The organism is Chachezhania antarctica (assembly GCF_003646465.1).
Lineage (GTDB): Bacteria > Pseudomonadota > Alphaproteobacteria > Rhodobacterales > Rhodobacteraceae > Chachezhania > Chachezhania antarctica.
In genome coordinates this window covers 341,042-398,712 of record NZ_QZEX01000003.1, presented here as the reverse complement: position 1 = coordinate 398,712, position 57,671 = coordinate 341,042, and the positions used below count along the sequence as shown (strand labels likewise).

Below are 57,671 nucleotides of genomic sequence, written 5' to 3'. Positions count from 1 at the left end.
GGGATACGGGCACCGGTGATACCGGCACGGGCGATGACACGGGCGACGAGACGGGCGATGACACCGGGGGCGATACGGGCGGCGGCGACACCGGCACCGGGGATACCGGCGACGATACCGTCGGCGACGACACGGGCCCCGGCGACGACACGGGAGACGACACGGGTGACGACACAGGCGACGATACGGGCGGAGACACCGGAGGCGATACCGAGATCGACACGGTCTACACGCTGACCGAAGCGCTCGTCAGCACCTGGAGCCGCTATGGCCATCTCCTGTCCGACACGGACGGCGGCATCGACACGGTGGATGCCACCGCGATCGCAGGCGACGTGAGGATCTACCTGGATGGCGACAAGCCGGGCCGGGTCTCGGGCAAGAAACTCTACATCGCGGATGGCACGGTCATCGAGAACGTGGTCGCCGGTGAAGGCAACGACCGGGTGTCGGGCAATGCCAGCGACAACCGGCTCGAAGGCAACGACGGCAACGACCGGATGTACGGGTTCGCAGGCAACGACACCCTCGTGGGCGGCGCGGGCAAGGACACCCTTGATGGCGGTGACGGCGACGACCGGTTCGAAGCCGGCGACGGCAACGACCGGGCCTATGGCGGGGCCGGCCGCGACACGATGATCGGCGGGGATGGCAATGACCGGCTCTACGGCGATTCCGGCAACGATGTGCTGCATGGCGGCGCAGGCCGGAACACCCTTTACGGCGGGGAGGGCACAGACACGCTGCTGGGGGGCGATGACGATGACCGGCTGGTTGGCGACGACGGGACCGATACCCTGACGGGCGGCGATGGCCGCGACAAGCTGATGGGCGGTGCGGGCGACGACACGCTGGAAGGCGGGCTGGGAGATGACCGCATGTACGGCGATGCCGGCAACGACAGCGTCTCCGGCGACGCGGGGAAGGACACGCTCTATGGCCGGGCGGGCGATGATACCCTGACGGGCGGTGCGGGCGATGACCGTCTGTACGGCGATGACGGCAGCGATGTGGTCACCGGCGGTGCCGGCGATGACCGGGTCTATGGAGGCGCGGGCGACGACCAGCTGTCGGGCGGCGAGGGCGAAGACAGTCTGCGGGGCGGTTCCCAGAACGATGTTCTGACCGGCGGCGGCGGCGCGGACAGGCTCTCCGGCGAGACCGGCGACGACATCGTCCGGGGCGGCTGGGGAGACGACCGGATCGAAGGCGGATCCGGCAACGACACGATCGACGGCGGCGGAGGCGAAGACCGGATCCGCGGCGGCTCCGGGGCCGACGTGTTCGTGTTCTCGTCGGTCGCCGACCAGGGCGATCGCATCTACGATTTCTCAATCCGTGCCGGCGACAGGTTCGACGTCTCCGACCTGCTGGCGGACAATGGCCTGACGCTGCAACAGGCGCTGGCCGACGGGGTGCTGGGGCTCAGCAAGGCAAGCGGGAGCAGCTCGTACCTCGACTTCGATCTCGATGGCACCGATGGCACCGGCCCGGAGCACCTGGTGCGCCTGAGAGGCATCCGGGACACCGCCACCCTGGACGAAGACTGGTTCGTCTAGGGTAGGGAGGACCTGTCGCCCCGGCCGGCCGGTGCCCCGACGCCGCGGCGACGTCCGGCAGCCGGCGGACGTTCGGGCGCGCCGGGTCTCGCGACGTCCGCCGGATTTTCCGGCAGCGTCGGCGACACTGCTACGGATTGGGCGACGAGCCCCGTGGTCCTGCGCGAAGGTCGGGAACGAGACCTCGTCTTCGGGGTCGCCGGTCCATGTCTACGTCCCCCTGGACGCGGATCGTCGTGTCGTCCGGATCCCGGCGGACGATAGCGGTGGTCTTGCCGCCCAGCCCGGTGAACCGGACAAAGCTCGCCATCCTCTTCCGGCGCGGCAGGGTCACCATCAAGATCGACCGGATCAATCCCGGGGTCGACGAAATCGCCGTTCGCGATGGCCACCCGGCCGATGGCTTCCATCTCGCGACCGTCGGTCCGGATTTCGGATTGTACACATAGTATAGTGTCTTCTGAAATTGAAGTTAGCCCCGCAATCCTGGCCGGAACTCCGGCGCGCCGGACCCTCTGTCAGACCCCTCGCCGCCAGCGTGCACGTCCTGCCCGGTGTCGCCCCCCGGGACACCCGAACCGCTTCAGGTCGGGACAGGCACCCTGGGCCGCGCGGCATCGGGCGTGGCGGCGGGGTCGAGCCGGGGGACGGCGGCCAGCAGCTTGCGGGTGTAGGGATGTTGCGGGTCGTTCAGGATGCGGTCGGTCGGGCCTGTTTCCACGATCTCGCCCTTCAGCATCACCGCGATGCGGTGGCTGACGCGTTCGACCACGGCAATATCGTGGCTGATGAACAGCATAGACACCCCGTCGCGTTGCTGGATCTCGGCCAAGAGGTCCGTGATCCGCCGCGCGTTCGAGACATCCAGCGCCGACACGGCCTCGTCCGCGACGATGATGCGGGGCTGGACTGAAAGCGCGCGGGCGATGCAGATCCGCTGTCGCTGACCGCCCGAAAACTGGTGCGGATAGCGGTCGATGGCATCCGCCGGAAGTCCGACACGTTGCAAGAGATCCAGCGCCAGTGCGCGGCGGTCGGACTGGCCCACCATGCGATGCAGGAAGGCCGGTTCCGTCACCGCGTCACGGATAGCCATGTGCGGGTTGAGCGAGGCATAGGGATCCTGGAACACCATCTGCACATGCGCGCGATGTGGTTTCAGCGCGGCGCGTGACAGGCCGTCGATGCGGGTGCCCAGCAGCTTGATCGACCCGCTGTGGGGCTCCACCAGCCGCATGATCGAGCGGGCGAGCGTGGACTTGCCGCAGCCGGATTCCCCAACCAGACCAAGGGTTTCGCCCCGTCCCAGCCGGATCGAGACATCCTGCACCGCCGTCGTGGCAGGCGTGCGCGACAGCATCCCGCCACCATAGCGCGTGGTCAGGCCCCGGACTTCCAGCACCGTCTCAGCCTTGTCCAGCGGTGCGGGCGCACCTTCGCCAAGGCGGGGGGAAGCGGCCATCAATTGCCGCGTGTAATCGGCCTTGGGCGTGGCGAAAAGATTGGCGGTAAAGCCTTCCTCGAGCTTTACGCCGTCCTTCAGCACCATCACCCGGTCGGCGATTTCGGCCACGATGCCAAGGTCGTGGGTGATGAACAGGACAGCCATGCCCATGTCCTGCTGCAACTCGGCGATCAGGCGCAGGATTTCGGCCTGAGTTGTTACATCCAGCGCGGTGGTCGGTTCGTCCGCGATCAGCACGTCGGGTTCGCAGATCAGCGCCATGGCGATCATCACCCGCTGGCGGAGCCCGCCGGACAGTTCATGCGGATACTGGTCCAGCCGCCGCTGGGGTTCGGGGATCTTCACCCGCTCCAGCGCCGTGCGGGCGGCCTCGCGCGCCGGGCGGCCGCGCAGCCCGCGATGCAGCGCCAGCGTTTCACCCATCTGCGCGCCGACGGTCATCACCGGGTTGAGCGAGGTCATCGGTTCCTGGAACACCATCGCCACACGATCGCCGCGCAGCGCGCGCAGGGCGGCAGGCGGCAGCGTGGTGATGTCGGCCGGGCGGTCTCCGCCCAGCCGGATGGAGCCGCCGGCGATCTGCCCGCCGTCGCGTTCGACAAGGCGCAGGATCGACAGGGCCGTGGCGCTCTTGCCCGAGCCGCTTTCGCCCACCAGCGCCAGCGTTTCGCCGCGATGGATGTCGAAGGACAGCCCCTTCACGGCCACGGTATCGCCGAAGGTCACCCGCAGATCGCGGACCGACAGGATCGGCTGTTCCAGAGCGCCCATTTGCATCATTCCGCGGCCACGTCCGGCAGGAAGGGCGCCAGCGGCGGGGTCCAGCGAAGGTGCGAGGGGGTGAGCCGTGCCTCGAACGGGTCATCGCCCAGCACTTTCCAGTGGATCGTGTTGCCAAGGGTCAGCATGCCCCAGGCGCGGGCGGGTTCGCCGGCTGTCGTGAAGCTTTCGGTCAGGCTTTGCTGGGTCATGTGCGGGATGCCGTCGACGGTCGTCACGGTGTTCCAGTGGACGTGGCCCGCGATGCAGGCAACCGGCACACGGGCCTGCGCCAGGGCTTCGCGGGCACGGTCCGCCTGCGGGTAGGTGGATACAGAGGCATTGCGCTGGAAGTAGTAGTTCCCGATCTGGCTGTGACCGGACACGGGCACATGGCTGGCCACCAGCGTGGGTTTTTCCGCCGTCTGCGCCATGCGCGACAGCCACAGCAGGTCGGTCTCGGGCAGGTCGAACCCGACGCGCGGGCGGTCGCGGTGGATCTTCGCATCCGCACGCCACAGCGCCAGCTGCCAGTCGCCAAGGTCGATCAGCTGATGGCCCAACTCGGCGCCAAGGATATCGGCATTGTCGGCGACGCTCAGGTGATCGCGGTCATGGTTGCCGCAGATATGGTGGACGGGCGCGTCGAGGCGGGAGAAAACCTCGGCCACCTCGCGTTCCAGGCGAGCATCGGTCTGGCTGTCGACATCGGAAATCCGGTCGCCCAGGTCCAGCACGAGGTCGGGCTTTTCCGCATTGGCCCAGTCGGTGAACTGACCCAGCAGCTCCAGCGCGGTATCGCCGCGCTTGGTGTGGGACGGGGTCCCGTGGTGAATGTCGGTGACGATGGCGATGCGCGTCATGCGGGGAACTCCGGGATCAGGGATGGGGGCCGGGTGCGCACACCCGGCCCGTTACGGATCAGCTTCCGGCGACGGTGATGTTGCCGGCGCGGAAATCGAGCACATAGGGGATGTGGCCGGGCATCGGCGCCCAATCGATCGATTTCTTCATGCCCCAGCTTTCGAACGGGCGGTACAGCGGCAGGACGGCCGGGTCTTCCTTCACCCGCTCCATCAGTTCGCGGTAGGCCGCCTTGCGGGTTTCCACGTCGGTCGAATAGCGGAAGCGCTCCCAGCTGTCGGCATAGGCCTCATCGGTGTTGAACCGGCCTTCGCTTTGCGACGGGCCTTCCGGCGCCCACATCACCCCGAACGACCCGAACGGATCGGCGAAGTACATCGGGTTGGACCAGTTGCGCGCCATCAGGTCGGGGGAGCCGCCGGTCCACGTGTCGGAGACGACGACCTTGCCGTTCAGACCCCCGTCCGCCCACATCTGGGTGATGGCCTGCGCGGCCAGCAGGCCGTTGGTATAGTACGAGGACGCGGTGTCGAACGTGATCTCGAACCCGTCATAACCCGCTTCGTCCAGCAGGGCGCGGGCGCGTTCGGGATCGTATTCGAAGGTGACGAGGTCGGGCTGATGCAGCGCGCCCATCTCGGCCATGGTGTGGGTCGAGGGCACGACGGCCTTGCCCAGCCACAGGGCTTCGTTCAGCGCGTCGCGGTCGATGGCCAGGCTCATCGCCTGACGGATGCGCGGATCTTCCAGCTTGGGGTGGTTCTGGTTCATGATCATGACGTGGAACAGCGCGGTGGCCGATCCGGCGGTCTTCAGTTCCGGATCCCGTTCGATCAGCGAAAGCTGGTCGGGCGCGATGTTGGTGATGATGTCGGCCTCACCCGTCCGCAGCGCGGTCATGCGGCTGGCGGTTTCCGAGATCTGGACGACATTCACACGGCGGAGCGGCGCCTGTTCGCCCCAGAAATCGTCGAACCGTTCCCACACCAGCTTCTCACCCGGCTGGAATTCGGCAACGCGGTAGGGGCCGGTGCCGACGGGGGCCAGCGCGAAGGCTTCGTAATCGCTGTCCTCGGCCACGTCCGGATCGCCGGTCAGCGCCTTGGTGTAGTCTTCGGGAATGATCATGACCTGCTGGAGCGAGATCAGCGTTTCCCACAGCGGCTCTTCCCGGGCGGCGTGGATGCGGACGGTGTAATCATCGACCTTTTCCGCCTTGGGGAAGTTGGCCAGCCGGTCCTTGGCACGCACGACATAGGGCGGGAACGTTGCCTGCATCATGCGGTTCAGCGAGAACACGACGTCATCGGCCGTCATCTCTTCGCCATTGTGGAAGGTCACGCCTTCGCGCAGCTTCAGCTCCATCACTGTGGGCTCGATCAGCTCCCACGAGGTGGCCAGCGCCGGGGTCCATTCTGGATCCAGCTTGGAATGGTCGCGGTCGATCAGCGTGTCGAAGCTGTTGTAGTAGAACTGCGATCCGACATTCGAATGGTCGCGGCCGGGGTCGAGGTAGGAGGACACGTTGGCGGCCCCCACGGTGATTTCCTGGGCGCTGGCATAAAGCGGCAGCGCGGCAAGGGCGGTGGTCAGCATCAGGCGGAACATGGATATCTCCGGTTTTGGGTCAGGTCTGGGTATGTGTCTTTGGCCGCTTGAAGCGGCTCTTCACGGTTGTCAGCGGTCGCGCAGGCGGACATCGGCGCGGTCACGCAGCCAGTCGCCGAAGATCTGCACGGAAAAGGTCAGCGCCACGATCAGCGCGGCGGGCACCAGCACGATCCACGGCGCGGTGGGCATGTAATCGCGGCCCAGCCCCACCATCGATCCCAGCGAGGGCTGCGGCGGTTGTACCCCCAGCCCAAGGAAGCTGAGCGTGCTTTCAAGGATCACGATATTGGACAGGGCCAGCGTGAACTGGACGACCAGCGGCGACACGAGGTTCGGCAGCACATGGCGCCACGCGGTGTAGATCGGGCCCGCGCCGGCGGTCCACGCGGCTTCGATGAACGGCAGCGTGGTCAGGCGGCGCACCTCGGCGCGGACGATGCGGGCGTATTGCTCCCATCCCGCGATGCCCAGCACGAGGACAAGCACCGTCAGGTCCGATCCCATCAGCGACAGGATCAGAAGCGCCACCAGCGTGAAGGGAATGGCGATCTGCATGTCGACCAGCGCCATGATCGTGTCTTCCACCCAGCCGCGGCGCAGGCCCGCGACAAGGCCCAGCGTACCGCCTATCAGAAGGCCTATCAGCGCGCCCGCGAAGGCCAGCCCCAGCGTCAGCCGCAGACCGTAGAGCGAACGTGACAGGACATCGCGGCCCAGCTCGTCCGTCCCCGCGAAATGCCCGGCCGAGTAGCGCTCGAATCCCAGCGGCGGGCGCAGGCGGCTCAGCAGGCTCTGGCCCAGCGGATCGAAGGGCACGATCACGGGGGCAAGGATCGCGGCGGCGAACAGGCTGACGCCGATGAGTATGGCCAGCTTCTGGATCGGGTCCGTCTTGCCGATCTTGCGGCGGGGGCGGGCGGGATCTGCGATGGCGGTCATTCTCTGTCTCCTCAGCTTCGGGCCAGGCGGATGCGCGGATCGGCCAGCGCATAGGCGACATCGGTCAGGGCGTTGATGGCGACGACGGCCACGGCGACGGTGATCACGCCGAACTGGAGCACGGGGTAATCCCGGATCAGCGCCGCGTTCACCAGAAGCTGGCCGATCCCGGGCCACGAGAAGATGCTTTCCACCACCACGCTCCCGGCGGCGGCGAGCCCCGCCACCTGAAGGCCGATGACGGAAATCACCGTCACGCCGGCATTGCCCAGCCCGTGCCGCAGGACGACGCGCGCCTCCGACAGGCCCTTGGCGCGGGCGGTGCGGATGAAATCCTGCCCCAGCACGTCCAGCATGGCGTTGCGGGTGAACCGCGTCAGCGCCGCGACCAGCACGCCGGACATGGCGATGGTGGGCATGATGAAATGCAGGAACGAACCGTTCCCCACCACCGGCAGCCAGTTCAGCCAGTAGGAGAACACCAGCACCATCAGGATGGCGAGGATGAAGGACGGCACGGCATAGCCCGCGAAGGCCACCGTCATCACCGCCGATCCGATCCAGCTTTTTCGGTAGATCGCGGCGAGTATCCCCAGCGGGATCGCGACAAGGATCGTCAGCGTGACCGAGGCCAGCAGCAACTGCCCCGAGGCCCACAGCCGCTCCCCCACGACCTGCGTCACCGGGCGGCGGTCGACGAAGCTGAGCCCGAACTCTCCGGACACCACACCGCGCAGGAAGGCCACGTATTGCTGCCAGAGCGTACCGTCCAGCTGGAAGTACCGGATCAGCTCGGCCCGGCCCTCGGCCGTCAGCCCGTCGCCCAGGAAGGTGTCGATCGGGTTGCCGGACAGGCGGGTGGCGATGAAGGTCACGGTCACGATCGCGAAGAGCGTCACCACGGACTTGACCGAGATACGGGCGAGGTAGGCGATCATCGGGGGGCGCTCCGTTCGATATGGATGAAGGGCATGCCAAGGGCAGCGGCGGCGCGGCCGTCGGTCAGGGCATTGTCGCCGACAAAAACGGCCTGTTCCGGGGCAAGGCCGGTCCGCGCCAGCGCCATGCGCAGCATCGTGGGATCGGGTTTGCCAAGGCCTTGCCAGCGCAGGTCCGGCCGGATCGCCCGCAGCGCGGCCAGCAGCGCGCCGGTTTCGGCAACCGGCTGGTTGTCGTGATCCGGGTGAAACAGGTCCTCGTTCGCGACCCACAAAGGCACGCCCGCCGACATCCGGGCCAGGATCGGCCCCAGCGTATCGACGGTAACGCCCGGATCGCGGCAGAGCAGGATCGCCTGCGGATCCGCCGGGTCGGGGTCGATCCCCAACGCCCGTGCGCGTTCGATCAGCGGGGCGGGGGCCAGAAGCCGCAACCGCCCGACCTGTTCGACCTTCGCCAGGTGATCCAGCGCGATCTCGCCCGCTAGCAGGATCCGTTCGGGCGGCATCGCGATGCCCAGCCCGGCAAGCCGTTGCGACATGGCGTCCGCCGTCGTGTCGGAACAGTTCGACACGATCCACAGGCGCGTCCCGCAGGCCTCCACGAACGCCTCGGTCTCCTCGAACACACGACCTTCGGAAATCAGGCAACCGTCCAGATCGCACAGGACAAGCGATGCCTCCTCGACAGCACGGGGATCAAGTGCCGGATGGGATCTGGTCTGTGGAGCAAGGGTCGCGGCGATGTCCAAAAGGTCTCTCCCTTGCCGAAGCGGGGCGGAATGCCGCCGCTTTCGTGCCTTCTGGAGCAGCCTTGTGACCCGCCTGTAACAAAGCGTAGCTACACTTTGGCTTTAGCAAAGCGTGACTTTGGGTGGCCGGGAAAATGTCTATCTCGAACTCCCGCCTGGATGCCGTTCGCGCGGTGTCGGAAGGCGGATCCTATGCCGGTGCGGCGCGAATCCTTGGGGTAACCTCGCCCAACGTGTCCGGGCAGGTGCGCGCGCTCGAATCGCAATTCGGGGTGCGCCTGTTCCGGCGGGACTCAGGCCGGCTGGTGCCGACGGTGCTGTGCCAGAAGCTGTGCGACCTGGCCGAACGCGCGGCCGAGGCGCGGAACGAAGCGGAACGCCTGCTGCAAAGCCGGTCGTCCCTGCGCGAAGGCCGGATCACCATCGGCATGGGCAACGCGATGCCGGGCATGGCGGTGATCGCGGCCTTCCACCGGGCCTATCCGGGCGTGACGCTGGATGTGGAGACCGGCTCGCACCAGAAGATCGCGCGCGCGGTCCTGTCCCACGAATGCGACGTGGGCATCCTGCCCGACGTGCCCACCGACCCGCGGTTCCGGCGCGAACACCTGGCCCAATCCGAGGTCATCGCCATCGCCCCGGCCGACCATCCGCTGGCCGACGCGCAGGAGATCACGGCGCAGCAACTCTCGCGCGAGCCATTGATTTTCCGCGCCTCGGGCTCGTCCACCCAGCGCAGCGTCGACCGGATGTTCGCACGCTCGGGCCTGGCGCCGCAGCCGTTCCTGACGCTCGACGCGCGTGACGGGCTCTATGAGGCGGTGGTCAACGGGCTGGGCGTGGGCTTTCTCTGGCGCGACAGCAACAGCCGGACGGACAGGGTGGCGCGACTGCCCATCGTCGAAATGCGCGGGCTGGCGACACATGAAACCGTCTTCGGCCTGAAGGAGGATTCCGGCGCCGTGGCGGAGGCCTTCTTCGGCATCGCCCACGCCTTCCGGCAGAACGCGGTGACGGCATGAGGCGCCTGTCTGGTTACGGAACGTCGTCTGAGGACGGTGTCACATGGCAACGGTCTACCGGGCCGAACCCTATTCCGACGTGATCGTCGCCTGTGCCGTGACCGGCTTTCCGTCGGCCATGTAGGGCCTGTGCGTGTTCGTGTTCAGCGCGACCGTCACCCGGTAGGTGCCGGGCAGCAATGCCCCGATGCTGGCCGTGTCGGAATAGACCCGCCCCAGTTTCAGCCCGTTCAGATACAGATGCGCGTGCCCCTCGCCCGACCTGTCGGGCGTGCCGTCCTCGACCCTCACGAAGGCGAAGTTGCCGGTGGTCAGCGTGATGTCCCACGGGCCGGATTCTCCGCGCGCCTTGGCGGACATCGAAAGTGTCGGCGCGGGGCCGGGGGAGTCCGCGCTCTCCGCATCGGCCATGTGCGCCATGTGATCGCTGCCATCGTCCCCGACCCGCGCCTTGAAGGTCACCGGTCCGCTGTTCTCGAAATGCAGCTCGACCGGGATCAGCGTGCCGGGGTCCAGCGATGCGGCAAGCCCGGTCAGCCGCAGGAACACGCCATCGGCGGAAAAGGCGGGGCTCGCGCCTTCCGGAATGGGCGTGACGCCGATGCCCGCGGGCCGCTGGATCGTGGCCGTTCCGCCCGACGGGAGCGACGCCGAGACAAGCGCATCGGGCCCGCCCGGATTTTCGAGCGTGAAGTACAAATCCGCCATGCCGCCATGGCCCGTATGCGCCACCGCGACGGGCACTGACACCACCATCCGCCCGGCTTTCGGGCCAAGTGCATAGAAAACCAGCCCGATGACCACTAGACCAAGAATGAAGACGGCGATGAGACGACGGATCATGGGGTACTCTCTGGCCGCGATTTCGATGGTGTACTAACGTAGTGTGGAGAGCGCCCCGCCGGGCGTCAACGGATTTGCCCGATGCCTGGACGACTGCTTGCGCTTTGCCTTGCCTTTGGGCTGATGCCCTGCGCCGCGCTGGCCCATGCGGCCGAGCAGGGGTTCGTCCTGCTGCTGCCGACCGATGTCTACATCACCGCCGGCGTGTCGGCCTTTGTCCTTACCGTGATCCTCGTCGCACTGATGCCCGCACGGGCAAGCCTTCGGCTGTTCCGCGTGACCTGGTTGCCGCGGATCGGGGGGGGCCGGCTGCGGCTGGTGACCAGCCTGATCGCGACGGTTCTGTTCTTTGCTCTGGTCGCCATTGGTCTGGCGGGCCCCTATGACCCGTTGTCGAACCTGCTGCCGCTGACTGTCTGGGTCGTGTTCTGGATTGGGTTCCTCGGGCTCCATGCGCTTGTGGGCAACCTGTGGCCGTGGATCGATCCGTGGGCGGGGCTCTGCGCGCTGATCTTCCGGGACGGCGCGCCGCCCGTCCGGTTGCCGGAGTGGATCGGCGTCTGGCCCGCGATCCTGTTCTTCGGGCTGTTCGTGTCCTTCTCCATTGCCGATCCCGTCCCGATGGACCCGGAGCGGCTGTCGATGATGGCGCTTGGCTACTGGGGCCTGACCTTCGCGGGGATGGCGCTTTTCGGCGAGGACCGCTGGCGCCGGTCGGGGGAGTTCTTTTCGGTCCTCTTCTACTTGCTGTCGCTTGTTTCGCCGTTGAGGCTGGGGGCGCAGGCGGGGCTGGGCTTTCCCGGCTGGGCGGCGGTGCGCAGCCCCGGTGTTTCGACCGGCGGCGCGCTCTTCTGCCTCGTGATCCTTGGATCTGGCAGTTTCGACGGTCTGAACGAGACGTTCTGGTGGTTGAACCGGATCGGGGTAAACCCGCTGGATTTCCAGGGACGCTCGTCGATCCTGTGGGAGACGGTGGGCGGGTTCGTCGGAACGATCCTGCTGCTGATCGCGGTGTTCTATGCCTGTGTTTTAACGGGGTGTCGGTTGGCCGGCGACGGGGGGCCATCGGTAAGGCTGGCGTTCCGCAGGCTGGCGCTGTCCACGCTGCCCATCGCGCTGGGGTTCCACGTGGCGCATTACCTGACGACGGGATTGATAGATGGTCAGTACTTCGTGGCGGCCCTGACCGACCCGTTCGCGAGCGGGGCCGATTACCTGGGGTTCGGAGAGGTCCGCGTCTATGTCGGCTTCCTGCGGGACAGCGACACGGTGCGGCTGATCTGGCTGGGGCAGGCGACGGTGATCGTGCTGGCGCACGTGATCGCGGTGCTGATCGCCAATGCCATGGCGCGCGACATGTTCCCGACGGCGGGAAAGGCGCGCAGGGCCGAGCTGCCGCTTTCGTTGTTCATGGTGGCCTATACGCTGTTTGGGCTGTGGCTGCTGGCGGCGGCCCGCGGGGCATGATCGCCGGTGCGGCGTCGTAGGGTGTGTGCTTGGCACGCACCTTGCCGGGGGATGGTGCGTGGGGGCCACGCACCCTACGTCGCGTCTGGCTGGGTGTCCGGCTTTCGGTCTGTGTCAGGCCTTCGCCTTGTCCGACACGCCGACATACTGGTGCAGCAGGCTCAGATCGTTGCGGACTTCGTCGATGCCGAATTCGGCCTTGATCCGGCCGTGGTCCATGAAGGCCACCCGGTCCGCGATGGGCAGCACGGCATCCACGCGTTGTTCGACCAAGAGGATCGCCACGCCCGAGGCCCGCAGCTTCACCAGCGCCTCGCGGATACTGGCGATGGCCGACGGCATCAGCCCCTCGGTCGGTTCATCCAGCATCATCACCAGCGGATCGACGCACATCGCGCGGGCCATCGACAGCATGGATTGTTCACCGCCTGACAACGTGCCCGACCGCTGGTCCATCCGTTCTTTCAGGACCGGGAACAGGTCGAGCGCATAGTCCAGCACCTCGCGCCCGGCCTTGCGGGTCTGAAGCCCGATCTCCAGGTTTTCGGCCACCGTCAGTTCGGCGAACAGCCTGCGGCCCTGAGGAACATAGCCGATACCGCGGCGCGGAATTTCTTTCGCGGGCAGGCCGAACAGGTTCTCGCCGTTCAGCATCAGCTGGCCCGAGGCCGGTTTGACCGTGCCCATGACGGATTGCAGCGCGGTCGTCTTGCCCGCGCCGTTGCGTCCCAGAAGGCACAGGACCTCGCCGCCCTTCAGCTCGAACCCGAAATCGCGCAGGGCCTGGCTGCGGCCGTAGAAGGTGTTGAAGCCTTCGACCTTGAACTGGGTCACGCTCATTCTGCCGCCTCCCCCAGGTAGGCGGCTTGAACCGCGCGGTTGTCCGAAATCTCAGCCGGGGTGCCTTCGGCCAGGATCTGGCCACGGTCGAGCACGGTGATGCGTTCAGCGAGGCTCATCACCACGTCCATGTTGTGTTCGATCAGCAGGACGGTCGCGGTTTCGTTGATCTTGCGGACGACGTCCTTGAAGTTCTCGATCTCGCTGTCCGACAGGCCCTGCGTGGGCTCGTCCAGGATCAGCAGCTTCGGCTCCAGCGCCAGTCCCATCGCCACTTCCAGCAGGCGCTGATGCCCGTAAGCCAGCGTACCCGCCACGACATCCAGCATGTCGCCAAGGCCCAGCGTGGCGGCGGCTTTCGCGGCCTCCTCCTCGATCGTCGCTTCGGTGACGTGGCGATGGCCGAAGATGTTGGGCTTCAGCCGGCTTTGCGCGGCGACCGAAACGTTTTCCAGCACGGTCATCGCCGTGTAGATGTTGGTGATCTGGAACGTGTAGGCGATGCCCAGCCGCACGCGCCGGAACGCGGGCAGAGAGCTGACGTCCTGCCCCAGGAATTCTACCGTGCCCGCGCTGGCCTTGTAGCGGCCCGACAGCAGGCTGACGAAGGTCGACTTGCCGGCGCCGTTGGGGCCGATGATCGCGCGGATCTCGCCCTGCCCGAGGTCGAAATCGACGTCGTCCACGGCTTTCAGCCCGCCGAAATGGCGCGACAGGCCGCGGGTTTTCAACAAGCTCAGTTCAGCCATCTTGCCCACTTGTCGCGAATGGTGCCCAGGATGCCCTTGGGGGCCCAGAGTGTCATGACGATCAGAAGCACGCCGACCACGATCAGGTAGGCCGTGGTCAGCCCGCTCAGCCGGTCGATCAGCATCGTCATCAGCGCGGTGCCCAGAAGCGGCCCCAGAAGGGTGCCGGGGCCTCCCACCAGCGTGAACAGCAGGGGCTGGATCGAGTTCTGGAAGTCCGCGAAGCTGGACCCGATATAGCCGAACATCAGCCCGTAAAGCGCGCCCGCCGTGCCCGCGATGGTGCCCGACAGGGTGAAGGCCATCAGCTTGACGATATAGATGTTGAAACCCAGCATCTCGGTCCGGCCCGGGTTGCCGCGCACTGCGACCAGCTGGCGGCCGAAGGGTCCGCGGGTGGCGACATAGGTCAGCAGCAGGACCACCGCGAAGACGGTGAAGGCGATGTTGAAGCGCGTGCCGTCATGCGTCATGTCGAGGACGAGGCCGAACAGATCGAAACTGCGTGCCTCGGTCGGCAGCGTCAGGCCCTGATCGCCGCCGGTGATCTTGGAGAAATGCAGCGTGGCCAGGAAAGCCGCCTGGCTGAACATCAGCGTGACGATCATGAAGGCCACCGCTTCGGTCCGCAGCGCCAGCAGCCCGATGATCACCGAAACGACGGCCGATCCCGCGATGCCGATCAGGAAGGCCCAGCCCAGCGGCACGCCCCAGTAATAGCTCGCCAGCCCGGAGGCATAGAGCCCGGCGGCGAAGAACATCGCGTGCCCAAGGCTCAGAAGGCCGGTGTAGCCCATCAGGATGTTGTAACCCATCGCGAAGACCGACAGGATCAGGATTCGCGTGAGGGCCAGAACAAGGTAACTCGACAGCACGAATTGCAGCGCGAACAGGATCGCCAGCACGCCAAGGCACAGCAGCAGCAGTTTGCGGTCGTTCGTCATCAGCGGGTGGCCTTTCCGAACAGGCCTTCCGGCTTGAAGACAAGCACCAGCGCGACAAGCAGGGTCGACGCGATCTTGGCCAGCGTCGGGGTGAAGAAGACGGACAGGAGCCCGTCGGACAGGCCGATCAGCACGGCGGCGGCGATGGTGCCGGGGATGGATCCCAGCCCGCCCACGATCACCACGACGAAGGACAAAAGCAGCGGATCGTGCCCCATCAGGTAATGCGCCTGCTGGTTCGGCACGACCAGAACGCCTGCGATGGCTGCCATCATGGCACCCACGGCGAAGACGCCGGAATAGACCCGGTCGACCGGGATGCCGAAGTTCTGCGCGGTATCCTTGTCGTATTGCGTCGCGCGCATCAAAAGCCCCACGCGCGATCCCTTCATCAACCGCCACAGCGCGAAGACCAGCACGATGGCGGCCACGACGATGAACAGCTTGTAGCTGGAATAGCCGAACCACGGGAACCGGATGGTATAGTAGAACGGCGCATCCACGGCCTGTGCGTTGGGGCCGAAGGTCATCAGCACCACCTGCTGGATGATGTACATCAGCCCGATTGTGGAGATGATCGTGGCCTCCGGGTCGTAATCGATCCGCTTCAGGATCGCCCAGTCGGCGGCGGCGGCCAGCAGGCCCACGATGGCCGGCGCCACGATCAGCGCCGTCACGAAGCCCAGCCAGGGCGGCCCCGGCATCAGCATGGCGCAGACCCAGGCACCCACGGCCCCCAGCATGAAGAACTCTCCATGCGCGACGTTGACCACGCGCATGGTGCCGAAGACGACCGACAGGCCAAGCGCCGTCAGCGTCAGCACCGAGGCCTGCACGAGCCCTTCGAGCGTCGCAAGCAACAGGTAGGGAGCGATATCCATGTCAGGGAATTCCGGCGTCAGGTCGGACGCGGGCCGGCAGGCGACCCGGTCATTTCAATAGGTCAGGGGCGTTCCGGCGCAGGGATCTGCTGCCGGAACGCCTGTCGCATCCGCGATCAGAACGACATTTTCGTGTAGTCGGTCTCGTCCGGATAGAATGTGTCCTCGATCGAGGTGGTGTGCTGCACCTCCAGCTTTCCGTCCACGACCTTCGAGATGTACTGGTGCCCGAACGACTGGTGCGTCTTGCCGTTGAACACCTTCTGCCCCTGCGGGAACGCATTGCTCGCGTCGAAGCCCTGGATCGATTCCATCGCCTCCAGCATCGCGACCTTCTGGTCGGGGCCCTTGTAGTCGGCCATCTCCATCGCCGCCTTCATGGCGTAGAGCGTTTCCCAGACCGAGAACATGTGCGCATAGGTCGACACGTTCTTGGGATCGCCCATCGCCGCGCCGTTTTCATCCACGCCGACCTTTTCACGGTAGAACGCGTCGAAATCGGTCTGGTCGGCCTGCGCGTAACGCGGGTTGCCCTCCCAGAAATGCGAGCCTTCGAGGAAGGACAGTTGCGGGATGTCCAGCTGCACCGCTTCGAGGCTGTCGATGAAGCCGAAGAGTTCCGGCCCCTGCGAGCCCAGATGTTCGCCGAGTTCCTTCACGAAGGTCAGCACGCCGGGGCCCACCATGACGTGATAGATCACCTCGGTGCTGAACGGGATCTTGGGGAAATAGCGGGTGAAGGATGTCTCGGTCGGCGGGATGGCGATATCGGCCACCACTTCGCCGCCCTGTGCCTCGATCGCGGCGGTGAAGTTGTCGCGGTGATCGTAGCCGAACGCGTAATCGGGATAGATCAGCGTGACCTTCTTGCCCAGATTGTCGGAAATCCACGGCGCCATCGAGATCACCTGGCTTTTCACATCGGTGATCGAGGGCTGGAAGACATAGCGGTTGAACGCGCCCGACGCCAGCGCATGGGATTCCGAGCAGATGAAATAGGGCATCTTCAGCTCGCCCGCGCGGGGGGCCGTGGCCGCGACGACGTGGGAGAACAGCGTTCCGAACACCGCATCGACGTTATGTTCGGCCGAGAACTTCTCCATCACCTCGACGCTGCGCTTGGGGTCGGTGCCGTCATCTTCGATGACAAGCTCGACCTGCATGCCGTTGATGCCGCCCTGTTCGTTGATCAGGGCCGTGGCGGCCTTGGCCGTCTGTTCGTACCAGCGGCCATAGGATGCGCCGATGCCGGTGCGGTGGAACGGCGCGCCCAGGCGGATGACATCGCCCGATTGCGCGCGCGCGCGACCGACAAGTCCGGGGGCTGCAAGCAATGCGGCAGCGCCGCCCATACCCGCCAGAACGGACCGGCGCGATGGCAGTAGTAAGGCTGATTTCTTCATTCTGACGCTTCCCTGTTTCGGTTTCTTATTTATGACCGACGGGCCGCAATCGTGGGCAACGATAGGATGCCGGTCCAGCAATTTCCTTGCCAATGTTTGTTAGCATGCAAGCGAGTTTCGCGCCTTGGCAAGATATTTCTTCGCGAAGTTCGCTTGTCCGGATCCAAAGGATGGATCGTGGACTTCTGTATATGCCGCTCCGGATCGCGCGCTCAATTCAGTGGCAATCGATTCAATTCTAGCCCAATCGAGATGCATGCGTAAGGCAAGTTAACCGTCATGGGGCCGCAGGGTGAAGCACGGCGGACAGGCGCCGCGAGGGCAGGGTTTGCATGACGATTGACAACGGCTGCGGCGGATTCCTATGGTCAGGTCACATCATTTGCATACAAATGAAGTAGCCGCCCATCCGCTTGCCCGAGGAACCAAGATGACTTCACGATCCATCCTCACCTTTCACTGGCGCCGACCGGCATGACGGACCGGGACCTGACGGGCAGCTTCGCGGGGATCGACGTGGGCGGGACGTTCACCGACCTGATCCATTATGACAGCCGCGCCGGGCGCGTGCGCTTGGCCAAGGTGGCCACGACGCTCGACAACCAGGCGCACGGGGTGCTGGCGGCACTGGACGCGGCGGAGGTCGATGCGGCCGCGCTCGACCTGATCGTGCACGGAACGACGACGACGACGAACGCCGTGCTGGAACGCCGGCTGTGCAAGACCGGGCTGATCACGACCCAAGGGTTCCGCGATGTGCTGGAGCTTGGCCGCCGCACCCGCCCGCAGGCCTACGGCATGAAGGGTCAGTTCCGCCCGCTGATCCCGCGCGATCTGCGGCTGGAAGTGCCGGAACGGATGCTGGCCAGCGGTGCGGAACACCTGCCTCTGGACGAGGACGCACTGCGGATCGCCCTGCGTCGGCTTGTGGCCGAAGACTGCGAAGCGCTGGTGATCCACTTCCTGCACGCCTACGCCAACCCGGCCCACGAACGGCGCGCGGGCGAGATCGCGCGGGAGGAATGGCCCAACGGCAACATCACCCTTGGCCATGCCCTGCTGTCGGAAAGCCGGGAATACGAACGCGGGGTGACCGCGGCCGTCAATGCTTCGGTCCAGCCCTTGCTGCGCCGCTATGTCGAACGGCTGGCCGATCGTCTGTCGGAGCGTGGCTATGCGCGTGACCTGCTGGTGATGAACGGCAATGGCGGCATGGTCTCGGCCCGGATCGTGGCTGAAGAAGCGGCGAAGACCGTGATGTCCGGCCCCGCCTCCGGCGTGATGGCCGCGGCCTATACCGGGCGGCGGGCGGGGATACCGGACCTGCTGACCTATGACATGGGCGGGACCTCGACCGATGTTGCGATGATCCGCGGCGCGGACCCCGCCGTCAGCCACGAGATCGAGATCGAGTATGCCATGCCGATCCACGTCCCCATGGTGGACGTGCGCACGGTTGGGGCGGGCGGCGGCTCCATCGCGCGGGTCAACGCGGCGGGGCTGTTGCAGGTGGGGCCGGAAAGTGCGGGCTCCACCCCCGGGCCGATCTGCTATGGCAAGGGCGGGACAGAGCCCACGATTTCCGACGCCAACATGCTGCTGGGCCGGATGAACCCGGACCGGCTGAACACCGGGGCCGGGGGCGTGCTGCTCGACACGATCCGAAAGGCGTTTGCCGAGAAGATCGCGGCGCCCCTTGGCCTTGACGCGACCGAGGCCGCGGCGGCGGTGCTGCGGATCGCCACGGCGAAAATGGCGGATGCGGTGCGGATGGTCTCGATCTCTCTGGGAGAGGACCCCCGCGATTTCGCGCTGTTTGCCTTCGGCGGGGCCGGGCCCTTGCATGCCTGCGCCATCGCGCGGGAGTTGGGCGTGCCACGGGTGCTGGTGCCTGCGCGGCCGGGGATCACGAATGCGCTTGGCTGTATCGTGGCCGATCTGCGCCACGATTTCGTGCAGACGATCAACCGACCGCTGGATCTGTGCGACATGGACGAGGTCCACGCCGCCTTCGCCCGCCAGGCCGAGGACGGCCGCGCCGCTATCGACCGGGAGCACGTGGAGATTGCCGAGCTGCGCACGGCGACATCGGTCGACATGCAGTTCATCGGGCAGACCCATCTGCTGCGGGTGCCACTGCCGGACGGTTTGCCCACGCGCGAGGATCTGCGGTCGCTGTTCGAAGACGCCTATTTCAGGCGTTTCCAAGTGAAGCTGCCGGAGATCCGCCCGGCGCTGGTGAACGTGAACACCTCGGTCATCGGGCGACGGCCCGAGGTGGATCTGTCGCAGCTGCTCGATGCGTCGGAACGCAAGGCGTCGCTGGCCGAGGCGCAGAGCGGTACGCGGCCGGTCTATTTCGATGGCTGGGTTGAAACGCCGGTCTATTGGCGGGATCACTTGCCCGGTGACGCCGTGTTGGAAGGGCCGGCGATTGTCGAGCAGATGGATTGCACGCTGGTGATGGAGCCGGGGGATACGGCCCGGCAGGACGCCGACGGGAACCTGATTGTCACGCTGGGGGAACGGTCATGATCTGTCGGGCTGGTTCTGCCGTTGCAGCGGGGGCTTCGCGCCCCCGCACCCCCGCGGAGTATTTTCGGAAAGAAGAAAGGGCGGGGTTCGCTTCCGACCTGTTGTTTCGTAAGGGAGCGCGCGCATGATCGATCCGATCACTCTGACCGTCATCCAGTCGGGGCTCCAGCAGGTTTGCGACGAGATGGATCTGAGCTTCTCGCGCGCGGCGTTTTCGCCGGTGATTGCGGAGGCGAACGACCGGTCCGACGGGATCTATTCGGCGGCCGATGGCAGCCTGATCGCCCAAGGGTCGATGGGGTTGCCGGTATTCGTGGGCACGATGCAGTTTTCCACGCGGACCTTGATCGAGATGATCCGCGACGGGAAGGCCGCGGCGCCGAAGCCCGGGGACATCTACATCGTCAACGATCCCTACCTGGGCGGCACGCATCTGATGGATGTGCGCTTTGCCATGCCGGTCTGGCGCAATGGCGAGATCTTCTGCTGGCTGTCGAATACCGGGCACTGGCCGGATACGGGCGGGGCAGTGCCGGGCGGGTTTTCGGCCTCGGCCACCGCCGTCGAACAGGAGGGTCTGCGGTTGCCGCCTGTGCGCCTGTTCAAGGAAGGGGAGATGGATGCGGAGATCTATGCCATCATCTGTTCCAACATCCGCGTGGCCGATCAGAGGATCGGCGATGTGAAGGCGCAGGCGGCGGCGCTTTACGTGGGCGAGGCGCGGTTGACGCGGCTGCTGGACCGCTATGGCGACGACGTGGTGGAAGAGGCGATCGGCGAATTGCGCACCCGCGCCGCGCAGCAGATGCGGGCGAGTATCGCGGCGATAACCGTCGGTTCATATGAATCGGTCGCTTATGTCGACAGCGACGGGGTTGTGAACGAGCCGCTGGAGATCCGGTTGAAGGTGATCGCCGATGGCGACGGGCTGACCTTCGATTTCACGGGCTCCTCCCTTCCATGTGCGGGGCCGATGAATTCGGTCTGGGCCACGACGCAATCCTCCGTCTACCTCGCGATGCGGCATATCTTTCCGGACGTGCCGATCAGCGCCGGCGCGTTCGAGCCGCTGACCATTCACAGGCCCGAGGGCACGTTCCTTGATGCGCGTTATCCGCGGCCCGTGTCGGGCTGTGCCGCCGAGGTAAGCCAGCGGATTGCCGAGGCGGTATTCGCAGCACTGGTGGGCGCCCTGCCCGATCTTGTCACCGCCGCGCCGGCCGGGACGTCGGGCAACTTCGCCCTGGGCGGCGAGGTGCCGGAAGAGGGGCGTAGCTATGTCATGTACCAGATCTCGGGCGGCGGGTACGGCGGCTATGCCGGGGGCGACGGGATCTCCAACGGGTGTTCGACCATCGGGATTTCGAAATCGCCGCCGGTCGAGATCATGGAGCAGCAGTTCCCGGTGCTCTATCACCGCTATGCCTTGCACGAAGGATCGGGCGGCGCGGGCCAGTACCGGGGCGGGTTCGGGCTGGATTACGAGGTCGAGCTGCTGCGCGGCACCGCGCGGGCGAGTTTCGTCATGGACCACGGCCGCTTCGGCCCGCAGGGCGCGCTTGGCGGCGCCGATGGTGGCGTGAACCGGGTGGAGGTGACGCGCGGCGGTGAAAGGTTCGTGCCCGAGCATCTGTCGAAGGCGCAGGATATCGCCTTGACGGCCGGCGACCGGGTTCGCGTGCGCACGCCGGGGGGCGGTGGCTATGGGCCCGTCGAGGATCGCGATCCGGAACTGGTGGCGGAGGACGTGCGGCTGGGCCGGTATTCGGCGGAGGAGGCCCGGCGGCTCTTTGGTGTGGAGCGCCCTTAACTTTCCGCTCTGGCCGGCGCGTTGGACAGAAGGACCGTGATCGGGTGCGTAGCGGGGAAGGCGTTGAAGATGATCGCCAGCGCGCTTGTCAGCGGCACGGCAAGGATCGCGCCGGGCAGGCCCCAGAGCGATGTCCACAGCGCCAGCGCGAACATCACGACGAAGGGTGACAGGTTAAGCTGACGCCCGATCCAGCGCGGCTCCAGCACGCTGCCGATGATCAGCTGCACGATGGTCAGCGCGACGGTCAGCATCAGCGTCAGCCACAGGTTGCCGTATTGCGCGACCGACAGGATGACCGGGAACGCGACCCCCAGCCACGACCCAAGGTAGGGGATGTAGTTGAACAGCCCGATCATCACCGCCCAGAACAGCGCGAAATCGACGCCGAAGCCCCACAGGATAACGAAGGACACGGTGCCCAGCAGGACGTTGATTGCGGTCTTCACGGCGAGGTAATCGCCGATATTGCTGTTGATGTCGCTGGCGATGGCCAGGATGCGGTTCGAATCCTGGCCCTTGTCGAAGGCGTGCCGGATCTTTTCCGGCAATTGCGCCAGTTCGCCCATCAGGAAGCCGGAATAGAAGATGATCAGGAACAGCACCGCGCCGAAACTGGTGAGCGAGCTGAAGAGACCGGTCAACAGCGACGGCAGGTTGATGCGGCCCACCGTGACTTCGCGGATGTCCTGCCAGTCGGGGTCGCCTTCCACGCCGAACCGCTTTGCCATGTCTGCGACCAGTGTTTCGAGCGTCGCCTGGTAGGTGGGGGAGCGGTCGACCATCTCTTCCAGCGTGATCATCACGACGAGGCCCAGAAGCGAGATGGCGGCGATGAAGATCGTCAGCGCCGTGATGCTCAGCACCCAGCGCGGCAGGCGTCGGAGGCCGGGCAGGGTCCGCCCCCAGTCGACGCAGGCGTGCAGCACGTAGACGGCGATGGCCGCGATCAGCACGGGCAGGATGACGGCCTTTCCGACCACGAGGAGGAACCCCACGAGGATCGTGCTGGCAAGGGACAGGAAGACGACGAGGAGAGTGTTCAAGACTAAGGCCCGGCTGAGGTCTGGGGTGGTGTCGGCATGGTCGCGTACGTGGCCGGTGGCGGAAATGACGGGCGGACGGCCCGCAACGCTATTCCCCGCCGACGTGACATTTGTATCGCGAACGGCCGCGCCGGTCACCGGGACACATGGCGCGCACGACATCCACGCAAAGCCCTTGCCAGAGCGGTGTGCTGCGGGTCTCATGCGGGCACAGACACTGACCTGGATGCATTCATTGACCCGTTTTGCCCTGCACGTCTTCCTGACCCTGCTGCTCACGCTGGCCCCCTTCGGACTGGCGGCACAGGAGGAGGACGATCCCGGGGCGAGGTTGGTCCAGCGGGCCGAGGACGCCATCGAAAGCGGCGCGGCCTCGGTGGCCGCCCTGTCCGTCCTGCGGTCGGATCTGGAAGAGCGGCGCGAGGAGCTGACGGCGATCGTGTCCGGCGGCAATGTACGCGGCCGGGCGCTTCAGGCGCAGATCGATGCTCTTGGCCCGCCTCCGGGCGAGGACGAGACAGAACCGGCCGATATCGCCGCGAGCCGGGCCGAGCTGGAAGAACGGCTGGCCGAGGTCATGCACCCGATCCGTCAGGCCCGCGGGCAGCTGAACGAGACCGAGCTGCTGCTGGACGAACTGGATGACATGATCCGGCGGAAGGCGGCCAGCCAGCTGATCGACCGGTATCCCAGCGTCCTGTCGCCCGGCACGCTGGCCACGGCGCGGCACGAGCTGTCGGGCATGGGGCGGGAGTTGCGGGAATCGGCAGGCCGCAGTCTCCAGAGCAGGCAATTCCGCGAGAACCCGTACCAGGTCATCGCGACGGTGGTGGCGCTGTTGGTGGCCGGCATGGTGCTGATCGTCGTGGCCCGCCCCATCGGCGCGCGGTATTTCGACCGCCGGTTCGAACGGGCGACACGGGCGCATCGTTACCTGTGGGCGATGCTGTCCAGCCTCACCAGCCTTGTCATCCCGTTGGCGGGTGCGGTGCTTCTTGCGCTGATCGTGCCCAACCTCGGGATCCAGTCGCGGATCGTCGATTTCTCCGGGCGTTACGTGTTCTTCGCCATCGTCGTACTGGTTCTGGCGCACTGGCTTGGGCACACGGTGTTTTCCCCGGATTCGCCCAGCCGCCGGCTTGTCGATATGCCCGACGACCGCGCCCGGCGCGGGCTGCGGCTGTGCCAGGCGCTTGGCCTCGTCCAGGCGGCCTCGGTCATGGTGGAGGCACTGTCGAACGGGCTTGTCCGGGACGAGGAGACGATCTCGGTCATGGCGGCGCCGGTCGTCATCCTTGCGGCGCTGGTGATGTGGCGGCTGGCGGCGGTGCTCAGCGTGAAGCCCGAACCCGAGGACGCGCCGGCACAGGACGACGAGTCCGAGATCGGATCGCACGCGCAGGGCCGGGGCCTGAACACGGTCGTGCCCTACATGCTGCGGGTTGCCGGGGCCGTTTCGGCGGTGCTGGTCCTGATCGGTTACGTCCCGCTGGCGCGCCATATCTCGGACGCGGCGACGCTGACGGCGGCGATGGCCGGGGTGGGGCTGTTCCTGTTCGCGCTGCTGCTGGGAAGCATCCGGGCCATCATGCGCCGGGGCCGGCACGACGAAGGCCTGTCGCTCCCCCTGCTGCCGTTTACCATCGGCACGCTGCTGTGCCTTGCGATGCTGCCGCTTCTGGCCATCGTCTGGGGGGCGCAGGTCAACGATGTCGCCGAAGCGTGGCGGCTTGTGACCGTGGGGATCGAGGTGGGCGATGTCCGGATCTCGATTGGCGTCGTCGTCTCGCTTCTGGTGGCCTTTGCGCTGGGGACCATCGCCACCCGCTGGTTGCAGCGCAGCCTGCGCGACACGGTGCTGCCGAACACGAAGATGGATGCGGGCGCGCGCAACGCGCTTGTCACCGGGGTGGGCTACGTGGGGCTGACCATCTCGGCACTCGTCGCGTTTTCCGCGGCGGGGCTCAGCCTGTCCAGCCTGGCCGTCGTCGCCGGCGCCCTGTCGCTGGGGATCGGCTTCGGAATGCAGACCATCGTGTCGAACTTCGTGTCGGGGATCATCCTGCTGATCGAACGCCCGATTGCCGAAGGCGACTGGATCGAGGTGTCGGGATACTCCGGCACGGTGAAGAAGATCGCCGTGCGGTCGACGCAGATCAGCACCTTCGACAAGCATGACGTGATCGTGCCCAACCAGGACCTGATCGGTGGCGTGGTCAAGAACATGACCCTGTCGTCGCGCCATGGCCGCCTGATCATCCCGATAGGCGTCGCCTATGGCAGCGATCTGGACAAGGTGAAGGAGATCCTTGAACAGGCCGCCAAGGAACAGACCACGCTTTTGCGGACCCCGCCGCCGGTCGTCCTGTTCCGCGGCATGGGCGACAGTGCGCTGGATTTCGAGCTGCGCTGTTACCTGCGCAATGTCGATGACCTGCTGATGACGCAGTCGGACCTGCTGTTCCGCATCTACAAGGCGCTGAACGCGGCCGAGATCGAGATCCCCTTCCCACAGCGCGATATCCACGTGCGCGGCATCACGACCAGCGAGATCGAGAAGATCGAGACCGCGGATACAAAGGACGACAAGGGCAGGGCGTCGAAAGAGAAGGACGTCGTGGACGATCCCGACGGCTACCCTTCCGATCAACCGACCTGAAGAGCGGTTTCCCCCGGATGGCGCACCGCCCGGGGGAAACAGTATCAGCCCGCCGCGGCGACCGCGCGGGCGGTCATCACGCGGATCATGTTGGCGCGGTAGGTGGGCGTGCCGTGCAGGTCGCCGATCAGCCCGTCGGCCGACGGCGTCAGCCCTTCGACGACATCGGCCGAGAAATCGGACGACAGCGCCGTCTCCGCCTCTGTCCAGCGGAACACGCCGCTTTCGCTGGCCCCTGTCACCGCGACGCGGACGCCCGATGCGAAGCGCGCCACGAAGATGCCCACCAGCGGGAAGCGCGAGGCGGGTTGTGCGAACTTCTCGTAGTGCGCCGCCTGAGGCACCGGGAAGCGGACGGCGGTGATGATTTCCCCGGCTTCCAACGCGGTGGCGAACATGCCCTGGAAGAAGTCTTCCGCCGCGATCTCGCGCTTGTCGGTCACGATCGTCCCGCCGGTGGCGAGCACGGCGGCCGGGTAGCAGGCCGCCGGATCGTTGTTCGCGACCGACCCGCCGATGGTGCCGCGATTGCGCACCGCCGGATCGCCGATCCGCGCGACCAGCGCCGCCAGTGCGGGAAAGGCATCGGCCACTTCTGCCGCGACATCGGCATGGACGGTGGCGCCGCCGATCTCGACACTGTCACCGCCGGTTTTCACGTAGGACAGGCCGTCGATGCCGGACAGGCTGACCAGCTTCGTCGGCGCGGCAAGCCTTGCCTTCATCGTCGGCAACAGGGTCTGCCCGCCGCCAAGGGCCATGGCGTCTTCATCGGCCAAGGCTGCTACGGCGTCGGCCACGGACGAAGGTCTCACGAATTCGAAATTGTACATCTTGCGATCTCCTGTGAAGGGCAGCGCGGCCGGTATCCCCGGCCGCGCCCTTCGTCATTTGTCGTGAAGGGCAGACCAGACGCGCGCGGGCGTCAGCGGCATGTCGATATGGGTGACATCCGTGCGGCCCGAATGCTGGATCGCGTCGATCACCGCGTTGACCAGCGCGGGAGGCGAACCGATGGCCCCTGCCTCGCCACAGCCCTTCACGCCCAGCGGATTGTGGGTGCAGGGGGTTAGGGCGGAATGATCCACCCGGTACATCGGCAGGTCGTCGGCGCGCGGCATGGAGTAATCCATGTAGCTGGCCGACATGAACTGCCCGTCCGCGTCATAGACCGCATGTTCCAGCAGCGCCTGACCGATGCCCTGCGCCAATCCGCCATGAACCTGGCCTTCGACGATCATCGGGTTGATCACCACGCCGAAATCGTCCGCCGCGGCGAAGGATTTGACCTCCACCTTGCCGGTCGCGGGATCGACTTCGACCTCGCAGGCATAGGCGCCCGAGGGGTAGGTGAAGTTCACCGGATCGTAGAACGCGGTTTCCTCCAGCCCCGGTTCGATCATCTCGATGGGGAAGTCATGCGGGATGTAGGCCTTCAGCACCACGTCGCCCCAGGGCACGTTCTTGTTCGTGCCCTTCAGGGAAAAGACCCCGTCGTCGAACTCGACCTCTCCGTCCGGGCTTTCCATCATGAAGGCCGCAATCTTCTTGGCCTTGTCGATGACCTTCTCGGTCGCGCGCACCACCGCCGATCCGCAAACCGCGAGGCTGCGCGACCCATAGGTGCCCATGCCGAAGGGGATGCGGGCGGTGTCGCCATGCACGATCTCGATATTCTCGACCGGGATGCCCAGCCGTTCCGCCACGATCTGGGGGAAGGTGGTTTCGTGCCCCTGCCCATGGCTGTGGGCGCCGACCATGACGGCCACGTTGCCGGTGGGGTTCACCCGCACCGTCGCCGCATCGTAAAGCCCGACCCGGCCGCCAAGCGCGCCCACAAGGTTCGACGGCGCGATGCCGCAGGCTTCGATATAGGAGGCGATGCCTAGGCCGCGCAGCTTGCCGTTGGCCTCGGACTCCTTCCGGCGGGCGTCGAAGCCCTGCAGGTCCGCGATCTCCTCCAGCTTGTCCATCACGGCGTCGTAGTTGCCGGTGTCGTATTCCAGCGCGACGGGCGTGGTGTAGGGGAACTGGTCCGGCTTGATGTAATTCCTGCGCCGGATCTCGATCGGGTCGATCCCCAGCTCGCGCGCGCATTTGTCGATCACACGTTCAAGGGAATATGTCGCCTCGGGCCGGCCGGCGCCGCGATAGGCGTCGACGGGCACGGTGTTGGTGAAGACGCCCTTCACGTTAACGTAGACATTCGGGACGGTATAATTCCCGGCCATCAGCGTGCCGTGGAGGAACGTGGGCGTGGCCGTCGCGAAGTTCGACAGGTAGGCGCCAAGGTTCGCCATCGTTTCCGTGCGCACGGCGATGAAGGATCCGTCCTTTTCCGTGGCCAGTTCGATCGTCGTCACGTGATCGCGGCCATGGGCATCGGTCAGGAACGCCTCGGACCGCGAGGATGTCCACTTCACCGGCCGGCCCAGCTTCTTCGATGCGGCCAGCACCAGCGCCTCTTCACCGTAGTGGTAGATCTTGGAGCCGAAGCCGCCGCCCACATCGGGCGCCACGACGCGCAGCTTGTGTTCGGGGATGCCCATCACGAAGGCCGAGATCAGAAGCCGCGTGAGGTGCGGGTTCTGCGAGGTGGTATAGAGCGTGTAATCCCCGGTCCCGGTGTCGTAATCGCCGATGGAACAGCGCGGCTCCATCGGGTTGGGGGACAGGCGGTTGTTGACCAGCTCCAGTGTCGTGACGTGGGGGGCGTTCTTGATCGCCTCGTCCACCGCGGCGCGGTTGTCCTCGACCCAGCCCCAGTCAAAGCAGATATTGCTGTCGACCTCGTCATGCACCCGGTTGTCGCTGTTGGCGACAGCGTCGGCCATTTTCACGATGGAGGGCAGGTCCTCGATATCCGCAACGATGGCTTCGGCCGCGTCGCGGGCCTGTTCGGGCGTCTCTGCGATCACGGCGGCGTATGCGTCACCCACATGGCGGACCTTGCCGTGCGCCAGCACCGGGCGCTTGGGTTCGGTCATGGGCGTGCCGTCGCGGCTGTGGATCAGCCAGCCCGCGGGGTTGCCGCCGACCTCGACGAAATCGTCACCGGTGAAGATGGCCAGCACACCCGGCATCGACTCGGCGGCGGACGTATCGATCCCCCGGATCCGGCCATGGGCGACCTCGGACCGGGCGAAGGCGGCATAGGTCTGGTGGCGCAGGATGATATCGTCGGTGTACTTCCCCTTGCCGGTGGTAAAGCGTTTGTCCTCGCGACGTTTCTGACCGTCGCCGATCACTGAATCTTTCGGCATCTGTCGATCCTCCCCTATTCCGCGGCCAGCGCGGCGCTGTCCTGACCGGACGCGGCCAGCACGGCCTTGACGATGTTGTGGTACCCGGTGCAGCGGCAGATATTGCCCTCCAGGTAGTGGCGGATCTCGGCCTCGGACGGTGTCGGGTTCTCTGACAGCAGGGCGGCCGCCGACATGATCATGCCGGGCGTGCAGAAGCCGCATTGCAGACCGTGATGATCGTTGAACGCCACCTGCAGCCGGTGCAGATCGTCGTCGGAACTTGCCATCCCCTCGATCGTCGTGACCTTCGCGCCCTCGGCCTCGGCCGCGAGCATGGTGCAGGCCTTCACCGCCTTGCCGTTCACATGCACGACGCAGGCGCCGCATTGCGACGTGTCGCAGCCGACATGGGTGCCGGTCAGGTCAAGATCCTGCCTGAGATAATCGACAAGCATGCGCCGCGCTTCGACGTCGCGCGCGACGGCCTTGCCGTTCACGGTCATTGAGACTTTGGTCACGTGTTCTCCTCCCTGGATACGCGACGGGCCGGCGGCGCCATGCCCCGCGGCCAGCCATACTTCTCTGGGGTGTCCCTGGGCCCTCGTGCCCGGAGATCCGCTGCGGGACGTCCTCCTCGTCCCGGTCGGCACGGCGTCGGTCCGGCTTAGGTCCCGCGCCCGTTCCCGCTTTTCCGGGATATCGGTTCTGCATCGGGGCCCGGCCATCGAAACGCCGCGCGCCCCGCCACGTTCGCTCCAAGATTGCGCCTGTGTCCAGACTCTTCTTCGTGAGGGGCGGTGAAAGATAGTGCGCCGACGGTTTTCATCCGGGGCACATGGCGGTCATGCCGGGGGCGCGTCCGGGCCCGGGGATGTGCTGTTGCGCGAACCGGGATCACGGGCCGACTCAGGCACATTTCCACCGATCATCGGCTGAAGGGACGGAAGACACGCACCGGCGTGAATCTGCCGATCAACCCTTACGCGAACAATGGCTTAACGATTCTCCAAATACTAGTTCACGGTTTAATCCACTGATTAGTAATGATATTTCCAAATTTCCGAAGTTCTCCGTATGCACAAGGAAAGGCTGGAATACCCTGCCTTGACGGAATCTGAACCTCCGGGCCATGCTTTTGGGACATTTTCGAACTTCATTCACCGATTGGTTTTCAAGCATGGTAACGTTGACCTATCCCGGCGTTTACGTCGTTGAAGAACCCAGTGGTGTACGCCCCATTTCGGGCGCCAGCACTTCGGTCGGATTGTTCATCGGACGCGCCCAGAAGGGCCCGATCAACACCCCCGTCCGCCTTTCCAACTTCACCGAGTTCAGTCGCGTCTTCGGCGACGGCGGCGCGGTCAGCGACATGGCACGGTACGTCCGCATGTTCTTCACGAACGGCGGCGCGGACATGTACGTCATGCGGATCGCGAACGGAGCCGGCACCGCCAGTGTCACGCTATCGAACGAAGCGGCCGCTGCCGACGATGTCCTGACCCTGACCGCCAAGGAGGCGGGCGCCAGCGGCGAACAGATCCGCGCCATTGTCCGCCCGTCGGGGGAAGAACCCGAAGCGCGGTTCAACCTCGAACTCTACCGCTGGGCGCCCAACGCCGCGGGCGTGGTGCAGCGCAGCGATGTCGAGACCTACCAGAACCTGACGATGGATCCGAACGATCCGCTCTATGCGGTCGATTACCTGACGCAGGAATCCGCGCTGGTCAGCGCCACGGATCCAGGGGCGCCGGCGGCCGTGAACGGCTCCAGCCTGTCGGGCCGCTACCTGCTGCGGTCGAGCGTGGCAGATGCGCAAGGGGCGCTGGCGACCGTGTTCGACGATGCGCCGGGTGCGCCCGGCGGCACGCATCTGCGGTTGTCGGTCGACGGGCTGCCCTTCGTCACGATCGACCTGTCCGACCGCGGCCCGGCCATCGCCGGCAGCGGGGCAGGGGACGTGCCGACACTTTACGGGGACGAGGTCCTGTCCATCATCGAACAGCGCGTCACGCAGGCCTATGCCGATATCGGTTCCCCCGGAATTGCCGTGACCGCGACGCTGGAAGACGGCGGCCAGGTGGGCGGTGACGATACCGGCTTCCTGCAGATCGCGTCGACCAACGCGGGCGACATCCGGGTGCGCCCGGCAACCACCGGCAAGGATCTGTCGGTCCCGCTGATGATGGGTCCCGGCAATGGCGGGATCGAGATCGGCGCCCACGCGATGCGCCGCCCGGCGCAAAGCGGGCTGGCGATCCGAGTCTCCGACCTTGCGCGGCTGAACGCCTTCGGTTTCGCGAACAAGAGCGGGATCACCGACATCCGGCTTGACGGGTTCGATGCCGCCGGGGCGCCTGCCACGGTGGAGGTTCCGGTGCCATTGGCCGCCGGCGCCGCGCCGGGCGATCCGGTGATCGTCGACACCTATCCCACCGCCGCGCAGGGCAATTCCGATGGCGTGCGCCAGCGCCTGATGCAGATCCGTGACGCGATAAACGCCGATGCGGCAACGAACCCGACGCTGAACCCGTGGACGGCTGTCCTGAACGGGCTGCGCCTGTCGATCACGCGGGCGTCGGACTTGACGGCGAACCGCACGGTGCCGGCTCTTTCCACGATCCCGACCAACCTGTCGGCCATGGATGCGGGCCTGCCCTTGACCAATGTGCCGCGCTTCTGCGTGGGGGCGGAGGGCGGCTCGGCCGGAACGCAAGCCAGCCCGGCCGCGCCCGCGACCGACGGCAACCCGCCGCAATCCGCGGATTACGATGCCGCCTATGCTATCGTCGACCGGCAGGTGAAGATCTTCAACCTGATGGTCCTGCCGCCGGATCGCGAGGTCGTGCAGGACATGCAACCGCTTTACGGTCCGGCGACCGCCTTCTGCCGCCAGCGCCGTGCGATGCTGATCATGGATCCGCCGGGCAACCTGACGCCGCAGCAGATGACGACCGAGGTCAACACCCTGCGCACCGGCATCGCCCGGGATCACGCGGCGCTCTATTACCCGCGGATCCTGATCAACGAGGCGGGGCGCAACATCGCCATCGGTGCCGCGGGCGCCATGGCCGGGCTGATGGCCCGCACGGACGCGACGCGCGGTGTCTACAAGGCGCCGGCGGGGCAGGATCTGCCGTTCTTCGGTGTCGTGGGCGTCCAGCGCGAGCTTTCGAATGCCGAGGTCGGCATCCTGAACCCCCGCGGCGTGAACTGCATCACCCGCGCGCCGGCCGGTGTAAGGCCCTGGGGCGCGCGAACGATGGATGGCGATGACGATTTCGCCAGCGAATACAAGTACGTTCCGGTGCGCCGGGTGGCGTCGTACATCTCGCAAAGCCTGTACGACGGCCTGCAATGGGTCGTGTTCGAACCCAACGGCGACATCCTGTGGAGCCAGATCCGCCAGAACGTGAACGCGTTCATGGGCCGGCTGCACCGCCAGAACTTCTTCAAGGGCGACCGCAAGTCCGACGCCTATTTCGTCAAGTGCGATGCCGAAACGACAACGCAGGCCGACATCGACGTCGGTGTCGTCAATGTCTGGGTCGGTTTCGCGCCCCTCAAACCCACCGAATTCGTCGTGATCCATCTTCAGCAGATGGCCGGCCAGCAAGATGTCTGAGGTCCTGAACGATGCCTGAATTCATGGTAAATACCCACCGTTTCGAACCCTACAAGAACTTCCGCTTTCGCGTGAAATGGGATGGGAAATACGTGCTTGGCGTATCCACCGTGTCTGCGCTGAAGCAGACGGTCGATACCGTCACCCACCGCGAAGGGGGCGATCCCAACATCCAGCATATCGGGCCGGGACTGGTCAGTTTCGAGCCGGTGACTCTGGAACGCGGCGTGACCTGGGACCTGGAGTTCGAGAAATGGGCCCGCACGGTGTTCGAGATCGGCGCGCTGGGACAGCCGTCGCTCAAGGATTTCCGCAAGTCGATGACGATCGAGCTGAACAACGAGGCCGGAACCGTCGTGCGGCGGTACTTCCTGAGCAACTGCTGGGTGTCCGAGGCCGAATGGCTCCCCGCGCTCGACGCGAATTCGGCGGGCTACGCGATCGAACGGATCGTGATTCAGAACGAAGGCATTGAACGGGACGAGTCGGTCGTCGAGGTGATGGAAGGCTGACGCGCCCTCTTCCGATTGGGTGACCAAAGTGATTTTCGAGGTGAACCATCCGCCCGGGGCCGGGGTACTGGCTTTGGGTGCGCTGACAGGTCGTGCCGAAATGGCGGTGACCGAAACCGGCGCGGCACAGGCGATTGCCCTGATCGACGCGATGGCCGAGCGTTGGCCCGACCGCGTGCAGGCTGCGGCCGACCTGAGCGTGTCGGACCGCGACCGCCTGATGGCGCAGATCTACGCCCGCGTCTTCGGGGGCCGGATTTCCGGCACGTCCGAATGCCAGGGATGTGCCGAGCGGTTCGATTTCGACTTCGCGCTCGACGATCTCCTCGCCTCGGTCGAGGCGGAGCCCGCGCGCGCCGATGCCGATGGCTGGTACATCGATGGCGACACCCGGTTCCGCCTGCCCACGGGGCGGGACGAACTGGCGGCCCAGGGTCAGCCCGCGGACCGGGCGGCCGAAGTTATCGCGCTGGCTTGCGCGCCGAAGGCCAGTGCCGCCGACCGCGCGCGGATCGAAAGCCGCATGGCCCGGATCGCGCCGCTGATCGACCTGTCCCTGCAGGCGGACTGCCCGGAATGCGGCACCCCCAACACGATGCGCTTCGCTGCCGAACGCTATTGCCTCACGGCCCTGCTCCGCGACCGCCCCCGGCTGATGCGCGAGGTGCACCGGCTGGGCGCGGCCTACCACTGGCCGCTGTCCGATATCCTGAGCCTTCCACGCGATGATCGCCGCGCACTGGCCGAGCAGATCGCGATGGACCGTGACGGCGCGCGTCGGGCAGGTGCGGCATGACCGGCTATTTCGCCAGACTGGGCGACCGTATCGAGGCCGCCGACGCCGCGGCCCCCCTGCCGCGGGTCGAACGGCTGGCGGTGGCGCCCGACCCTGAACCCATGCAACCGTCCGCAGACCCGATCCCGCCCGATCCGGCCCCTTTGGACCGCGTCACGGAACTTTCCCCCCAACCCGATCCGGGTCCGGATCAAAGGGTCGCGCCTGTCCCCGAGGCGGCGGCGTCTCCGGACCCCGTGCCGCCGCACACGATGGCCCCTCCCACGGTCGTGCCGGCGGACCTGCGGCGGGATCCTCTGCCACCACACCCGGCAGAAGAACCCGTCGCTCAAATTCCCGCGCCGCCACCGGCGGAGCCTGCGTCCGAAGACGCGCCTACGCCGGAACCCGCACCGCATATGACCCCCGACTTGCCGGAGCCCGGAGCGCCGGCCGCGGACGACGATCCAGAGGCACCGGCCGAACCCGAGAAATCTCCCGAGGATTACCTGGCCGAGTTCGAGGCCTATATCGAGGCCCTGAACGCTCCGGCGCCGGACCCGCGGGCGCATGTGGAACCGCCCGCGCCGGACACGCCGCAACCGATCCAGCCCGTGGCCGAGGCGTCTCCGCCGCCGCGGCAAGTGCAGCCCCGGCTGGACATCGGCGAGATCACCGTGGAAATCCGCCAGCCCGCACAAACGCCAGCCCCGGCCCCCCGGCCGCGACGGCGCGGGGCGCCCGCCAATCCCGGACGGCGCCGGGGCAATTACGGACTGGGAGTGCTCTAGGCCATGCCCGTCCCCGACCTTCGCTACGTGACCCGGGTGCTGACACGGACGATCCGCGAGCATATGCGTACCTCGCCCATCTGGGCGCCGAACCCCGCGCCCATCGTCTCGCCACGGTCGCCGGAGGCCGCGGGCGATGCGCACCTGTCGCTGTTTCTCTACCACGTCGCGCGCGATCCGGCGTTGACGTCGGTCCTGCCGCCGATGCCCGAACACGGGCCGCAATACGCGCCGATGGGCCTGATCCTCAGCTACCAGCTGACCGCGCATCCGCAGCTTGAAGATGACAACGCCGCCGAGGAAGCGCAGATCGCCCTGTCGGCGGCGATGCTGGCCCTGCAGGAGCACGCGATGCTGGGGCCAGACGCACGCCCCGGCGGTGTCGATGTCTTCGGCGCGGTGGGCATCACGGATCCCAACGTGCGTTTCAACATCACCATGCAGCAGGTCAGCCAGGCCGAGGCGATCGGTTTCTGGAACCCGGGCGACAGCGCCCCGCGGCTGGCCGTCTACTACCAGGTCGCGGCCCAGCTGGAACCGCTGGAGGTCACCCGCATCGGTCCGCGTGTCCTGTCCTACGCGGCGGGTGTCTTCGCGGGGGGCGAACCCCGGCTTTATGCCGCCGAGGCCCGGCTGGACCTGTCGCGCGCGGATGGCACCACCGAACGGGTCGTGCTCAGCCCGGCCGAGGTGCCCTATGGCGGTCGCCTGTCGCTGATCGGCGGCAACCTCGTGGGCGACGGCGTCGCGCTGCGACTTGAGGCCGACGGCTGGGACGCACCGGTGACCGTCGGCGCCGAATGGGCGGTGCAGGTCCGCGACGGAGAGATCGTGGCCCGGCCTGCCGCCTTCGCCGATGGCGTGCCGGTGCCGCCGGGGCTCTACCGTGCGCGGGCCGTGGTGACGCGCAGCTTCACCGGCGGGGACGGCGCGGTGCGGACGGTCGAGTTCCTGTCGAACCCGATGGCCTTCTTCGTCACGCCGAATGCCACGCAACTGGCCGGCCCGGTGGCCGGGATCTACACCGTCGAAGGGCAGGGCTTCGCGCCGCCATCGGTCCCCGCGGCCGAGGTCGAGATGACGGTCCTTGGTCAGCCATTGGCGCAAGGCGCCGGCGCCAACCCGGGCGGGGGAGAGTTCGTGATCGACAGCGACACGCAGATCCGTTTCGCGCCCGACGCGGCATGGCCCACAGGGCGGCCGCTGCCGGTCCGGGTCCTGGTCCGCGGCGCAAGCGCCCCGCCGCAATGGGTGACGCTATGACGGTCGAGGCACAGCAGGTTTCCCCAGACGGGGATGAACAGATGACAAGCTGGGCGCTTGCCTGCCTTGCACGGACGGGGGACGGCCCCGTGCCCGCGCCCCCGACCCATGACCGCCTGTCCCACTTGGCCCAGGCGTTCCGGCTGGGCGAGGACGGCCACAGGCTGGTGGCGCTCTTCTACGGGCTCTGGCGCGGGGGCGGGCAGGTGGCGCCGGTCAGCGCCGCAATGGCCCGGCGCGCGGTGGGCGGTGCGGCCCCGCATCTGCGCGGGGTGCTGGTGCACTGGCAGATCCTGTCGGAAGCCGCCGTCGCCCCCGGTGCGCCGCTGGCGCTGGTGCTGGATGAAACCATCGGCGACTGGCTGGGGGGCGGCGATCCGATCCCGCCCCGCTGGCACGATCGGATCGGCACGCGGGACGCGCCCGAGCCACTGCCCGGCTGGCCGGTCGAGGATCTCGCCACCCGCGCCGCGGACGGGCTGGACCGGGCCGGCGCGCCGGTCGCGATCCGCCTCTCCGGTGCGCCCGGAACCGGACGGCGCAGCCTTGCGGCCGCGGTGGCGGAAAAACTCGGCACCCGCCCGATTTTCGCGGATCTGGCCGGGCTCGACCCGGTGGAAAGCCGCGCGCTGGTCCATGTCGTCGAACGCGCCGCACGGCTCAGCCTGCGGCCGCCGTGCTGGATCGGGGACGAGGCGGTGCACATCCCGGAAGGCCAGCCCCGGTTCGCGCTGCACTTCGTGGTCACTCGCCAGTCCTCCGGCGGGCCGGTCCCTGCCGGGGCCATCGTCCACGGCTGCGATTGTGGCCCACTTTCCATGTCCGACCGTCGCCATGCGTGGTCCGCGCTCGTTCCCGGATTCTCCGACTGGCCTGAACCGGAACGCGAGCGTCTTCTCCACCTCAAGCCCGCCACGGTGGGGGAAATCGCCCGCGTTGCCGCCGCCGGGCCTGCCAGCCCGGACGCTGCGATGGCCACCCTGCGCGCGGACCAGGCATCGCGGCTGGATCCCGTGATCTCCCCCCGCCTTGGCCGGCTGGGCTGGGACGACCTGATCCTGCCCGATCCGCTGACCCGCGGCCTGACCCGCCTGTCCGACGAGATCGCCATGGCGCCGGGCCTCTGGCAGCAACCGGCGATGGAGCGGCTGTACCCGCAGGGCCGGGGCGTCTTTGCGCTGTTCTCCGGCCCTCCGGGCACGGGCAAGACGATGGCCGCGCAGGTGGTGGCGAACGCGATGGGGCTGGACCTGTACGTCGTCGACAGCGGGGCGGTCGTGTCGAAATACGTGGGCGAGACGGCGCAGAACCTGCAATCCGTCTTCGCGCAGGCCCAGGCGGACGCGGCGGTGCTGTTCTTTGACGAGGCCGAGGGCCTGTTCGGCAAGCGCACCGAAACCCGCGATGCCCATGCGCGGTACCTGAACGCCGATACCAACGTGCTGTTGCAGGCCGTCGAAAGCTACGCGGGCGCCTGCATCCTTGCCACCAACCGGCGCGACAATTTGGACCCTGCGTTCCTGCGGCGTCTGCGCCACGTGCTGGATTTCCCGCGCCCGGATACCGGCTTGCGGGAACGGATGTGGCTGGCGCTGTGTGCCGAGCTCTCGCCCGCGACCGCGGCGTCGCTGGCCCCGCAATGCACGCGGCTGGCCCAGATCCTCGAATTTACCGGCGCCCAGATCAAGAACGCGCTGCGCACGGCGGTGATCGAAGCCCGTCGCGACGGGCGAGAGGGACTGGCGCGGGCCGACCTGCTGGCCGGTGCCGAGCATGAATTGCAGAAGGAGGGCCGCGCGCTGACCAAGGCCGAAGCCGCAAGGCTTGAGGTGCGCGATGACGGATAACCTGCGCATCGGTCGGCTGCATCTGTCGGCAGGGTCGCAGGACGGTGCACGGGGCCTTGCCCGGCGGACGGCCGGGAGCTTGCAGACGGAACTGGAGCGCAGCGGCGCGCGCGGCAAGATCGGATCGGTCCACGTGGTGCTTGATGCGGCCGAGGCGCAGGACCCGAAGGCCATCGCGCGCGCCGTGGCCCGTGCCGTGCGGGAGGCAGGGCAATGACCGGGCCCGCCCAGACCAAGGCCGTGCAAAGGGCCACGCCAGACCGCAAACCGGCCGCGCGGGGCCAGAAGGCCGAAAACGCGCGGCTGGAACAGGAGGCGCGCCAAGCGGCCGACCGTGTCGCGGATCGCCGCCCGGTCGCGGCGCTGACGGGCCGCGATCCCGCGCGTTTGCCGGGCGGGGCCGGGGTGGGCACGCCTCTGCCCGCAACGGTGCAGGGGCGGCTGGAACAGAGCTTTGGCGCCGATCTGACGGACCTGCGCGTGCATGCCAGCCCGCAGGCCGCTGATCTGGCCCGCTCCGAAGGGGCGGAGGCTTTTGCTGCCGGGCGGCACATCGTCTTCGGCGAAGGCGCCTATCGCCCGCATGAACCGCAAGGCCTGCGCCTGATCGCCCACGAAACCGCCCATGCCCTGCAGCAGGGTCTTGCGCCGATGCCGGGCGGCACAGCCCGCGTCCAGCGCGCGCCGGAGCCGGAGGTTCCCGGCCCCGCGGTGCAGGCGGGCGAGGGGATGGTGGTCAACGGCACCAAGATGCCGGACCTCTGGCCGCTGATCGTCACGAACTACACGACGATGAAGACGCTGGGCGGCACACCCTACGATCCGAACGACAAGCGCTTCGCCGATGACATGGCGGCGTTCGAAGCGGCACTGGACGGCGGGCCGCTGCACCTGAACACGAAGACCACCGCATCCCGCAAGCTGGCGAAGGCGCTGCCGACCTACCGCTTCCGGTCGTTCCGCGGGCTGTGCATGGGATTCGACCTGCTGGCCAATAGCGGCGAACATGCCGACGCGTTGCGCCATCTGAACGCGCATCTGCACATCGAACAGCTGGGCTACAACAAGGCCTTCGGCGACTACTACCGCGCCCATGCCGATCACAAGCTGATGGCCAAGACGTTCCTCGACGAAGGCGCGTCGCCCCACGTGAAGGCGCAGTGGGAGGCGTTCGCAAAGCGTGTCGAAAGCTGGCTGCTGGATCCTTCGGCAGTGCCGCCAACGGAAAGTACGATCCTTGGTCATCACGCCGACACGGACGTCCAGCAATCGGCCGAGCGCCTGAAGCTGAACCAGGCCCAGTTCGACATCCTCAGCTTCATGCAGCTAAAGGAGAACACGTTCCTGAGCGCCATGCGCGATCCTTCGGGGCTGGCGCATCTCCGGTCGGAACTGGGGCTGAAGGAGCGCGAGGGCAGGGGCACCCCGGCCTATCTGCGCTACCTGATGCGGGTTTCGGTGATCGACCAGAACCTGCTGGGGCGCCGCACTGGGGAACGTACCAACACCGGCGGGCGGGCCGATACCGACCCCAAGGCCGACGTGCTTGGCGAACGGCTGACCGCGCAGCTGGGCGTCCGGGCGCAGCGGATCTATTCCGGGGCGAAGGATGCGCTTGGGCTGGCCTCGACCCTCGTGTCGCTGGGCGCGACAGGGGCGTCTGCGGGCGTGGCCTTCACGAAAGCGCCAAAGATCGATGTGGGCAGAGATCTGAAGGCGTTCCTGACGGCCGTGGGTGCGGCGATGGACAAGGGGCAGGCCAACAGCGTCCTGCATCTGAAGAAGAAGGCCAAAACCGGCGACGACGCCGAGCCGGACAAGAAGGCGTCCTCCCGGCCCGAGATGCTGGCACAGATCGCCTTTTTCGAACGCCTGCCGTCGGGCGGGGATTTCGGCAAGGCGCGCGGAGCCTTGGCCGACGCGATCGAAACCGCCGGCGCACCGCTGGCGGGCAAGCTGACCCGTGCGGCGGTCCGGGCGCAGACGCCGGGCGAAACCGCGCTCGACCGGCGCAACACCATCCTGATGACGATGCTCTGGGCCGACTGGCTGGTGGATTGGCTGCGCCATGCGCCCAAGGCGAAATCGACCGATGCCGTAGCGCAATCGCGTTACCTAATCGCGAATGCCGTGGGTCTGGGCGCCCGCGCGCTGGGGCACGATGCGCTGCGTACGCAACTGGCCGATGTCTACCAGGGCGGCGAACTGGGGTTTTCCTACGCCGTGATCCCGAACGGGTTCAAGGAACGCGAAGGCGCCGATTTCTCGGATCTCGACCGGGAGGTGGGCTGGGTTCAGGTGATCAGCGATCAGGGCACCGACACGCCGTACCTGGGCAAGCTGGCCGTCAGCACGAAGAACCTCGTCCGGTTCTACCAGTACACCCAGATGGCCGCCGAGATCGCGGTGCTGAAGCGCGAGCGCGAGAAGCTGGACAAGGTCGCCGACCGCCGCCTGAAACAGAACCCCTACCAGGAAGCGCAGGAGCGCAAGAAGACCGCGGCACAGGCCGCCAGGGAAGGGCGCGAGGTTTCGGACGTGCCCAACCTGACCAGGCTGATGAAAGAGGCGCGCGACAAGGTCAACCATCCGCGTCTGTTCGAGGCCGATGACGGCCATCTGGTGATGAACCCCAAGGATAAGTCCGCGACCGCGCCCAAGGTGCAGATGCGCCATCCGTCGATGCCGGAACTCTTCGGCAAGGACGGCGGCACGCCCACGGGGCGGACGCCGATCTTCAAGGACAAGTTCGTCATCCGGCAGGAGGCGGGGACGAACCGTGTCTATTTCTGGGTGCTGCCCGAATTCGACGCGATCTGGAACGAACTGCTGAAGATCCCGGAACTGACCGGCCTGCTGGCCGATTTCCGCGCGGCCGTCACACTGCCCGGTGACGCCAGCGCCACGGCGAAGCTGCTGGCGCTGATGACCTGGGTCGAGGGAGAGAAACGCGCGGTTGAAGTGACCGGCACGCTCGACACCTTCTTCATGGACAAGCAGCAGGCCACGCGCGACCGGATGACGGAGGAACTGCGCAAGCTGACCAACGTCAACCGCAAGATCGCGCTCGACAATTTGCGCGACTACCTGTGGGCCTTCGGGGACGACACGCGCAAGATCCTGCTGCCGGACGAATTCGGCCATATCCTGTCGTCGTTCTCGCACGTTGTCCGGCCCGTGGAAGACCGTGACCGGCAGGTCGTGGCGCTGATCTTCGACGCGGTGGACGAGCTTGAGACGGTCGTCAACAAGACCGCCAAGACGAGCCACCCCAGCCATTCCGCGATCCACAACCTGCTGCCCCCCGTGCAGCTGGCGATTTCCTTCGTGCGGGGCGAAAGCGTGGCAGGGATCCTGCGCGGGGCCGACCTGAAGGACGATGAAAACATCTACGACCAGCAGGACAATCTTGCCCGGCTGGCGCCGTTCACGCCGCTCTATTCCGATCTGGACAGCCGCTATGCCCGGCTGAAGGGGATCATGCGGACCCTGCTGGAGGCGCGGGCGAAAAGCCAGAAGACATGGGCGCTTTACGGCGATGCGTCCGACGGGCTGCACACCGAACTGGCGTCGAAGAACATTAAGCCGGGGGAGGAATGGGCGTCCTTCATCCTTGCGCTCTGGTCCGAACGCGATGCGGACACGGGCGGTGAGGGCGTCTGGAAATGGGGTGAGGAGTCCAAGGGCGAAGACGGCAAGACGGAAACGCTGCACGACACGATCCTGGGCACGCGGCATCCGATCTTCTACCGCATCGACCGGATCCACCGCGGCTTCGAATTCGTTCCGCCCTTCGACCGGGCGATCCCCGGCACGGCCGTCGCGCGCTATCCGGGCACGGAAAAGGGGATGCCCGCGGATGCCGAGCTTGTCACCTTGTCGGTAGCCTATATCCGCAAGACCTCGGATGACGACATGGAGATGTCCCGCCTGCGGACGGTAACGGTCCGCGCGGGCGACTCCGAACTGATGACGCTGCTGTCGGCGGTGATCGACACCCATGCCCGCAACGCACAACTGACGGAACTGGCCCGCGGGATCGAGGCGGGCGCCGAATTCGCGCTGGACCTGGCCGAATTCATCCCCGGCTACGGGCAGGCGATCATGGTGGCGCGCATGGCCGCCAAGATCGCGCAGATGATCAACGAAGGCGAACTGGACGGGCTGAAGGCCGACCTGATCGACGCACCGATGGAGATCATGGATTTCCTGACCGAGGACATCTTGCAGGAGCTCGACGGGACGCTTCTGTGGAAATTCCTGCTGATCGAGTTGTTCGGCGGCGCCGCGGCAAAGACGATGTCGAGCAAGTTCCAGGCGCTCGCGTCGCGCCCGCAAAAGCGCAAGCCCAAGAAGACGGGCAAGAAGGGCAAGAAATACACCCAGCTGGCCAAGGCTATATCGGGCATCGGCGGGACCTTCGTTCAGGCCCTGTTGCGGGCGCAGAACCGCGCGGGGGCCGCCGTGAACGCGACGACGGGCAAGCTGGCCACCATGCCGCGCGTGGCGCCGCACCTGGCGGATATCGACAGGTACTACGCGCATCTGCAGCTGCTGATGATGGTGGCGGAGGATCTGGGCGATGCAAGGGCGATGCTCGGTGACGACCCGCGGGCCCAGATCGGCGCGAAGCTGGCCGCGATGCAGAAAGGGTTCGAGCCCGAGGCACTGAAGGACCAGCTGGCCGCCCTGCTGACCGACGCGGCCAAGATGGAGCTTCCGAACGAGATCGTGCCCACCGCGCTGCTGGTCGAGGTGGCGATCGAGTTCCTGATGCCCAAGCTCGGCAAGAAGGCCAGCTTTGTCTACAAGGCCCTGCGCCTGACCGGCCAGTTGCCGCGGCTGGCGGGGCTGATCGAGGACAAGCTGATCTCGAACTCGGCCGCCGATCCGAACGTCTACTGGCGCTCGATGGTCCGCGACAAGTTGCGCGAACCGTTCCAGGACGGCCGGGACGCGCTGGTGACGGAACTGTTCGAGACCCTGAACGCCGTTTTTCCCGGCCATGACGTCAAGGCGCCCACGCTGCCCGACGTGGCCATCGAGGACACGCCGCTGGCCTTGCCCGAGCTGGACGCCTTCAACCTGCCCGGCGATCCGCGCAGCCCGTTTCCCGGCCCCTTGCCCGACACGGCCGGCCGCCCGCTGGCCGATGCCGAACGCAAGCGGCTGGAGAACGATTTCGGCCATGACCTGCGCCATGTCCGCTTGCATGACGGCCCCGATGCCCGGGGCTTCGTCGACAGGACGGGGGCCGAAGCTCTGGCCTCCGGCAGTCATGTCTACCTGGGCGCGGATCTGCGTCCGAACAGCCCGCACGGCGATCATGTCCTGCGGCACGAGATCGCCCATGTCCTGCAACAAACCGGCCCCCGGCCCGTGGACGGCGGCGCGCCCGTGCCCGACCGCCCCGTCGCCGGGCGTCCGGGGCGCGGCGTGCAATTGGACACGGCCCGCGAAGAGGGGGCGGAAGAGATGGCCCATGCCTCCCGCCGCCGCTTGATGCGCGATGACGATCCCGTCCCGGTCAGGGGCCGCGGCCCGGTGGCCATGGCGCCCTTCGGCCGGCAGGACGCCATCGACATGATGCGCAAGCTGGGCGAGGCCGCGGGGCAGGGCGATTTCGCGGCCCACATGCTGGAAAATCAGGATTATCTCAACAAAACCAAGGGCAGGACGGCCCGGAACGAGGCCGACCGCCTGATCGCAGAGGTGACTGCGAAGCTGGGCAGCGCCGACTGGGAAGGGGCCCGACCGAGCGCCCTGTCGACGAACGTGTTGAAACTGGTGCGGGAGGAAGCGCTGGCGGCAATTGCCAGCGGCACCAAGGGGCACAAGCCAGACATCGTCCGGCTCGTCGCGCGCGCGGTGACGCTCCGCCCGGAATCCCGGCGCAAGGGGAAGAACCGCGATCAGGACATCTACGACCTGAACGAAGCCGCCTACATGAACATCGTCGCGGGTTACATCTACGACACCGCCGGCGTGCTGATCAACGTGAAGCTTTCCACCACGGATCCGAAATCGGTGCTGAAAGTCGATCTGGATGCCGTCCATCTGGGCCGGGTGCGGGGCATCGGCAACCCGCTCTTCTACCAGGAACTGAAGAGCGCGAACCCCGATGGCACGCCCGCGGGCTTCACCTTCGGCCATGCGCGGAACTACTACAAGACGGGCTTCCCGGACCTTCAGAACTGGGAGAAGAAACCCAAGACCTTCGTCATCCCGGACGCCGACAAGAAGGAAATCGCGGATTTCGCGAGGACCGAGGCCACGCTCGACAAGGACAAGCTGCGGCCGTGGGATGAATACAAGGACCCTGACACGTCGCCTCTGGGTCTGCGGGTGGGGCTGCATGGCGAGCTGTCGAAGACGACGGCCACGTTCGACAATACCGAACGCGAAAGCCACCACGTGCCACAGTTCCTGTTCGCCGAGTTCTTTTCGGGCACCAACGACAACGAGGCCGTGTCGCCCTGGGGCGCGGACGGATCGTACTGGACGCCCGGTTTCGTGCCGAAGAACGGCACCAGCCCCGAAATCGCGCGTCCGATAAAGCGGCCCAAAGGTTATGACAAGTTCAATGCCAGCGGCGGCATGCTGGACCTGACGAAGCTGTCCATCGACACCAACCGCGGGGCCACGATGCCCGCCGTTTCGCTGGCCGCCGATACCCACAAGCGTGGCAAACTGCACCTGGCTGTCGAGCCGTCGCCGGACAGCAAGCCGGACGACAACCAGTCCAGCAAGTCCCAGGGCTACTACATGAGCCGCGTCTACCGCGAGTTCCTGATCGCGGAGGTCAAGTCCGCCCGTGCCACCATCGCGCCCGGCGGGGCAGGGGGCACCCGCAATCTGAATGACGCCGCCGCCTTCCAGGGGCTCGTCAAATCGGCCGTCGATGCCGGGACGCCCGGTCCGCGACAGGCGCTGGAGAAGGCGACCTACAAGGCGATGCAGTCCAGTTACGACTGGATGGTGGGCTACATGTGGGGCCGCCTGGAAGACCAGCTCGATACCCGCGAGCGGCGCTACTACACCGAAGTTTCGCTGAAACGGCAGCCCGAAGGCACGACCGACCTGCCCGCCGGCGATCCGCACACGCCCGAGACCGGGACCGACTGGGTCGGCGCGATCAAGACGGCGCTGGCGAAGAAGAACAGGGAACAGTTCGGCACGTCCTTCGTGTCCAGCACATGGGGGGGCGGCGGTGGCTGATTATCCCGACACCAAGCGCGGATTCCTGATGAAGGGGGCGCTGATCGAACTGAAACCGGCGGCCCTGATCGGGGTCATGCCGTCGATCGTGATCTTCCAGTACAACCCGGCGGGCCTGTCGCGGTCGATCACGCCCGCCAACGCGCCAAGCGAAACCCGCAGCCCGCCGGCCGCGGCATCTGACGCGACGGGCGCGGCACAGGGCGACGACGCCCCGGCGGGGGACGAGGATATCGCCGTCCGCCCGGGCGATCCCAGGGAAAGCTTCACGCTGAACCTTGTGATCGATGCCTATGACGATCTGAACCAGGACAACAAGCTGGGCCTTGTCACCGGCATCGCCGACCGCATCGCCGCGCTGGAAATGCTGGCCTATCCGAATGCCACCTTGTTCGAACAGGCGCTGGATGCCGTGGGCGATGCCATCGGCGATGCGCTTGGCGTCAGGCGGGGGGAGGAACCCACCAAGGCTACCGTGCAGCTGTTCTATTTCGGGCCGGGCAAGATCGTGCCCGTGGTCATCAAGTCGATGACGGTGAACGAACAGCAGTTCCATGCCACCACGCTCTACCCGATCCGGGCCGAGGTAACGGTGGAACTGGACGTGCTGCGGGAGTCCGATCTCGATGCCTTCGACGACGGGGATGACGGCATCCCCGTCACCATCGCCAAGGGCTGCTACATATTTACCCGCGAACAGAAATCGCTGTTGGCCACTATCGGCGGGCCGATCCGGCTGCTGGATGCCGCGCTGACGGCGGCCGATCCTGACCTGGGGGACATCCTGTGAGCTTTTCCGACACTTCCAAGTACAAGGGCGCGCCCCTGCGCACCGTCACCACGCCCGAGGGCCGCACCGTTCCGGTGGTCGAGGCCCCGGCGCGCGAGGACACCGAGACGATGGGCTGGCTGAACTGGCGGCAGGGCCAGCGGCTGGACCTGGTGGCGCACCGCCATCTGAACGGCGCGGGCGACTGGTGGCGGCTGCCCGACCACAACAACCAGATGATCCCCGAAGCGACAGCGGGACTGCCGGAAATGGCCGTCCCCGTGAAACCCCGGGACAGGTAGGAGGATACCTTGGCGCGTGGCGTGTCCATAGATGCAGACAATTCCCTGGCGGGCGATCTGGCCGCCGCGGCGGATGTCGTCGTGTCCGAACGGATGGGCCATCCCGCGCGGTTCGAACTGCAACTGCCCGCGCCCGTGAAGCGGCAGGACATCCCCGCGCTGACGGACGGGCGGCTCGACCCCGGCAAGCCGCTGTCGATCTTTGTCGAGGACGGCGCGGGCGGGATCGATTGCCTTGTCTCGGGCCCGGTGGACGGGCACGCGATCCGGCTGGTGCATGGCAGCGGAAACTCTCGCCTGACGGTGCTGGGGGGCGATGCCTCCGTCGCGATGGATCTGGAAATGAAGGTCCGCCAGTGGACCGGCCCGGACGGCCCGGCGGTGATGGCGATCTGCGGTGAATATGCGGTGCCATGCCTGCCCGCGGGGCCGGTGATGGCGCGCATGTCGATGCAGCATCCGCTGGTCCAGCGCGCGACCGACCTGGCCTTTTTGCGCCGCCTGGCGCAGCGCAACGGCTGCCAGTTCTGGATCCGGCCCATGGCCGCGCGCGTGGGGCCGGTCGTCAACCAGGGGTTCTTCCAGCCGATCACGTTCAGCGACGGTAACCTGCCTGTCCTGCGGATGAACGCCAAGGCGGGGGGCGAGAAGAACACCATCGACAGCCTCGACATCGAATTCGCCACCGATGGCCCGACCGCGGTGAAGGCGGGCGGCGTCGAAATCTCGGGCGTGTCGGACTTCACCGCCGATACCGACCTTTCGGGCATGGACCCGCTGGGCCGGACCCCGGTCGACCGGATCGGCCCCACACCGCGGACGACGCGGCTGACGGTCGCGGGCGATGGCGCATCAGATCTTGAACCGCGGGGCAGCGCGGTGCTGGCAGAGGCGCAGTTCTTCATCTCGGCCACCACGGCGACCACGGCAAAGCGGCTGGGCCGGATCGTCCATGCCCACGACACGGTCAAGGTCGAAGGCGCCGGAAGCCGCCATTCGGGCCGCTACTACGTGGCCGGCGTCACCCACCGCATCAACACAGCGGCCCACACAATGGACCTGCACCTGATCCGCAACGCCTGGGACGAGGAACCGGGCGGACTGATGGGAGCCCTGCCATGACCGACGACATGATCCGCCAGTTGGCCGAACTGGTCGCGGACCGCTTCTACGGCAAGTACCGCGGGCTGGTGACGGGACACGAGATGCTGCCCCAGCGGGGCCGGGTGAAGGTCAAGGTGCCCGCCGTTCTGGGCGAGACCGAGGTGCTGGCCGAAATCTGCGTGCCCTACGCGGGCAACGGCACTGGGCTGATGCTGCTGCCGGAAGTCGGCTCCGGCGCATGGGTCGAATTCGAAGGCGGAGATCCCAGCTTCCCGATCTGGGTCGGCGCGTTCTGGGGCGACGGGCAGCTGCCCGACGCCGCGGGCGGCGACAGCAAGCGCATCCTGCGCACCAACACCGCCACGCTGGAAATCGACGACAACGCCCAAAGCCTGACGGCTTCGTCCGATCAGGGCGGCACGCTGGCGCTGGATGCGGCGGCGTCGATGACGGCCGGCATCGCATCGGGAGAGGTCCGCGCGACGGGCTCGGCCGCGAGCGTGACGAAGGGCCAGAAAGGCGTCGAGGTCAACGATGTGATGACCTCGGTCAACGGCGGCAATCTGGACGTGATGTGAGGAGGGATCGATGGGAGCCAACACATTGAACGCGAACGCGGTGCTCACCTGCCCGCACGGGGCGCAGATCACGGCGTCGCCCACGGAAATGCGGGTGATGGTGAACGGCGCGCCGCCCCTGAGGATGACCGACGTCTTCACCGTGGCGGGGTGTCCCTTCACCATCCCCGCGGGCCCCGCGACGGTGCCCAGCCCCTGCGTTGCCGTCGTCTGGGCCAAGCCCGACATGATGGTCCGCGCGGGCGGCACGCCGACGCTGTCGGACAGCTCCATCGGCTATTGCCTCGGCCCCAGCGGGCTTCAGGGCATGGTCCAGATCGCGAACGCCGGCCAGGCCGTCGTGCAAAGCACCTGAGGACGCAGCCCATGTCATCTCCCATCCGCGCCTCGAAGCACTCCCGCAACTTCCGGTATCCCTTGCAGGTGGAAGCCGGCGCCGACCGGCTGGCGCAGCAGCCGGATTACGCGACCCATGTCGAGGAGATGATCCGCCAGATCCTGCTCACCGATCACGGCGAACGGGTGATGCGCCCCGACCTGGGCACGACGCTTTACAGCCTTGTGTTCGAACCCTTGCGCGGGGCGTCTGCCACGATGATCCGCGCCAGTGTCCATGCCTCGCTGGAAAAGCACCTGGGCGACCTGATCAAGGTGATCGCCGTGAAGGTCGAGGTCGATGAAACCGCACTTCATGTCCACATCGCGTGGCACCTGAAATCCGATCCCGGCAGGCGCGTCCTGACGCTGGAGGTGCCGACATGACCACCGGACCCGACCGCCTTGCCCTCCTGCGCGGACACGCCACGCTGAACGGCATCGACCGCGTCGCCGTGTCCGCCGATCACGCGGTGATCGAGGTGCATTTCCTCAACCCGCCCTCGGCCGCGCTGGAAACCGCGCTGACGTCCGACCGTATCCGCGTCGTGCCCGACCCGGCCGATGGCGCAGCGCCGCCCCCGATCCTGACGGACGATATCGCGTGGCTGGGCGCCGGCGATGACCGGCGACTGTCGATCCCCTTTGCCGGTCCCGGGCCTTTCAACCCGCAGCGACTGGTGCTTGACGATCCGCTGATGGATGCGTTCTTCGGCTCGATCCTGTTTTCCTTCAAGGCCGGGTGCCCCAGCCGCTTCGACTGCAAGACCAACCCCGACTGCCCGGAGCCCGAGCGCCTTCAGCCCGTGATCGACTACACCGCGCGGGATTTCGACAGCTACCGGCAGGCGATTCTCGACTATGCCGCCACCCACTGGCCGGACTGGCGCGAACGGCATCTGCCCGACGTGGGCAACATGCTGGTGGACCTCATGGCCCACGCCGGATCGGAACTGGCCTACACGCAGGACCGCGCGGCGTTGGAATCTTCGCTCGCCACTGCCACGCAGCCTCGATCCCGCCGCGCCCATGCACGGCTGATGGACTACGACCCCGCCCCGGCACTGGCCGCGCACGGGCTGTTGGACGTTCAGGTCGGCGCGGGGAACGGGAACCTCGTCGCCGGCGGCCGCGTCTGGGCGCAGACGGTGGAAGGCGTGGAGATTCCGTTCGAAATCGGGCTGGGCCTGGCCGATCCCGAAGCCCCCCAGACATGGCCCGTCAACGCCGCGCTGGACGACGTGGCGCCATATCTCTTCGACGAAGATCAGTTCTGCCTCTTCGCCGGCAGCACCGGCATGGCGGTGGAGGGTCACCTTGCCGCCCTTCTGCCTGCGCAGGATCTGTTGGAAGATGGCCGCCCGGCCCGTCGCGCGCTGCTGCGGACGGACCCGGAGAACGCGGTGTCCGAAGCCGCCTCTGCCGCGCCCGAGAAACGGGTGCCGGTCTGGATCACCGACGCGCAGGACGACGTCGACACCCTGACCGGCGACGCTTTCACCCGCCTGACCTTCGCCGCACCGCTGGCTCAGGATCTGGAGCTTGAAACGCTCACGCTTCACGGCAACCTCGTCCCCATATCCGCCGGGCAGACGCAGGAGGCAATCACCTTCGTCGCGGGCCGTCGCAGCGATGCCGACCCGGCCCTGCCGGACCCGGAACGCGCCGCGCTGGCCGAGACCATCGAGCGTGAAGGCCCGGGCGATGCCGTGCTGCACCGGCTGTTCCTGCCCGGCACGGAAGACTGGCCGCTGTCGTGGCACGCGACCGGCGGCCCGGAAACCGCGCGCCCGGCGATCGAGATCACCGCGCTCAGCTGGGACGGTGCCACCTACCAGCCCGAGGACGAATGGACATGGCGCCGGTCGCTTCTGGGCGCGCCGTCCTCGCTGCCCGACAGTTCCGATTTCACGCTGGAAGACGGCCGCTGGGACACGATCCGCCGCTTCGATCACTTGAACGACCTTTTCGACTGGCGCGACTACCATGGGCCCCTTGGCACCACCCTGCGCTTCGGCGATGGCGAATTCGGGCGCGAACCGCCCACCGGCACGCTCTTCCGTCTGCGCTACCGGATCGGCGGGGGAGCGGCGACCAACCTGGGCGCGGACAGTATCACCCATATAGACCCGGGCGCGGTGTTGGGCGGGATCGAACCAGCGGTCGCCAACCCGTTCGCCTTGTCCAACGGAGCTGACGCGGAAAGCGAAGACGACGTTCGCATCAACGCCCCGCAGGCGTGGAAGGCCATCACCTTCCGCGCGGTCCGGGCGGAGGATTACGAGGAAGCCGCCGAAAGGCTGGACTGGGTCGACCATGCCCGCGCCCGCACGCGCTGGACGGGATCGTGGCTGTCCACCTTCACCACGCCCGACCCCGCCGACAGGTTCGACCTTCCGGTTGAGCGGCGCCAGGAACTGGACATCTGGCTCGACCGGTTCCGCATGGCGGGGCGCGACAGCCGCGTGGCCGATCCCGTTTACGCCGATCTGGATTTCGAGATCACCGTCTGCGCCGCCACCGACCGCGAACGGTCGGACGTGGCGCGGCGGGTGCAACGGCGGCTGTCGTCCCGGCCCGGCGGGTTCTTCGATCCGAACGACCGCAGCTTCGGGCAGGGGGTCGAACGCTCCCGGCTCGAGGCTGCAATCCACGGCGCCGGCGGCGTGCGCGCCGTCGAACGCATCCGCTTCCGCCGCCGCGGCTGGTTCGCGTGGCGCGATCTTGGCCCGCGCTACGAACCCGAGGGCGGGGCCGAGCTGATCCGCGTCGCCTCGGACCCGGCGCGCCCCGAACGCGGCAGCATCACCCTGATCATGGAGGGCGGGTCATGAGCTGCCCCTGCGACACCTGCCAGCCCATCGGCGTGCCGGACATCCCCCCGGGCCTGACCGCCCTGCCGCGCACCATCGGCCGGTTCGACGACTTCCGTGCGTCGATGTGGGCCGCCCGCCGCGATCATCCCGCCCTGCGGGACTGGTCTGGGCAGGCGCCCGGCGATCTGGGCGCGATGCTGGTCGATTTCTGGGCCGTCGTCTGCGATATCGGCGCCTTCTATGACGAGGTCCGCGCGAACGAGGCCTATATCGGCACCGCCCCCTCCGACCTGCACCTGCGCCGCCTGATCGGCACGCTGGGCTACCGTCCGAAACCGGCCACTGCCGCCAGCGCATGGATCGCGCTCGAAGTCTCGGGCGCCCGGTCCCGGACACTGCCTGCCGGCGCGGCCTTCCGCTCCGGTCCTGTGGGCGACGGCCCGCCGCAGGTGTTCGAGACGGGGGCCGATGCCGTCCTCCATCCCGCCTTCAGCGCCCTGCCGCTGGGGGCGCCCGCGCCGTCCACACTGGCCGCGGCGCAGGGACTTCAGGGGCTGGCGACGGTACCGGGTCTCTGGATCGAACCGCGCACCCTTGGGGTGCGGCCGGGGGACATCGTGATCGTCGAGGCCGGATCGGCGCTCCACATCACGCGGCTTCAGGCCACGCGGGAGGAGACCTTCGCTGACGGCCGCAAACTGTTGGAACTGACCTTCGCCACGCCCGTGCCCGTCGACCCCGAAAGCCTGGCGCCCGGCGACGTGACGCTCTGGACTCCGGGGCAGAGCGGGCGGCTCTGGTCGCAGACAGCCATCAGCGGGGATCACGACGCGATGACATCGACTTCGGTCGTGCTGTCAACGCTGTCGGGCCAGATCGCGCCCGGGGATATCGTCTCCCTGACGGGCGGCGACGGCAGCCTTGCCGTCACCCGCGCGGCGACAGCGCGCGAGGTGGGCATGACGGTCGTCGCCGCCGGCAGCACCACCGCGACGGACGAGGACGACGAAAGCTACACCATCGAAACCCCCGCCGTGCGGGCCCCCAGCACGCGGGTCACGTGGTCGGGCGCGCTTTCGGTGGGCGGCAGCAGCGCCGACGTGGTGGTGGGCTTTGCTATGCGACAGGCCGGGCAACTGGCGTCTCCACCGCAGGACACGGCCCGGATCGGTGCCGGTTCCGTCCTGCCCATCGAAGGCGCATGGCGCTATCGCAGGCGCTGGCCCGTGGCCGAGCCCCGCCAGATCACCGCGCTGATCAGCGACCCGCAGGGCAACGGGGCAGCGGTCTCGGCCGAGGTCGATCCGGCGACGGCCACGCTGACGCTGGGCGGAGAGGCCGAAACCCACGACCTGACCGCCCCGGTGACCGCTCATGGCAACGCCGTGAAGGTCACCCGCGGCGAAACCGTGGCGGGGGAGGTGCTGGGGCAGGGCAACGGCGCCGTTCCGCACCAGAGCTTCGAGCTGAAGAAACCGCTCACCTACCTGCCTGCGCCGTCCGAAGCGGGCTATGTCCCGGCGCTGGAGGTTCGAGTCGACGGGATTCTGGCCTCGGAAGTTTCCAGCTTCTATGGCCAGCCGGCCGAGGCGCTGGTCTACACCCTCCGCGAGACCGAGGACGGCAAGACGCTGGTCACCTTCGGCGACGGCATTCACGGCGCGCGGCTGGTGACGGGTGCGCTGGTCACGGCGGATTACCGCACCGGGGCCGGGGCCGATGCGCCGGGGCCGGACAGCCTCACGCAGATGGTCACCGCCGATGCCGAGGTCACGACCGTCCACCAGCCTTTCGCGGCCTGGGGCGGGTCCGACGCCGAAAGCCCGGACCTGCTGCGCCGCAACGCGCCACGGTCGGCGCTGCTGCTGGGTCGCGCGATCTCGCTGGCGGATTTCGAGGCGGCGGCGCTGACGCAGGATGGTGTGCAGGCGGCCGAGGCGACATGGACATGGTCGAAACGGCGGCAACGGCCCGTCGTCCAGATCCGTTTCGCGGGCGATGCGGCCCTAGCCCCGGCGCTCACGGCGCGCGTGCGGGCGCTGTCGGATCCGTCCGTACCGCTGGACATTGCGGCGGCGGCTCCTGTCCCGGTCAGGCTGGCGTTGCAGGTTGCCATCGAACCGGATCACCGGTCCGCCGATGTGCTGGCCGCCCTGCGCGAGGCCCTGACACTGCCCCGCAACGCGCGGTTCTGCCTGTCCCTGCCGCGGATCGGCGCGGCCTTCTTCCGAAGCGCGCTGGCGTCGGAGGCACTGGCCGTCCCCGGCGTCAACGCCGTCACCGCGATCACATGGGCCGATGGCCATCCGCCCGACCCGGAGGGCGAGGCCTGCCCCAAGGGCCACTGGTTCACGGTCGATCCGGATCTGGGCGGTTCGCTTGTCCTGAATGGCGAGGAGGCAGCGGCATGAACATCCCCACCGCACGCGACGATTTCGAACGGGTCCTGTCGGAGCATCTGTGGACACTGATCCCGCAGGTCTACCGCGACCGCGACGGGCTGGGCGACACTCCCGGTGCACTTCGCGCGCTGGTCGAGGTGATCGCCGGGCAGGCCGCTCAGCTTAGGCGGTCCCATGACAGGCTGTGGGACGATCAGCAGATCGAGCTGTGTGCCGACTGGGCGGTGCCCTATATCGGCGCACTACTGGGCACGCGGACGTTGCCGGCGATGTCGCAGCGGGGGCGGCGGATCGACGTGGCCAAGTCGATCTACTATCGCCGCCGCAAGGGAACGCCCGCGGTACTGGAGCAGCTGGCCTCGGACATCACGGGCTGGGATGCAGCGCTGGTCGAAGGGTTCAAGCGGCTGGCCCGCCTGCCGCATCCGCTGGACGCCCCGCGCGACGCGATGGAATGGGCCGCCGTGGCACCGATGGCCTCGCCTTTGCAAATGGAGCGTGTGGGCGGCCCTTTCGACCGGCTGCAACACATGCCCGATATCGCGGCCGGTGGGTGTCATGGCATCAACCGGATGGCGGTGCACCTCTACCGCCTGCGCGCCGTGCCGTTGCAGGGCGTGGTGCCGCTGCCGCAGGGCACGGTGGCCGATGCCTATACGTTTGATCCGTCGGGCCGGGACGTGCCCCTGTTCGCGCGACGGGGCAGGACGGGCGGGGAGGGCGATGCGCTAGACCCCGACGGCTGGCGCCCGGCCCGGGCCTGGGACGTGCCCGCGCCGATCCCGTGTCGCCTGCTGGGGGAGGAGGTCTTCGTGCTGACCCCGGCCGTACAGACCGCCCTGCGCGACTTCGGCCTGACCGACGCGCAGGTGGATGAGTTGCGCCCGCTTCTGGGCCGGGTCTTCGCTGGCCTCACCCGGCTGCGAACCGCGCTGCTGACGCGCCCGTCCTCGGGCGTGTTCCTTGGCGCCGCCACGCTGCGCGAGATCCGGCGGCTGGCGCTGATCGACGATTGCGGCAAGGCGCAGATGCTGCCCCGGTCGATCCGCGTGGAACTCGACGGCGCCGCGGCGGTGCCGCTGACGGACATGGCGGCGGGCTCCCTGGCCGACTGGGACGATCCCCGCGCGACCGTACCGCTGGTCATCGACCCTGAGCGCGGCCGGTTCCGGTTTCCGGGCGGCACACCTGACGGCGTGCTGACCACCGATCACCATATCGGACAGGCGGCGCCCATCGGCGCCACGTCACTGCGCCACCCGCAGCAACTCCCCACCCCTGATCGGCAGCGCACCGATGGCGAGCCGATCACCGCGCCAAATTTGCCACTGAACGGGACCCTGCGACTGTCGGGCAATGCCACCTGGGGCCAGCCCAACAACCGCAACGGGGTGGTGGATCTTGCCATCCACGCCGATGCCGGGACCCGTCCCTACCTGCGCCTGACCGGGAACTGGCGGCTGAACGCCACCGAGGACGGCAATGCCTCCCTTCATCTCGACGGGCTGTGGATCGGGGCCGAAGCAGGCGGCGCAGCCGCGCTGGTACTGGATGGCGACTGGGAACATGTGCGGCTGACCAACGTCACGCTCGACCCCGGCGGCGCGCTGACCGAGGACGCCGGATCGCCCGTCCTTCCCGCGATAGACCTGGTCGTTCGCGGGCGGGTCGAGCTTCTGGAGATCGACAGCTGCATCCTTGGCAGGGTCCGCACCATCGGCGGGCAGATCGACGAGATCCGGGCGGCGGACTCTATCTTCGACGACAGACTGGCGCTGGCGCCGCTTGACGACACGGACATTCATCTGGACCGGTGCACGGTCAACGGCGCGGTGCAGGGACGGCGGGCGTGGATTTCCAACACGCTGATCCGCCGCTGGCTGTCTCCCGTGGACCGGCAGGCGGGATGTTTCCGCTTTTCCGCCGCGCGCGAGGATTCCAGCCCGCCGCAAAGCTACCGCGCGCACCTTCTGGCCGGGAATACCGGACTGTTCCTGTCCACCCGCTTCGGCAACCCTGACTACATGCGGCTGCGTCGCCATGGCCCGGACGCTGTCCTGACCGGGGGCGAGAACGGGCAGGAGATGGGTGCCTTCCACGCGTTGGCCGACAATGCCCGGCTGGCGGCGCTCAAGACCAAGATTTCAGAATATGCCCCCTTGGGCGTGCTGCCGATTTACCGTTTCGAGACCTAGGAGCCTACCCATGTCGCACCAGGATCTGTCCCGTCGCACCCATGACACCCGCTACAACCGCCGCGGCCTTCTGGGCCAGGTCGGCCGCGTTCTGACCGACGAGGACGTCACCGCCATCGGCGATATCACCGCCGACGAGATGGCCGCCGACCGGGTGGGCATCATCGGCGCCCACGGCACATCGAACGACGGGTTCCGCGTATCGGACGCGTGGATCGAGGACGGGGTGATCGAATTCTCGCTGGAGGCGGGCGATTACTGGATCGGCGGCGAACGGGCCCGGCTCCACGAGGACACCAGCTTCCGCCTGCAGCCCGACTGGCTGACGCGCGAAGACCTGCCCGCGCCGGACGGCGAACGCTACGATCTTGCAGTGCTGGAACTCTACACCCAGCCCGTCGGCGCGACGGAGCAGGAGGCGGCCGTCGATCCCGCGCTTGGCGGTGTCGACACGGCGGCGCACCTGCGGATCATGGCGCGGGTGCGGCTTGTGACGGGGCTTGATGCGGGCGCGTGCCATGATCTGTGGGCCGAAACGCGGATCCGCTGGGCCGATGCGGGGTGGGGTGAACTGAACCCGGCGACCCATGAGCTGGAACCGGACGGCACGCTGACCGTGGGCTTCACCGAAATGGGCGAGGATCAGGACCTGTGCTCCCCCGATATCCAGGACGGATTCCTGGGGGCCGCCAACCGGGCGATCCGGGTGCAGATGGTCACGTCCGACATGTTCTGCTGGGGGTTCGAGAACGGCGGCCGGCTGATGCGCGCCACCGTCGATGCGGCGGGCACCGGGCTGACATTGCTGACAGATCCGGTCGACACCGCCCACTGGCCCGCGCCGGGACAGGTGGTCGAGGTGCTGCCCTGGGGCGCGGTCGATTTCAACGGCGAGAAGATCGCGGCAGAGGCCGAGGGCCATTTCACAACCGTCGATGCGGGCTATGATCCCGATACCGGTGAGGTGACGCTGGCCGATGCCGTGCCCGCCGGGTTCAACACCGCGTGGCAGGCGCGTGCCGATGCCGCCGATCTGGAAACCACGCGCTTCGGGGCCGACGAGCATGGGCCCTACGTCTTCGTCCGGGTCTGGGACCGGGGGCTCGACCGTGCATCGGCGCCGGCCATGGCCATCGGGGCGGCCGTGCCGTTGGGACTGACCGGCCTGACCGTGACGCATGCGGGCACCGCTCTGCGCCCCGGTGATGCCTGGATCATCGCCGCGCGCCCCTTCGCGCCCGACGACATCGCGCCGTGGGAGTTGCGCGTGGGCGCCGCCCCCGAGGCGCGCCGGATCTTCGCCGCGCCGCTGGCCACGATCCACTGGGACGGGGACGGCAACGCCAACGTCCACGACTGCCGCGCGCGGTTCCAGCCGCTGACGCGGCAGGGCGATTGCGTGACCTTGCGGGTGGGCGACGGCACCGCCTCGCACGGGGATTACCTGTCGATCCAGGCCGCCGTGAACGCGTTGCCCGATGCCGGCGGGCGTATACTCGTGCTCCCGGGGACATACGAGGAACACGTCAGCATCACCGGCGCGCGCGACATCCGCATCGAAGGTTGCGGGCCGCGAACGCGGGTTGTGCCTGCGACGGAGGCCGACGTGGTCGACGACACGCCGATCTTCGCCATCGAAGGCGGCACCAACATCATGCTGAAGGACATGGCCATCGACGCGCCCGCGCAACTGGCCGTTTCGGTGACGGCGGGCCATGGCGACGACAACCAGTTCATCCGCAGCCGGGCGATCCTGCTGGACTCGCTCCAGATCACCCATTTCCAGCGTGGCGGCATCTGGATCGCGGCGGCCATCGACGCGACCGTCCGCAACTGCCTGTGCCACGTGGACGGCACGCTGGACGACCGCGCGCTGGAGGAGGCGACCCACCGCCCGTCGATCTACGCGCAAGGCGACGAGCTGGTGATCGAACGCAATACGCTGACGGCCTCCGACTTCGGCAAGGTGCTGGCGCCCGCGCTGGGGGGCATCCAGATCGGCGGCGGCTCGGAAACGGCGCTGGTGCGCGAGAACCTGATCGAAGGCACCTACGGCAACGGGGTCACGCTGGGCTCGGTCGTTTACGTCCCGGTTCAGCAACTGGACGACCCGGACCGGCTGACGGCCTATTTCGCGCAAGCTTACGGCACGATCCTTCAGGCGTGGACCTTCACGGTGACCGATGACAACTGCTTTGGCCTCGATCCCGTGCCGCCCGCCCGCGATCCCGACGACAACGGCACCGAATGGGTGCCCGTCCCCGACGGTGCGCTGGCGGACATCCGGATCGAGGACAACCGCATCCGCGACATGGGCGGCAACGGCATCGGCGTGGTGCAGTACTTCAACCTCGATACCGATCCGTTCCTGATCTCGGTCGAGGACCTGGCCATCATCGGGAACGAGATCACGGGCGTCCTGTCGGGCGAAAACCGGCCCTTCCCGGCGGAAATGCAGCTCGTCGCCGCCTGGGCCGGGATCGCGCTGGCCGATATCGCCCGGACCGAAATCCGCGAGAACCGGATCGTCGGCAACGCCCGGCGCCACGACCTGCCGGCGGTCGGCATCTTCGCGCTCTATGCCGAGGATACCGAGATCGTCGAGAACACCATCGCCGATACCGGCCGCCGCCTGGACGAGGTCGACGGCGACGGCGCAGGGGGCGGCGGCTGGCGCGGGGGGATTGCCATCACGCAGGTGCGCCCCAACCCGCAGTCGGGCGGTAACCCTTACGATCTGGACGGGCCGATCCGGTCTGATGGATCGTCGG

General features: G+C 67.3%; 41 protein-coding genes (2 of these 41 running past the window's edge). 25 read left to right on the top strand and 16 right to left on the bottom strand.

Features of this window, described 5'->3' with window-relative positions:
* Together D4754_RS24560 and D4754_RS08950 are read left to right on the top strand one after the other, a co-directional pair.
* Nucleotides 1-1,559, top strand: partial view of a M10 family metallopeptidase gene (locus D4754_RS24560; RefSeq protein ID WP_163025855.1) — the 3' portion only. The gene continues 1,360 nt to the left of window position 1, outside the view; 1,559 of the gene's 2,919 nt are visible here — the last part of the coding sequence; the start codon falls outside the window, past its left edge; its stop codon occupies nt 1,557-1,559.
* Nucleotides 1,560-1,765: 206 nt separating this feature from the next.
* Complete coding sequence (locus D4754_RS08950; protein ID WP_163025854.1) at nt 1,766-2,008, top strand: hypothetical protein; 243 nt, start codon at nt 1,766-1,768, stop codon at nt 2,006-2,008.
* A gap of 134 nt (nt 2,009-2,142) precedes the next feature.
* On the opposite strand, the gene D4754_RS08945 is transcribed toward D4754_RS08950, so the two are convergent.
* The 6 genes from D4754_RS08945 to D4754_RS08920 all read right to left on the bottom strand — a co-directional run bounded on the left by D4754_RS08945 (nt 2,143) and on the right by D4754_RS08920 (nt 8,887).
* Entirely contained in the window at nt 2,143-3,795 is a 1,653-nt protein-coding gene (locus tag D4754_RS08945; protein ID WP_240453810.1) for an ABC transporter ATP-binding protein, read from the bottom strand.
* A gap of 5 nt (nt 3,796-3,800) precedes the next feature.
* A complete protein-coding gene (locus D4754_RS08940; RefSeq protein ID WP_121062669.1) occupies nt 3,801-4,646 on the bottom strand; it encodes a metallophosphoesterase family protein in 846 nt (281 codons plus the stop codon).
* 58 nt (nt 4,647-4,704) lie between these two features.
* Nucleotides 4,705-6,255: an ABC transporter substrate-binding protein gene (locus D4754_RS08935; RefSeq protein WP_121062668.1), complete on the bottom strand. Its 1,551-nt coding sequence runs from the start codon at nt 6,253-6,255 to the stop codon at nt 4,705-4,707.
* A 69-nt stretch (nt 6,256-6,324) separates the two neighbouring features.
* Nucleotides 6,325-7,197, bottom strand: coding sequence for an ABC transporter permease (locus tag D4754_RS08930; protein WP_121062667.1), 873 nt, complete (start codon nt 7,195-7,197; stop codon nt 6,325-6,327).
* A gap of 11 nt (nt 7,198-7,208) precedes the next feature.
* On the bottom strand, nt 7,209-8,135 hold the full coding sequence (locus D4754_RS08925) for an ABC transporter permease (protein ID WP_121062666.1): 927 nt from the start codon (nt 8,133-8,135) through the stop codon (nt 7,209-7,211).
* A complete protein-coding gene (locus tag D4754_RS08920; RefSeq protein ID WP_163025853.1) occupies nt 8,132-8,887 on the bottom strand; it encodes an HAD family hydrolase in 756 nt (251 codons plus the stop codon). Before D4754_RS08920 ends, D4754_RS08925 begins: the two co-directional genes overlap by 4 nt.
* A gap of 134 nt (nt 8,888-9,021) precedes the next feature.
* Here D4754_RS08920 and D4754_RS08915 point away from each other — a divergent pair, with 134 nt between their 5' ends.
* Complete coding sequence (locus tag D4754_RS08915; protein WP_121062664.1) at nt 9,022-9,909, top strand: LysR family transcriptional regulator; 888 nt, start codon at nt 9,022-9,024, stop codon at nt 9,907-9,909.
* Nucleotides 9,910-9,978: 69 nt separating this feature from the next.
* Here the strand turns inward: D4754_RS08915 and D4754_RS08910 are convergent, their stop codons facing one another.
* Nucleotides 9,979-10,752, bottom strand: a complete 774-nt coding sequence (locus D4754_RS08910; protein WP_121062663.1) for a copper chaperone PCu(A)C domain-containing protein — start codon at nt 10,750-10,752, stop codon at nt 9,979-9,981.
* A gap of 81 nt (nt 10,753-10,833) precedes the next feature.
* Between D4754_RS08910 and D4754_RS08905 the strand changes: the two genes are divergently transcribed.
* A complete protein-coding gene (locus tag D4754_RS08905; RefSeq protein ID WP_121062662.1) occupies nt 10,834-12,219 on the top strand; it encodes a hypothetical protein in 1,386 nt (461 codons plus the stop codon).
* A gap of 114 nt (nt 12,220-12,333) precedes the next feature.
* Here D4754_RS08905 and D4754_RS08900 read toward each other — a convergent pair whose 3' ends face one another.
* From D4754_RS08900 to D4754_RS08880, 5 genes are all read right to left on the bottom strand, one after another.
* Nucleotides 12,334-13,059: an ABC transporter ATP-binding protein gene (locus D4754_RS08900; RefSeq protein ID WP_121062661.1), complete on the bottom strand. Its 726-nt coding sequence runs from the start codon at nt 13,057-13,059 to the stop codon at nt 12,334-12,336.
* Nucleotides 13,056-13,799: an ABC transporter ATP-binding protein gene (locus tag D4754_RS08895; RefSeq protein ID WP_205589610.1), complete on the bottom strand. Its 744-nt coding sequence runs from the start codon at nt 13,797-13,799 to the stop codon at nt 13,056-13,058. Before D4754_RS08895 ends, D4754_RS08900 begins: the two co-directional genes overlap by 4 nt.
* Entirely contained in the window at nt 13,796-14,752 is a 957-nt protein-coding gene (locus D4754_RS08890) for a branched-chain amino acid ABC transporter permease (protein ID WP_121062659.1), read from the bottom strand. The genes D4754_RS08895 and D4754_RS08890 overlap by 4 nt, the downstream gene beginning before the upstream one ends.
* The gene (locus D4754_RS08885; RefSeq protein WP_121062658.1) at nt 14,752-15,633 is read right to left on the bottom strand and encodes a branched-chain amino acid ABC transporter permease; all 882 of its coding nucleotides are present in this window, start codon (nt 15,631-15,633) and stop codon (nt 14,752-14,754) included. Before D4754_RS08885 ends, D4754_RS08890 begins: the two co-directional genes overlap by 1 nt.
* 116 nt (nt 15,634-15,749) lie before the next feature.
* Complete coding sequence (locus D4754_RS08880) at nt 15,750-17,036, bottom strand: ABC transporter substrate-binding protein (protein ID WP_121062657.1); 1,287 nt, start codon at nt 17,034-17,036, stop codon at nt 15,750-15,752.
* Nucleotides 17,037-17,510: 474 nt separating this feature from the next.
* On the opposite strand from D4754_RS08880, the gene D4754_RS08875 reads away from it, so the two are divergent.
* On the top strand, nt 17,511-19,571 hold the full coding sequence (locus D4754_RS08875) for a hydantoinase/oxoprolinase family protein (protein ID WP_121062656.1): 2,061 nt from the start codon (nt 17,511-17,513) through the stop codon (nt 19,569-19,571).
* A 124-nt stretch (nt 19,572-19,695) separates the two neighbouring features.
* Entirely contained in the window at nt 19,696-21,381 is a 1,686-nt protein-coding gene (locus D4754_RS08870) for a hydantoinase B/oxoprolinase family protein (RefSeq protein ID WP_121062655.1), read from the top strand.
* Here the strand turns inward: D4754_RS08870 and D4754_RS08865 are convergent.
* A complete protein-coding gene (locus D4754_RS08865) occupies nt 21,378-22,427 on the bottom strand; it encodes an AI-2E family transporter (protein WP_240453809.1) in 1,050 nt (349 codons plus the stop codon). The genes D4754_RS08870 and D4754_RS08865 overlap by 4 nt on opposite strands.
* A gap of 235 nt (nt 22,428-22,662) precedes the next feature.
* On the opposite strand from D4754_RS08865, the gene D4754_RS08860 reads away from it, so the two are divergent.
* On the top strand, nt 22,663-25,086 hold the full coding sequence (locus tag D4754_RS08860; protein ID WP_163025852.1) for a mechanosensitive ion channel domain-containing protein: 2,424 nt from the start codon (nt 22,663-22,665) through the stop codon (nt 25,084-25,086).
* A 44-nt stretch (nt 25,087-25,130) separates the two neighbouring features.
* Here the strand turns inward: D4754_RS08860 and D4754_RS08855 are convergent, their stop codons facing one another.
* The 3 genes from D4754_RS08855 to D4754_RS08845 are packed head-to-tail and all read right to left on the bottom strand — an operon-like array spanning nt 25,131 to nt 28,849.
* On the bottom strand, nt 25,131-25,919 hold the full coding sequence (locus tag D4754_RS08855) for an FAD binding domain-containing protein (RefSeq protein ID WP_121062653.1): 789 nt from the start codon (nt 25,917-25,919) through the stop codon (nt 25,131-25,133).
* A 54-nt stretch (nt 25,920-25,973) separates the two neighbouring features.
* Nucleotides 25,974-28,349, bottom strand: a complete 2,376-nt coding sequence (locus tag D4754_RS08850; protein WP_121062652.1) for a xanthine dehydrogenase family protein molybdopterin-binding subunit — start codon at nt 28,347-28,349, stop codon at nt 25,974-25,976.
* A gap of 14 nt (nt 28,350-28,363) precedes the next feature.
* Nucleotides 28,364-28,849, bottom strand: a complete 486-nt coding sequence (locus tag D4754_RS08845; protein ID WP_121062651.1) for a (2Fe-2S)-binding protein — start codon at nt 28,847-28,849, stop codon at nt 28,364-28,366.
* Between the two features lie 659 nt (nt 28,850-29,508).
* Between D4754_RS08845 and D4754_RS08840 the strand changes: the two genes are divergently transcribed.
* The 18 genes in view from D4754_RS08840 to D4754_RS08755 are tightly spaced (at most 23 nt apart) and all read left to right on the top strand, a layout consistent with a single transcriptional unit that may run on beyond the window.
* Complete coding sequence (locus tag D4754_RS08840) at nt 29,509-31,953, top strand: phage tail sheath subtilisin-like domain-containing protein (protein WP_163025851.1); 2,445 nt, start codon at nt 29,509-29,511, stop codon at nt 31,951-31,953.
* A 23-nt stretch (nt 31,954-31,976) separates the two neighbouring features.
* Entirely contained in the window at nt 31,977-32,465 is a 489-nt protein-coding gene (locus D4754_RS08835; RefSeq protein WP_240453808.1) for a phage tail protein, read from the top strand.
* 19 nt (nt 32,466-32,484) lie between these two features.
* Complete coding sequence (locus D4754_RS08830; protein WP_121062648.1) at nt 32,485-33,261, top strand: hypothetical protein; 777 nt, start codon at nt 32,485-32,487, stop codon at nt 33,259-33,261.
* The gene (locus D4754_RS08825) at nt 33,258-34,031 is read left to right on the top strand and encodes a hypothetical protein (RefSeq protein ID WP_121062647.1); all 774 of its coding nucleotides are present in this window, start codon (nt 33,258-33,260) and stop codon (nt 34,029-34,031) included. Before D4754_RS08830 ends, D4754_RS08825 begins: the two co-directional genes overlap by 4 nt.
* A gap of 3 nt (nt 34,032-34,034) precedes the next feature.
* Nucleotides 34,035-35,294 (top strand): Pvc16 family protein, encoded by a 1,260-nt coding sequence (locus D4754_RS08820; protein ID WP_121062646.1) that lies wholly within the window; start codon nt 34,035-34,037, stop codon nt 35,292-35,294.
* Entirely contained in the window at nt 35,279-37,141 is a 1,863-nt protein-coding gene (locus D4754_RS08815; RefSeq protein WP_163025850.1) for an ATP-binding protein, read from the top strand. The genes D4754_RS08820 and D4754_RS08815 overlap by 16 nt, the downstream gene beginning before the upstream one ends.
* Nucleotides 37,131-37,358 carry a hypothetical protein gene (locus tag D4754_RS08810; protein WP_121062644.1) on the top strand — a complete coding sequence of 76 codons (228 nt, stop codon included), beginning with the start codon at nt 37,131-37,133 and terminating at the stop codon, nt 37,356-37,358. Before D4754_RS08815 ends, D4754_RS08810 begins: the two co-directional genes overlap by 11 nt.
* Nucleotides 37,355-44,359, top strand: a complete 7,005-nt coding sequence (locus D4754_RS08805; RefSeq protein ID WP_121062643.1) for an eCIS core domain-containing protein — start codon at nt 37,355-37,357, stop codon at nt 44,357-44,359. Before D4754_RS08810 ends, D4754_RS08805 begins: the two co-directional genes overlap by 4 nt.
* Nucleotides 44,352-45,149: a hypothetical protein gene (locus D4754_RS08800; protein ID WP_121062642.1), complete on the top strand. Its 798-nt coding sequence runs from the start codon at nt 44,352-44,354 to the stop codon at nt 45,147-45,149. The genes D4754_RS08805 and D4754_RS08800 overlap by 8 nt, the downstream gene beginning before the upstream one ends.
* Nucleotides 45,146-45,430 (top strand): hypothetical protein, encoded by a 285-nt coding sequence (locus D4754_RS08795; RefSeq protein ID WP_121062641.1) that lies wholly within the window; start codon nt 45,146-45,148, stop codon nt 45,428-45,430. Before D4754_RS08800 ends, D4754_RS08795 begins: the two co-directional genes overlap by 4 nt.
* Before the next feature lie 21 nt (nt 45,431-45,451).
* On the top strand, nt 45,452-46,552 hold the full coding sequence (locus D4754_RS08790) for a hypothetical protein (RefSeq protein WP_163025849.1): 1,101 nt from the start codon (nt 45,452-45,454) through the stop codon (nt 46,550-46,552).
* Nucleotides 46,549-47,112 carry a phage baseplate assembly protein V gene (locus tag D4754_RS08785; protein ID WP_121062639.1) on the top strand — a complete coding sequence of 188 codons (564 nt, stop codon included), beginning with the start codon at nt 46,549-46,551 and terminating at the stop codon, nt 47,110-47,112. Before D4754_RS08790 ends, D4754_RS08785 begins: the two co-directional genes overlap by 4 nt.
* A gap of 10 nt (nt 47,113-47,122) precedes the next feature.
* Complete coding sequence (locus D4754_RS08780; RefSeq protein WP_121062638.1) at nt 47,123-47,467, top strand: hypothetical protein; 345 nt, start codon at nt 47,123-47,125, stop codon at nt 47,465-47,467.
* Between the two features lie 11 nt (nt 47,468-47,478).
* The gene (locus D4754_RS08775; protein WP_121062637.1) at nt 47,479-47,874 is read left to right on the top strand and encodes a GPW/gp25 family protein; all 396 of its coding nucleotides are present in this window, start codon (nt 47,479-47,481) and stop codon (nt 47,872-47,874) included.
* Complete coding sequence (locus tag D4754_RS08770; protein ID WP_121062636.1) at nt 47,871-50,321, top strand: baseplate J/gp47 family protein; 2,451 nt, start codon at nt 47,871-47,873, stop codon at nt 50,319-50,321. The genes D4754_RS08775 and D4754_RS08770 overlap by 4 nt, the downstream gene beginning before the upstream one ends.
* On the top strand, nt 50,318-52,714 hold the full coding sequence (locus D4754_RS08765) for a baseplate J/gp47 family protein (RefSeq protein WP_121062635.1): 2,397 nt from the start codon (nt 50,318-50,320) through the stop codon (nt 52,712-52,714). Before D4754_RS08770 ends, D4754_RS08765 begins: the two co-directional genes overlap by 4 nt.
* Nucleotides 52,711-54,900 (top strand): hypothetical protein, encoded by a 2,190-nt coding sequence (locus tag D4754_RS08760; protein ID WP_121062634.1) that lies wholly within the window; start codon nt 52,711-52,713, stop codon nt 54,898-54,900. The genes D4754_RS08765 and D4754_RS08760 overlap by 4 nt, the downstream gene beginning before the upstream one ends.
* Before the next feature lie 10 nt (nt 54,901-54,910).
* On the top strand, nt 54,911-57,671 hold the 5' portion of the coding sequence (locus D4754_RS08755) for a right-handed parallel beta-helix repeat-containing protein (protein WP_121062633.1). It continues 920 nt past the right edge of the window; 2,761 of the gene's 3,681 nt are visible here — the first part of the coding sequence; its start codon is at nt 54,911-54,913; its stop codon lies beyond the right edge, outside the window.

Coding starts and splice junctions, on each gene's coding strand:
- D4754_RS08950 (WP_163025854.1), top strand. CDS start 1,766: ATGTCTACGTCCCCCTGGACGCGGATCGTCGTGTCGTCCGGATCCCGG.
- D4754_RS08945 (WP_240453810.1), bottom strand. CDS start 3,795: ATGGGCGCTCTGGAACAGCCGATCCTGTCGGTCCGCGATCTGCGGGTG.
- D4754_RS08940 (WP_121062669.1), bottom strand. CDS start 4,646: ATGACGCGCATCGCCATCGTCACCGACATTCACCACGGGACCCCGTCC.
- D4754_RS08935 (WP_121062668.1), bottom strand. CDS start 6,255: ATGTTCCGCCTGATGCTGACCACCGCCCTTGCCGCGCTGCCGCTTTAT.
- D4754_RS08930 (WP_121062667.1), bottom strand. CDS start 7,197: ATGACCGCCATCGCAGATCCCGCCCGCCCCCGCCGCAAGATCGGCAAG.
- D4754_RS08925 (WP_121062666.1), bottom strand. CDS start 8,135: ATGATCGCCTACCTCGCCCGTATCTCGGTCAAGTCCGTGGTGACGCTC.
- D4754_RS08915 (WP_121062664.1), top strand. CDS start 9,022: ATGTCTATCTCGAACTCCCGCCTGGATGCCGTTCGCGCGGTGTCGGAA.
- D4754_RS08910 (WP_121062663.1), bottom strand. CDS start 10,752: ATGATCCGTCGTCTCATCGCCGTCTTCATTCTTGGTCTAGTGGTCATC.
- D4754_RS08905 (WP_121062662.1), top strand. CDS start 10,834: ATGCCTGGACGACTGCTTGCGCTTTGCCTTGCCTTTGGGCTGATGCCC.
- D4754_RS08900 (WP_121062661.1), bottom strand. CDS start 13,059: ATGAGCGTGACCCAGTTCAAGGTCGAAGGCTTCAACACCTTCTACGGC.
- D4754_RS08890 (WP_121062659.1), bottom strand. CDS start 14,752: ATGACGAACGACCGCAAACTGCTGCTGCTGTGCCTTGGCGTGCTGGCG.
- D4754_RS08885 (WP_121062658.1), bottom strand. CDS start 15,633: ATGGATATCGCTCCCTACCTGTTGCTTGCGACGCTCGAAGGGCTCGTG.
- D4754_RS08880 (WP_121062657.1), bottom strand. CDS start 17,036: ATGAAGAAATCAGCCTTACTACTGCCATCGCGCCGGTCCGTTCTGGCG.
- D4754_RS08875 (WP_121062656.1), top strand. CDS start 17,511: ATGACGGACCGGGACCTGACGGGCAGCTTCGCGGGGATCGACGTGGGC.
- D4754_RS08870 (WP_121062655.1), top strand. CDS start 19,696: ATGATCGATCCGATCACTCTGACCGTCATCCAGTCGGGGCTCCAGCAG.
- D4754_RS08855 (WP_121062653.1), bottom strand. CDS start 25,919: ATGTACAATTTCGAATTCGTGAGACCTTCGTCCGTGGCCGACGCCGTA.
- D4754_RS08850 (WP_121062652.1), bottom strand. CDS start 28,349: ATGCCGAAAGATTCAGTGATCGGCGACGGTCAGAAACGTCGCGAGGAC.
- D4754_RS08840 (WP_163025851.1), top strand. CDS start 29,509: ATGGTAACGTTGACCTATCCCGGCGTTTACGTCGTTGAAGAACCCAGT.
- D4754_RS08835 (WP_240453808.1), top strand. CDS start 31,977: ATGGTAAATACCCACCGTTTCGAACCCTACAAGAACTTCCGCTTTCGC.
- D4754_RS08825 (WP_121062647.1), top strand. CDS start 33,258: ATGACCGGCTATTTCGCCAGACTGGGCGACCGTATCGAGGCCGCCGAC.
- D4754_RS08820 (WP_121062646.1), top strand. CDS start 34,035: ATGCCCGTCCCCGACCTTCGCTACGTGACCCGGGTGCTGACACGGACG.
- D4754_RS08815 (WP_163025850.1), top strand. CDS start 35,279: ATGGGTGACGCTATGACGGTCGAGGCACAGCAGGTTTCCCCAGACGGG.
- D4754_RS08810 (WP_121062644.1), top strand. CDS start 37,131: ATGACGGATAACCTGCGCATCGGTCGGCTGCATCTGTCGGCAGGGTCG.
- D4754_RS08805 (WP_121062643.1), top strand. CDS start 37,355: ATGACCGGGCCCGCCCAGACCAAGGCCGTGCAAAGGGCCACGCCAGAC.
- D4754_RS08785 (WP_121062639.1), top strand. CDS start 46,549: ATGACCGACGACATGATCCGCCAGTTGGCCGAACTGGTCGCGGACCGC.
- D4754_RS08780 (WP_121062638.1), top strand. CDS start 47,123: ATGGGAGCCAACACATTGAACGCGAACGCGGTGCTCACCTGCCCGCAC.
- D4754_RS08775 (WP_121062637.1), top strand. CDS start 47,479: ATGTCATCTCCCATCCGCGCCTCGAAGCACTCCCGCAACTTCCGGTAT.
- D4754_RS08770 (WP_121062636.1), top strand. CDS start 47,871: ATGACCACCGGACCCGACCGCCTTGCCCTCCTGCGCGGACACGCCACG.
- D4754_RS08765 (WP_121062635.1), top strand. CDS start 50,318: ATGAGCTGCCCCTGCGACACCTGCCAGCCCATCGGCGTGCCGGACATC.
- D4754_RS08760 (WP_121062634.1), top strand. CDS start 52,711: ATGAACATCCCCACCGCACGCGACGATTTCGAACGGGTCCTGTCGGAG.